The organism is Sulfitobacter sp., assembly GCF_036960155.1.
Taxonomy (GTDB): Bacteria; Pseudomonadota; Alphaproteobacteria; order Rhodobacterales; family Rhodobacteraceae; genus Sulfitobacter.
Genome location: NZ_JBALWB010000022.1, coordinates 1 through 55,426 on the forward strand (window position 1 = coordinate 1; position 55,426 = coordinate 55,426).

47 protein-coding genes, 2 rRNA genes and 1 pseudogene are annotated in these 55,426 nt (G+C 51.4%); 30 read left to right on the forward strand and 20 right to left on the reverse strand.

Annotated features, from left to right (window positions below):
- Window positions 1-647: 647 nt before the first annotated feature.
- The 17 genes from V7775_RS23400 (at window position 648) to V7775_RS23480 (ending at window position 18,600) form a co-directional block, all read left to right on the forward strand.
- A complete protein-coding gene (locus V7775_RS23400) occupies window positions 648-1,085 on the forward strand; it encodes an RbsD/FucU family protein (RefSeq protein ID WP_335754357.1) in 438 nt (145 codons plus the stop codon).
- 551 nt (window positions 1,086-1,636) lie between these two features.
- Entirely contained in the window at window positions 1,637-2,809 is a 1,173-nt protein-coding gene (locus V7775_RS23405; RefSeq protein ID WP_335754358.1) for an MFS transporter, read from the forward strand.
- Window positions 2,806-3,972, forward strand: a complete 1,167-nt coding sequence (locus V7775_RS23410) for a thiolase family protein (protein ID WP_335754359.1) — start codon at window positions 2,806-2,808, stop codon at window positions 3,970-3,972. The genes V7775_RS23405 and V7775_RS23410 overlap by 4 nt, the downstream gene beginning before the upstream one ends.
- Window positions 3,969-4,355 (forward strand): Zn-ribbon domain-containing OB-fold protein, encoded by a 387-nt coding sequence (locus tag V7775_RS23415; protein WP_335754360.1) that lies wholly within the window; start codon window positions 3,969-3,971, stop codon window positions 4,353-4,355. The genes V7775_RS23410 and V7775_RS23415 overlap by 4 nt, the downstream gene beginning before the upstream one ends.
- Window positions 4,352-6,010: an AMP-binding protein gene (locus V7775_RS23420; protein ID WP_335754361.1), complete on the forward strand. Its 1,659-nt coding sequence runs from the start codon at window positions 4,352-4,354 to the stop codon at window positions 6,008-6,010. The genes V7775_RS23415 and V7775_RS23420 overlap by 4 nt, the downstream gene beginning before the upstream one ends.
- A 71-nt stretch (window positions 6,011-6,081) precedes the next feature.
- The gene (locus tag V7775_RS23425) at window positions 6,082-6,927 is read left to right on the forward strand and encodes a sugar phosphate isomerase/epimerase family protein (RefSeq protein ID WP_335754362.1); all 846 of its coding nucleotides are present in this window, start codon (window positions 6,082-6,084) and stop codon (window positions 6,925-6,927) included.
- Window positions 6,917-7,462, forward strand: coding sequence for a DAK2 domain-containing protein (locus V7775_RS23430; protein WP_335754363.1), 546 nt, complete (start codon window positions 6,917-6,919; stop codon window positions 7,460-7,462). Before V7775_RS23425 ends, V7775_RS23430 begins: the two co-directional genes overlap by 11 nt.
- Window positions 7,459-8,490 carry a dihydroxyacetone kinase subunit DhaK gene (locus V7775_RS23435; RefSeq protein ID WP_335754364.1) on the forward strand — a complete coding sequence of 344 codons (1,032 nt, stop codon included), beginning with the start codon at window positions 7,459-7,461 and terminating at the stop codon, window positions 8,488-8,490. Before V7775_RS23430 ends, V7775_RS23435 begins: the two co-directional genes overlap by 4 nt.
- Window positions 8,487-9,407 carry a tagatose 1,6-diphosphate aldolase gene (locus V7775_RS23440; RefSeq protein ID WP_335754365.1) on the forward strand — a complete coding sequence of 307 codons (921 nt, stop codon included), beginning with the start codon at window positions 8,487-8,489 and terminating at the stop codon, window positions 9,405-9,407. The genes V7775_RS23435 and V7775_RS23440 overlap by 4 nt, the downstream gene beginning before the upstream one ends.
- Window positions 9,404-10,873 (forward strand): aldehyde dehydrogenase family protein, encoded by a 1,470-nt coding sequence (locus V7775_RS23445; RefSeq protein WP_335754366.1) that lies wholly within the window; start codon window positions 9,404-9,406, stop codon window positions 10,871-10,873. Before V7775_RS23440 ends, V7775_RS23445 begins: the two co-directional genes overlap by 4 nt.
- Before the next feature lie 50 nt (window positions 10,874-10,923).
- Window positions 10,924-11,661 (forward strand): GntR family transcriptional regulator, encoded by a 738-nt coding sequence (locus V7775_RS23450; protein ID WP_335754367.1) that lies wholly within the window; start codon window positions 10,924-10,926, stop codon window positions 11,659-11,661.
- A 17-nt stretch (window positions 11,662-11,678) separates the two neighbouring features.
- Entirely contained in the window at window positions 11,679-13,091 is a 1,413-nt protein-coding gene (locus V7775_RS23455) for an L-fucose/L-arabinose isomerase family protein (RefSeq protein ID WP_335754368.1), read from the forward strand.
- Between the two features lie 99 nt (window positions 13,092-13,190).
- Complete coding sequence (locus V7775_RS23460) at window positions 13,191-14,243, forward strand: ABC transporter ATP-binding protein (RefSeq protein WP_335754369.1); 1,053 nt, start codon at window positions 13,191-13,193, stop codon at window positions 14,241-14,243.
- A gap of 32 nt (window positions 14,244-14,275) precedes the next feature.
- The gene (locus tag V7775_RS23465) at window positions 14,276-15,625 is read left to right on the forward strand and encodes an ABC transporter substrate-binding protein (protein ID WP_335754370.1); all 1,350 of its coding nucleotides are present in this window, start codon (window positions 14,276-14,278) and stop codon (window positions 15,623-15,625) included.
- 79 nt (window positions 15,626-15,704) lie between these two features.
- Window positions 15,705-16,613, forward strand: coding sequence for an ABC transporter permease (locus V7775_RS23470; RefSeq protein ID WP_335754371.1), 909 nt, complete (start codon window positions 15,705-15,707; stop codon window positions 16,611-16,613).
- A gap of 1 nt (window position 16,614) precedes the next feature.
- A complete protein-coding gene (locus tag V7775_RS23475; RefSeq protein WP_335754372.1) occupies window positions 16,615-17,478 on the forward strand; it encodes an ABC transporter permease in 864 nt (287 codons plus the stop codon).
- A 9-nt stretch (window positions 17,479-17,487) separates the two neighbouring features.
- Window positions 17,488-18,600: a nucleoside hydrolase gene (locus V7775_RS23480; RefSeq protein WP_335754373.1), complete on the forward strand. Its 1,113-nt coding sequence runs from the start codon at window positions 17,488-17,490 to the stop codon at window positions 18,598-18,600.
- 66 nt (window positions 18,601-18,666) lie between these two features.
- Here the strand turns inward: V7775_RS23480 and V7775_RS24910 are convergent.
- From V7775_RS24910 to V7775_RS23555, 14 genes and pseudogenes are all read right to left on the reverse strand, one after another.
- A pseudogene (locus V7775_RS24910) lies at window positions 18,667-19,662 on the reverse strand (IS30 family transposase).
- A 260-nt stretch (window positions 19,663-19,922) separates the two neighbouring features.
- On the reverse strand, window positions 19,923-21,449 hold the full coding sequence (locus V7775_RS23495; RefSeq protein ID WP_335754375.1) for a mechanosensitive ion channel family protein: 1,527 nt from the start codon (window positions 21,447-21,449) through the stop codon (window positions 19,923-19,925).
- Between the two features lie 408 nt (window positions 21,450-21,857).
- Window positions 21,858-23,483, reverse strand: a complete 1,626-nt coding sequence (locus V7775_RS23500; protein ID WP_335754376.1) for an FG-GAP repeat domain-containing protein — start codon at window positions 23,481-23,483, stop codon at window positions 21,858-21,860.
- A gap of 3 nt (window positions 23,484-23,486) precedes the next feature.
- Window positions 23,487-24,131: a DUF6796 family protein gene (locus V7775_RS23505; RefSeq protein ID WP_335754377.1), complete on the reverse strand. Its 645-nt coding sequence runs from the start codon at window positions 24,129-24,131 to the stop codon at window positions 23,487-23,489.
- A gap of 46 nt (window positions 24,132-24,177) precedes the next feature.
- Window positions 24,178-25,431 carry an alpha/beta hydrolase gene (locus tag V7775_RS23510; protein ID WP_335754378.1) on the reverse strand — a complete coding sequence of 418 codons (1,254 nt, stop codon included), beginning with the start codon at window positions 25,429-25,431 and terminating at the stop codon, window positions 24,178-24,180.
- Complete coding sequence (locus tag V7775_RS23515; RefSeq protein WP_335754379.1) at window positions 25,428-26,087, reverse strand: hypothetical protein; 660 nt, start codon at window positions 26,085-26,087, stop codon at window positions 25,428-25,430. Before V7775_RS23515 ends, V7775_RS23510 begins: the two co-directional genes overlap by 4 nt.
- A gap of 21 nt (window positions 26,088-26,108) precedes the next feature.
- Window positions 26,109-28,088 carry a thiamine pyrophosphate-dependent enzyme gene (locus V7775_RS23520; protein WP_335754380.1) on the reverse strand — a complete coding sequence of 660 codons (1,980 nt, stop codon included), beginning with the start codon at window positions 28,086-28,088 and terminating at the stop codon, window positions 26,109-26,111.
- Window positions 28,081-28,362, reverse strand: coding sequence for a hypothetical protein (locus V7775_RS23525; RefSeq protein WP_335754381.1), 282 nt, complete (start codon window positions 28,360-28,362; stop codon window positions 28,081-28,083). The genes V7775_RS23520 and V7775_RS23525 overlap by 8 nt, the downstream gene beginning before the upstream one ends.
- The gene (locus V7775_RS23530) at window positions 28,362-29,123 is read right to left on the reverse strand and encodes a hypothetical protein (RefSeq protein ID WP_335754382.1); all 762 of its coding nucleotides are present in this window, start codon (window positions 29,121-29,123) and stop codon (window positions 28,362-28,364) included. Before V7775_RS23530 ends, V7775_RS23525 begins: the two co-directional genes overlap by 1 nt.
- A complete protein-coding gene (locus V7775_RS23535; RefSeq protein WP_335754383.1) occupies window positions 29,120-30,190 on the reverse strand; it encodes a Rieske 2Fe-2S domain-containing protein in 1,071 nt (356 codons plus the stop codon). Before V7775_RS23535 ends, V7775_RS23530 begins: the two co-directional genes overlap by 4 nt.
- Window positions 30,187-30,564 (reverse strand): hypothetical protein, encoded by a 378-nt coding sequence (locus tag V7775_RS23540; protein ID WP_335754384.1) that lies wholly within the window; start codon window positions 30,562-30,564, stop codon window positions 30,187-30,189. Before V7775_RS23540 ends, V7775_RS23535 begins: the two co-directional genes overlap by 4 nt.
- Window positions 30,561-32,171, reverse strand: coding sequence for a glutamate synthase-related protein (locus tag V7775_RS23545; protein ID WP_335754385.1), 1,611 nt, complete (start codon window positions 32,169-32,171; stop codon window positions 30,561-30,563). Before V7775_RS23545 ends, V7775_RS23540 begins: the two co-directional genes overlap by 4 nt.
- A gap of 29 nt (window positions 32,172-32,200) precedes the next feature.
- Window positions 32,201-33,451, reverse strand: a complete 1,251-nt coding sequence (locus tag V7775_RS23550; protein WP_335754386.1) for a cation:proton antiporter domain-containing protein — start codon at window positions 33,449-33,451, stop codon at window positions 32,201-32,203.
- Window positions 33,452-33,661: 210 nt separating this feature from the next.
- Window positions 33,662-34,087: a hypothetical protein gene (locus tag V7775_RS23555; protein WP_335754387.1), complete on the reverse strand. Its 426-nt coding sequence runs from the start codon at window positions 34,085-34,087 to the stop codon at window positions 33,662-33,664.
- A 279-nt stretch (window positions 34,088-34,366) separates the two neighbouring features.
- Here V7775_RS23555 and V7775_RS23560 point away from each other — a divergent pair, with 279 nt between their 5' ends.
- The 8 genes from V7775_RS23560 (at window position 34,367) to V7775_RS23595 (ending at window position 40,809) form a co-directional block, all read left to right on the forward strand.
- Window positions 34,367-34,810 carry a DUF6789 family protein gene (locus tag V7775_RS23560; RefSeq protein WP_335754388.1) on the forward strand — a complete coding sequence of 148 codons (444 nt, stop codon included), beginning with the start codon at window positions 34,367-34,369 and terminating at the stop codon, window positions 34,808-34,810.
- A 200-nt stretch (window positions 34,811-35,010) separates the two neighbouring features.
- Window positions 35,011-35,613: an RNA polymerase sigma factor gene (locus tag V7775_RS23565; protein WP_335754389.1), complete on the forward strand. Its 603-nt coding sequence runs from the start codon at window positions 35,011-35,013 to the stop codon at window positions 35,611-35,613.
- On the forward strand, window positions 35,610-35,918 hold the full coding sequence (locus V7775_RS23570; protein ID WP_335754390.1) for an anti-sigma factor family protein: 309 nt from the start codon (window positions 35,610-35,612) through the stop codon (window positions 35,916-35,918). The genes V7775_RS23565 and V7775_RS23570 overlap by 4 nt, the downstream gene beginning before the upstream one ends.
- Window positions 35,919-36,023: 105 nt before the next feature.
- On the forward strand, window positions 36,024-37,169 hold the full coding sequence (locus V7775_RS23575; protein WP_335754391.1) for an MFS transporter: 1,146 nt from the start codon (window positions 36,024-36,026) through the stop codon (window positions 37,167-37,169).
- 76 nt (window positions 37,170-37,245) lie between these two features.
- Complete coding sequence (locus tag V7775_RS23580; protein ID WP_335754392.1) at window positions 37,246-38,028, forward strand: 3-hydroxybutyrate dehydrogenase; 783 nt, start codon at window positions 37,246-37,248, stop codon at window positions 38,026-38,028.
- A 31-nt stretch (window positions 38,029-38,059) separates the two neighbouring features.
- Window positions 38,060-38,938 (forward strand): hypothetical protein, encoded by an 879-nt coding sequence (locus V7775_RS23585; protein ID WP_335754393.1) that lies wholly within the window; start codon window positions 38,060-38,062, stop codon window positions 38,936-38,938.
- A gap of 64 nt (window positions 38,939-39,002) precedes the next feature.
- Entirely contained in the window at window positions 39,003-40,043 is a 1,041-nt protein-coding gene (locus tag V7775_RS23590; RefSeq protein WP_335754394.1) for a patatin-like phospholipase family protein, read from the forward strand.
- A gap of 4 nt (window positions 40,044-40,047) precedes the next feature.
- A complete protein-coding gene (locus tag V7775_RS23595; protein ID WP_335754395.1) occupies window positions 40,048-40,809 on the forward strand; it encodes an NAD(P)H-hydrate epimerase in 762 nt (253 codons plus the stop codon).
- A 164-nt stretch (window positions 40,810-40,973) separates the two neighbouring features.
- On the opposite strand, the gene V7775_RS23600 is transcribed toward V7775_RS23595, so the two are convergent.
- The 4 genes from V7775_RS23600 to V7775_RS23615 all read right to left on the reverse strand — a co-directional run bounded on the left by V7775_RS23600 (window position 40,974) and on the right by V7775_RS23615 (window position 45,564).
- Complete coding sequence (locus tag V7775_RS23600) at window positions 40,974-42,071, reverse strand: helix-turn-helix domain-containing protein (protein ID WP_335754396.1); 1,098 nt, start codon at window positions 42,069-42,071, stop codon at window positions 40,974-40,976.
- 170 nt (window positions 42,072-42,241) lie between these two features.
- Window positions 42,242-43,213, reverse strand: a complete 972-nt coding sequence (gene repB, locus V7775_RS23605; protein ID WP_335754397.1) for a plasmid partitioning protein RepB — start codon at window positions 43,211-43,213, stop codon at window positions 42,242-42,244.
- Window positions 43,213-44,397, reverse strand: a complete 1,185-nt coding sequence (gene repA, locus V7775_RS23610) for a plasmid partitioning protein RepA (RefSeq protein WP_335754398.1) — start codon at window positions 44,395-44,397, stop codon at window positions 43,213-43,215. Before repA ends, repB begins: the two co-directional genes overlap by 1 nt.
- Window positions 44,398-44,949: 552 nt before the next feature.
- Window positions 44,950-45,564 (reverse strand): phenylacetaldoxime dehydratase family protein, encoded by a 615-nt coding sequence (locus V7775_RS23615; protein WP_335754399.1) that lies wholly within the window; start codon window positions 45,562-45,564, stop codon window positions 44,950-44,952.
- Window positions 45,565-46,208: 644 nt separating this feature from the next.
- Here V7775_RS23615 and V7775_RS23620 point away from each other — a divergent pair.
- The 5 genes from V7775_RS23620 to V7775_RS23640 all read left to right on the forward strand — a co-directional run bounded on the left by V7775_RS23620 (window position 46,209) and on the right by V7775_RS23640 (window position 53,969).
- A complete protein-coding gene (locus V7775_RS23620) occupies window positions 46,209-46,883 on the forward strand; it encodes a hypothetical protein (protein WP_335754400.1) in 675 nt (224 codons plus the stop codon).
- A 183-nt stretch (window positions 46,884-47,066) separates the two neighbouring features.
- Window positions 47,067-48,623 carry a phosphate ABC transporter substrate-binding/OmpA family protein gene (locus tag V7775_RS23625; RefSeq protein ID WP_335754401.1) on the forward strand — a complete coding sequence of 519 codons (1,557 nt, stop codon included), beginning with the start codon at window positions 47,067-47,069 and terminating at the stop codon, window positions 48,621-48,623.
- Between the two features lie 88 nt (window positions 48,624-48,711).
- Window positions 48,712-49,743, forward strand: coding sequence for a hypothetical protein (locus V7775_RS23630; protein ID WP_335754402.1), 1,032 nt, complete (start codon window positions 48,712-48,714; stop codon window positions 49,741-49,743).
- An 8-nt stretch (window positions 49,744-49,751) separates the two neighbouring features.
- A complete protein-coding gene (locus V7775_RS23635; protein WP_335754403.1) occupies window positions 49,752-50,894 on the forward strand; it encodes a TRAP transporter substrate-binding protein in 1,143 nt (380 codons plus the stop codon).
- A gap of 282 nt (window positions 50,895-51,176) precedes the next feature.
- The gene (locus V7775_RS23640; protein ID WP_335754404.1) at window positions 51,177-53,969 is read left to right on the forward strand and encodes a bifunctional aconitate hydratase 2/2-methylisocitrate dehydratase; all 2,793 of its coding nucleotides are present in this window, start codon (window positions 51,177-51,179) and stop codon (window positions 53,967-53,969) included.
- Window positions 53,970-54,704: 735 nt separating this feature from the next.
- On the opposite strand, the gene rrf is transcribed toward V7775_RS23640, so the two are convergent.
- Both rrf and V7775_RS23650 read right to left on the reverse strand, forming a co-directional pair.
- Window positions 54,705-54,819, reverse strand: a 5S ribosomal RNA gene (gene rrf / locus V7775_RS23645).
- Between the two features lie 128 nt (window positions 54,820-54,947).
- Window positions 54,948-55,426 (reverse strand): 23S ribosomal RNA (locus V7775_RS23650); the annotation flags it as partial.

The following is a 55,426-nucleotide window of genomic DNA, read 5'->3' on the forward strand; positions in this document are numbered from 1 at the left end:
GGGTTTACACAACAAACCCGCAAGCCCTTTCTACACTGAAATCAATCTTTTTGCACTATCGTTTAATATCAAGACGTTAAGCCAACGCCATCACCTATATCATTACACGAAATCAAACACATTCGAGCCGGATCACAACATCTTGGGGTATCGCCAGTGCTTTCCACTAGAGTCGCATATTGTAGGGTATGGATTCGTCGAATGAATCGCTCAGCCCTTTGCGATTTATGTACGTTCCTTCGGTATGTTCCTTGCCCTCAGGGACTGCAGCTCTTTGCTTTGACAAACTTCACACGCTGGCCAAGACCGATCAATGGCGATGAACCATGCCATTTTTCGACCGATGCTGATCCACGGCTTACGGACAACAACTTGCTGCTGCATTTGTCGCAAACCCTGAATGCCCCTGAAGCAGCTGAAAGGCGTCCTGCCGTCTAACCATCGCTTCGAATGCGGTAGGCCCAATCTACTGCGGTAGAATAGGATTCATATGTCCCCTCCAACGCGAAGCTTGCATCATGGACACCGCACCGCATAATCAAACAACGTAATCCAACGCTGGCTGTGACTAGGCTGCCTTTGGCCTCAACAATCCTAACGAAGAACACTGGCGTTGATATTTCGCCAAACCCAAAAGGAATCCGATCATGCTCATAGGTATTCATCCAGCACTTTCCCCTGATGTACTTCATACTATAGCGGCCATGGGTCATGGTGACTGTATTGTAGTTGTTGATGCGAATTTCCCGGCCTCATCGGTTGCCGCTGAAACAATCATTGGCAAACCACTTTATATGACCTTGGACGCAGTTGCGGCATTGGGTGCAATTTTGACCCACCTTCCAATCGACACGTTCACACCAGAGATTTCACCGGTTCAGGGCATGCAAATCGTCGGGGCGCCCAATGGTATTCCTGAGGTTGTCGCAAATGCGGCCCCACTATTTGCCGCACACGATCAAACCGTCACTCTCGTAGAACGCATGGCCTTTTACGAGAGCGCCAAAAAGGCCTTCGCGGTTATCCACACAACTGAGACACTACCTTATGGTAATTTTCTAATCCGAAAGGGTGTCGTATTGTGATGCCAATCGGTTTCCATTGCCATTTGTAGCGATACGGCCAATCCTGGCTTACCCAAGCCAGCTCGTTTCTCTTCCTACTACTTATTATAGACCGCCAACACTTGCTTCATCCGACCTGAGCCTGAAAAGCTTGATCCTAATTGGCAGATAGTCAGCTTTCGATCGGAGTAAAGGTATCTCAACAGCAGACCTTGGCGTCTCATGCGAACAATATCAGATCCTTCAAATCTTACACCCGAACGAAACCCTGCAAGGTGCTCGCGATAAGATCCCATTGCTGTTCACATCGATCCCCCCTCAATCTACAAAATCTTGGCCTCGACTGTCGCCGCCTCACCCGACTATCCGACACTACCATCAATGCAGCAACACGCTGTGATGGAGCCAGCAACGTATCTGATCAGGCTTTAACACCGCAATTGAACCACTCGGATCGCCGTTAATATGTCAGCGGTGCGTCCCAAAGCTCAAATGTTGTTTTGACAACGACCTCACTTGTACATATTGTTTATAACAAATTCATTATGATGTATTTTGGAGGATACTCGTCAATGGACCACACTCAAAACCGCAATGCTATAAGCCGCTATGTTGGCGCCCATGGTGTTGCACAGTTGTTGTTTTGGAGTTCGTTTTACTATGTCTTGCCAGCGCTTACGGCTCAGATCGTTTCCGAAACCAACTGGCCAGTGCTCCATATTTCGACAACATACGCCTTAGCCTTCATTCTTTGGGCGGTTTGCGCCCCATTGATAGGATTTTGGATTGACGCCGGACATGGGACCTTGGTCATGCGCATCGGGGCAAGTGCTGGGATTGTTCTGTTGATTACTTTGTCCCAGACTACTGACAGGACGATGTTCACTATAGTGGTCATATTATTGGGGCCGTGCATGGCAGCTACACTGTACGACCCCTGTTTTGCAGTGATCTTGCAGCGGTTAAAGGACACTGCTGCGAATGCTGTTGCGACGGTAACCCTGATCGCCGGGTTTGCAACGCTGCTCATCTTTCCACTGATCTCGGTCTTGTCATCAATGTTGACGTGGCAAAACATTGTGCTGTCCTTTGCTGGGCTGGCTTCCATCGGCGTATTCCTACTTCCCGCCGAAGCCGACACCAAACCCCGCGCGCGGCAGCACCTTACAAAGATGCGGCTGGACAAAGGCCCGATGTTAATCGCGCTGTCCTTTGGCCTTGTTATGATGGGTCACGCTATCTTGCTATTTCTCCTGCCCGTTGCATTGGCGCACACAGACAGTGACACAAATATCGGATTGCTAGCGTTGGCGATATTGGGACCTGCCCAGGTAGGGGGGCGGATCGCTTGGAAGTATTTTGGAACGGGGTTCAAACCGCAAGATTGCGCAATTGTGATGTTCGCCTGCTTGTGTCTACCAGCAACGCTCTTATTGGTATTTGGGACTACACTTTTAGCCGTATGTGCAGCGCTTGCTCTTCAAGGGGCATGTTACGGGGTCCATACAATACTGCGGCCATCCTTGGCGCAACACCACCTTCAACCCTCACAATTGGGTCGCGGTTTAGGGATGATTGCTATGGTAGGATTATTGTTAATGGCCATCGGTCCTGTAGTGGGCGGCATGATCTGGACGATCACAGGGCTAACAGGCCTTATGGTGGCTCTTTTGGCCATAAATCTGACGGCGCTTGGCCTCGGGGTAGTTTTATGCCGAGCTGTTCTAAAGGAGGCAATGGTATGATTTCAGACGTGGTGTTTGCAGGCGGGGCAATGACCCCCTTTAACCGACGCAAAGATGGCAGCTCATTTCGCGATTGGGCGCGCACAGCGGTTCAAGGTGCGCTCAATGATGCCGATCTGGATGTTACTGACATTGACGCATTGGTTGTGGCCTCGGAAAGCGATTTTTTCACCATGCAACTGAATCCAGCCGCCTTGCTGGCGGATCACTGTGGGTTAACTGGCGTTGCCGCAAAGCGTGTGGAGGGCGGCGGCGCATCAGGACATCTGGCCGTACATGCCGGAATTGCCGAAGTCGCCAGCGGTATGGCGCGACGTGTGTTGGTTCTCGGCGTTGAACCATCAGCATCCCACCTCAAAGGCGCAGATGTTGGCGCTCTTTACGGCCTGTCTTTTGATGGTTGGACCGATGGCATGACTGGGATCGATTCAACGTCACTTTATGCACTGTCGATACAAGCCTTTATGGCACGAACAGGCGCGCGCGTTGACGACTTTGCCGCCATTGCTGTGCGCAACCGGGCAAACGCCCAAGTGAATCTAAATGCCCATCTGCCTTTGGATATTTCACTTGATGATGTTGCTACATCGCCAGTGGTTGCGTCACCATATCGGCGGCTTGATTGTTCCCCATTAAGCGATGGTGCAGCAGCGATTATCCTGTCCCGCGCCGAAGACCTCCCCACACGCCCCGAAGGCAGCGCACGGTTTCGCGCTGCCGCCAGTACCGTAGATACCGTGCGCTTGGGCGAGCGGCCTGATCCGGGGTTCTTTGGTGGTAAACAGCGCGCCGCCCAACGGGCCTATTCATATGCTGGGATTTCGCCTGATGATATCGGCTTGGCCGAAGTTTACGACAGCTATTCCGGCGCACAGCTTCAGGCATTGGAGGCTTTGGGTTTCGCCCAGGGTCAATCCCTGAATGCTGAACGAGAGGGCGCGTTTGCCGTAAACGGATCATTACCAATCAATCTGTCGGGCGGATTACTGGGGCAGGGTGCACCTGTCGGGGCGACCGGCGTCGCACAGGTTTTGGCCGCCGCACTACAGTTGGAAGGCAGGTATTTTGGGATGCAGGCGCAACATGCGCCCAAATTTGCACTTGTCGATACCCACGGCGGAATCGCAACCCTGAACGCAATTAGCATTCTGGAGGCCCCATGAAATATCAGATGACTCTGGACTACACGATCCCTTTTGGCGATCTGGCACCCTATTTTGAGGCGCTGCAAGAAGGCAAAGCCTTGGCAAGCGAATGCATTAAGTGCGGCTATGTGGCGTTTCCTGCCCGCACCAATTGCGGTGCATGTGGGGGCAACGATATTAAATGGAAAACCCTGACGGGAACTGCCCAAATCCAATTTCGAACAGATGGGGGCAACGACAGCTTTGCCCTTGTGAAATTTGATGGAGCGGACACGTCCAGCACGGTCGGGCTCCTAAATCCAAACCAAAAAACAACCATTGGCACCCTAGTGGCACCCTGTGGGGATGCGCCCGGACTTTGGCTTGAACTGGCCAATGAACATGAAAAGGAAAGACGATGAACGCGGATATTTTTGAATCCTGGACGACTGATGATCTGGCTGGCATCGGTTTGGTGCGGCATGAGGGTGCGATTGCAATCGACATTCCGCAGGAAGCCAACATCTATCACATGACAGTCGGGGCCCAGATCAGGGCAGGGCGACAAGACGCCCCTGCAATTGCCTTTGAAACCGCGGATGGGTCTGTTGAACGCTGGACATTTGGCGACGTAGAAATGCAAGCGACAGCGCTGGCGGCGGATCTGCGCAATCGCGGTTATGGCCGCGGCGATCTGATTGGGCTGCATACGGGGATGCGCCCGGAAACCGCAATTGCGCATATGGCCGTGTGTAAGATTGGTGCAACAGCCGTTACACTCTCTCAGTTGTATGGCCCCGATGCATTGGCTCATGCGATGAACCACTGTCAGGTCCGATGCTTGCTTAGCACCGAAGCAGCTTGGGCACCGTTACGCAAAGAGAAGGATCAGTTTCCACATCTAAAAGACGTGCTGGTGTCCGACACATCGAGGTCAGAGCCGGATTTGACGGACATTTTGCGCGCACCCCTGCTTGCCTATTTTGAGCCCGAATATACTGGCGCAGAAGACGCGGCATTACTGATGTATACCTCTGGCTCTACAGGAATGCCAAAAGGCATTCTGCACGGGCACCGCGTTCTGGCGTCTTACCGTCCTTCGATCAGCCTGTTTTTCAACCTATCCATGCATGACGCAGACGCCGTATTTTGGTCTCCGTCCGATTGGGCTTGGGTTGGGGGGCTTTTGGACATGCTGTTTCCTGCGTGGATGGCCGGACGCCCAATTGTAACCTCCGAAGCACGATTTAAGGCAGCTTGGGCCTATGATTTCATGGCTCGACATAAGGTGACGCATACATTTCTGGCACCCACCGCGATCAAGCGGCTGGCCGAAACAGCTGAGCCGCGCGCAAAATTTGATTTGTCCTTGTCTGTCATCTGTACAGGTGGCGAGGCACTGGCCGCAGAAACGCTGGCTTGGGCTGAGAACAAACTTGGTGTGGTCTGCAACGAGTTTTACGGCATGACAGAAGTAAATCACCTGATTGGCAATTGCGCTGCCTTGTATCCCCGCAGACCGGGGTCAATGGGGGTTGCCTATCCGGGCCATACCGTGCGGCTGGTGGACGACGAAGGAAATGATGTTGCAGATGGCGAACAGGGTGAGATTGTTACACTAGACACCTCACCCACAAAATATTTGGGATATCTGAACAATGCCGAAAAAGAGGCCGAATTAAAGCTGGGCAATATGATGCGCACACATGATCTGGCGGTCCGCGATGCTGACGGATATTTCTGGTATAAGGGTCGGTCAGACGATTTGATTAAATCCTCAGGATTTCGCATTGGCCCCGCCGAGATCGAAGAGTGTCTCCTTGCGCATCCAGCCGTCGCCGAAGTTGGCGTCATTGGCAAGCCAGACCGTGATCGTGGCAGTATCGTCAAAGCCTTTATCCGGCTTTCAGTTGGTGTACAGGGTGACGATGTCCTGTCTGCCGAACTAAAGGAACATGTCCGCAACCGGTTGGCACCTTACAAGGCTCCGCGTGAAATCGCTTTTGTAGCGGATTTTGAAATGACTTCGTCAGGGAAAATCAACCGACGGGCGCTTCGAGCTGGTGAAATACAGTAAGAAGGCGGTTGACCTGAAAGATTTGTTAATACTAATATATCCTAACAATTTTGAGAAGACGGGATGGAACGATGAAGTTTGGAATCCATGCAGGGCTTTGGATGAAGACATGGGCCGACGACCCGGTGCCCATCTTCAAAACCGCGTCGGATATAGGATTTGACGGTGTTGAATTGTCACTGCTGGGCATCGGCGCGGACCGCGCGGAACTGATTGGCAAACAAGCCGCTGAATACGGGCTGGAACTAACCTGTTCTACTGGCCTTGGTCCTGATGCGGACCCTACGTCACCAGATCCTGATATTCGTGCCAATGCCATCCGTGTTCTGAGCGAAGCTGTCACCATCACTAATATGATGGGCGGGCGTGGTTTGGCTGGTGTTATCGCCGCACCATGGGGCGTTTTTGATCCCTTAAACAAGGTCGCGCGGGCAGAGCGTTCTGCCCAAACTTTGGGACAGCTAGACAGTGTTCTCATCGATACTGGCGTGACGCTTGGTATCGAGGCGCTGAACAGGTTTGAAAGTGATCTGACCTCTACAGCGGCTGAAGCCTGTGCCATTGCGCGGGCGTCCGGCTCAAAACATGTTGGTGTCCTTCTTGATAGTTTTCACATGAACATCGAGGAAAAAGACCCTCCTGCTGCGTTGCGTGCAGCAGGCGACACGTTGGTGCATTACCATATCTCAGACAATGATCGCGGAGTGCCGGGCAGTGGCCGCTATGACTTCCGCGCTGATGCCGCAGCCTTGCGAGACATTGGGTATGATAGCTGGGTTGTGGCCGAAATGTTTGTGATGGCTGGCAATCCCGCTAGTCGAGATTTGAACATCTGGCGAGATATTGAACCAGACCCCACCGAGGCTGCGGTTCAAACATTAAAGTACATGAGAGAAGTTTTTAGTCATGACAGTTGAGAGCTTCTTTGTTCGCCTGCACGAAACGTTCACGCGTGAAATGGCACATCTGAATACACTGGATGCCGCTATCGGAGATGGCGACCACGGCTCAACCATGCTGCGCGGTCTGACCAAAGCCGCCGCCGCCGAGGATGGTAGCCGCGCCAAAGCCTTTATGCGCGCATCAGGCGGGGCATCGGGTACTTTGTTCGGGCTGATCTTGATCGCAATTGAGGCGCATCTGGATAATGGCGCTGATCTGACGGACGGGCTGCAAACCGCATGCGACAGAATATGTGATCTGGGTGAGGTTAAGGTTGGTGACAAAAGCATGGTAGATGCGCTTGCTCCCGCTGTGGCCGCACTTCAGGGCGGGGATTTGGCGGCTGCCATCACTGCCGCGGCAGCAGGTCGTGACAGCACCAAACCGCTGGTCGCGCGCCGAGGCAGGTCGCAATACGTCGAAAACGGTGGCAAAGGCCATATCGACCCCGGTGCGGTATCCGTTGTGATCTTTCTGGAAACGCTTGCTCAAGTGAAGGATGCCGCATGAAAAAGCTGTTTAACAGTTCCGAGACGATGGTTGACGATATGCTGGACGGGTTCGTCAGTGCATTTCCGCAGGTCAAACGCGGGCAAAGCGATCCTCGGGTAATTGTACGCGATGCCAATGCCAAGAATGCAGATGAAAAGGTCACGCTCCTGATCGGCAATGGCTCTGGCCATGAACCGATTGCCATGGGATTTGTCGGGCAAGGCCTGCTGGACGCCAATGTCGTCGGTGATGTTTTCGCCGCCCCGTCAGCCGATCTAATTCTTGATGGCATTGCTGAGGTTTCTGGCACGGCGGGCACGATCCTGCTCATTTCTCAGCATTCCGGAGACATGATCAACGGGCGTGCCGCCACGATGATGGCACAGGATGAGGGCATAAATGTCCTGCACCTGCCAATGTATGACGACATTTCCGCAGCACCGCCGGATCGAAAAAAGGACCGCCGTGGAGCGCCCGGAACAATGTTCATCTATAAAATCTTAGGTGCCGCTGCCGAACAAGGTATGGCGCTACAGGACTTATTTGAGTTGGGCGAGGGCGTGCGTGACCGCATTGTGACGCTGGCCGCTGCCGTGTCACCGGGCATTTCCCCTCTCACTGGACAACCGATGTTCACCTTGCCCGAGGACGAAATCTTCCTCGGCATGGGGGTACATGGTGAGCCGGGCGTTGGCCGCGTCAAAGTTGGACCCGTCGCGGAACTGGTGGACCTGATGGTCGATAAATTGCTAGCAGATCGCCCAATCGCCAAGGGTGGTCAGGCCTGTGTGATCATTAACGGCATGGGTGGCACAACGATGATGGAACAGTTGACCATCTGGAACGAAACCCAATCCAAACTTGCCCGTCATGGCATCACCGCCATTGCGCCGATGATCGGCAGCTATGTCACCACACAGGAAATGGGCGGTTTTTCAATCTCATTGCTAGAACCCACCGACGAGATGCTGCGCTATTGGTGCGCCGCGTCTGACACACCTTCTTTCCCCACCATTGCGCACCGCCAAAAGGAAATGACCTCATGAGCAAAAGTAATTTGAAACTTGATGGGCCAGTCTTTGGCGTGGCCGTGGATCAGGGCAGTGGGCTGGAAGCTGCGATCAAAGAAGGGCGTGGTGCGTCTGCTCAGGAAGATGACCTGCTGCGATTCAAACGCATCGTCGTTGAGACCCTCAGCCCCGATGCTACAACGTTATTGGTTGATGCCACTTATGGTCGCGAATTGTTACCCCGCTACGATGCAAACTGCACAAAAATGCTGGCCTTTGAGGCAGATGTTTACCGGATATCTGACGAAGACCGCATTACAAAGTTGCCCTCATATCTTGAAGTCTCCGATTTTCCGGATCTGGATGCCGAAATCCTAAAGTTCTTTCTCTATTACGGGCCCAACGACCCCACGGAACTGAACCAACGCAAATTCGATCTGGTGCAAGATATCGGTGAGCGGTGTCATCAGATTGGTGTAACTTTCCTGTTTGAACCTATCGTTTATGACCGTAGCGTTCCGGACGGCACATCAGCCGAATTTGCCAAAATAAAACCAGCTTTAGTGACCGCCGCGACTCGCGATTTTGCCAACCCAAAATTTGGCGTGGATATTTTAAAAGTCGAAATGCCGGTCAACTTTAACTTTGTCGAAGGGACGGGGACACCGCAAATGTCCCGCGTCGACGCTCAGCGCGCATTCGTTGATGCCGCTACAGCTGCCGGAGACATTCCGCTCCTGTATCTGAGCGCGGGGGTCACTTTTGAGGAATTCCAAGCTGCTCTAGCGTTTTCACGCAGTGCAGGGGTCAATCCGCTTGGCTTTATGTGTGGCCGTGCGATCTGGAGCGATGCCATCGGAATTTTTGGTGCGGAGGGCCCCGCCGCAATGGAGCGCTGGATGCAGACAACTGGGCGCGACAGGTTAGCAAAGCTGAAAGAGGCAATTGCATGACATTGCTAACGCCACATAAGGACGTTTCTGCGTTCCTTGCGTCTCCTCAAGGGCTACGTATCGGAGATGCACGCATAGAAACGAGCGCACTGTTGGATGTTATTGATCCTTCATTTGACACACTGGCAACGCAGGTTGCGCTCGGGGGTGCAGATGACATCGATCATGCGGTTGCAGCGGCCCGCGCCGCCCTAGAAGGTCCTTGGGGCAGCATAACAACCCATGATCGCGGTCAACTTTTGTGGCGTCTGGCGGATGCAATTGAAGAGAACAAACAAATATTTGGCGAGTTGGACGCGATTGACAACGGCAAGCCCATGCATGTCGCTCGCGATGTCGATGCGGTGTATTCTGCGCGGCACTTCCGATATTTCGCGGGGTGGCCCAGCAAAATAGAAGGCCGGACCATCCCAGTGTCATCGCCCGGCAAAATGAATTTTACCAAAGTCGAACCAGTTGGGGTTTGCGGGCTCATTACACCGTGGAATTATCCAACCCTTATGATGGCGTGGAAACTTGCCCCTGCCTTGGCAGCAGGCAATACAATTGTCCTGAAACCTGCAGAGCAAACGCCCTTGTCCGCTCTGTATTTAGCAGATTTAGCTTTGAAAGTAGGCTTCCCTCCAGGCGTGATTAACGTTGTGCCAGGGTTTGGGCGGGACGCTGGTGCAGCACTTGCTGCGCATCCGGGTGTTGATAAGGTCGGCTTTACCGGTTCAACCGAAACTGGCAGACGGATCATTGAAGGGTCTGTCGGAAACCTCAAAAAAATCTCGCTAGAACTTGGTGGTAAGGCCGCAAACATCCTGTTTGACGATGCCGATCTGGATAAGGCTATCGAGGGATCCTTTTGGGCGTTGTTTGGCAATAACGGTCAGTCCTGCACCGCAGGGGCCCGCCTGTTTGTGCATCGCTCGATCAAGGAACAAGTTGCTGACCGGTTGGCAGAAATGGCCAAGGCCCTGTCCGTTGGCCCCGGCATGGATACAACAGCGCATGATCTGGGGCCCGTCATTTCGCGGCCTCAAATGGAGAAAGTGTTGAATTATATCCAAGCAGGTCGCGCACGGGGTGCCGAGGTCATCGCCGGGGGCGCTCAACAGGGCGATAGTGGCTATTTCGTAGCACCCACAGTGATACAATCTGTAACCGATGACATGACGATCGCGCGTGAAGAAATATTTGGTCCAGTCTTATGTCTGCTCGACTTTGAAGACGAAGACGAGGTTATCGCCCGTGCCAACGACACCGATTTCGGGCTGGCGGCTGGCGGTTGGACCCGTGATGTCTCGCGTGTAATGCGCCTGTCAGATCAACTTAAGGCGGGTACTTTGTGGATCAACACGTGGGGGGATACCGACGCGGCCTCCCCCTTTGGTGGCATGAAACAAAGCGGTTACGGACGAGAGATGGGCGAAGAAGCAATAGCACTCTATTCGCAGACCAAAAGTGTCTGGCTTGGATAGGGGATTTCTGATTTGATGTGATCAATTGAAGTTATCCATGAAATGAGCGCATGAGAGATTCTAGCATACCAAAATATCAAGCAGTACACGACGAAATCCTGACCCGCCTACTGGCGGGGCACTACTCCATTGGAACAAGGCTGCCCACCGAGGAGCTCTTGTCCAAGACATTTGACGTGAGCAGGGTCACCATTCGCAAGGCACTGGAGCTGTTGGTGCGGGCGGGTTATCTGACTGCCAAGCAGGGCAGTGGTTATATTGTTGCAACATTATCACCGCCTTCCTCGACCTGCATGTCGTCCTTCACCGATCAGGTGCTGAATGAAGGGCACGTCCCAGGCGCCAAGCTGTTGGGAGTCGAAAATCCGACAAAAACCCTGCCGGCTCCGGTAAAGCAGCTGTTCGATGAACCTCTGGCACTGGTCGAGCGATTGCGCACTGTTGATGGTCTACCACGCATGTTCACGCAGACATGGATACCGGTTCGTCTGGTTCCCAATTTGTCCGCTTCGGATTTCCCGGAAACGGGGCAAGGGCAATCGATCCTGCGGATATTTCGACAGCGTTTTGAAGTTGAATGGACCACCGCATGTGAAACGCTGGACTCGGTTCTGGCCGATCCGGCAATTGCAGGTCAACTGGATGTCCCGGCCAATACGCCCATTCTCTCACAGGCCTGCACCGCCTTCGACCCTAAAGAAAAACCTGTGTTTTTCGATCAAGTCTATCGTCAGGGACCGATCAATTTTGATCTGTCCGGCGGTAAAACCCAACAGACCAGCGCCTAATAACCGGAGCACTATCCATGCCTTTGACGATCGGCCTCATCAACGCCTCTTTGCCCAGCTATTTCCCGCAACGTCATGGCGTATTTGAAGCAGCACGCGCGTCGCTGGACGAGATAGCCCAAAAGGGTGGATACGAAATTGCACAGGCTTCCAGCATTCCGATGGATGCCACTGAGGCGCGTGCGGCGATCACCGAGCTCAAAGCAGCGGGTGCCGACTTTATTTTGTTACTTCATGGCGGGTTTAGCATGGGGGACGTCGTCCGCGAGATTGCTCTAGCAGAATTGCCGCTAGGTGTTTGGGCCACGCCGGAACCTGTATTAACGGGCGATGTGCAGCTCAATAATTTTGTATCGCTAAACATGTCCATGTCAATCGCACGCGGTGTCCGCGATATGGCGCGCAATCCGGTGCAGTGGTATCTGGGCACATCAGATGACGCCAATCTGGTTGCACGTCTGGAGCAAACCTTGCGGGCATTATCGGCCCGCAAAGCACTGAATGGCGCACGTATCGGAGTAGTGGGTGGGCTGGCCCCGACTTTTTACAATATGGAAGTCTCCTCAGACACATTGCTCAAGGCATTGGGGGTATGGGTCGAACATATCGACATGCACAAAATGACCGACCTCATGGCGGCCCAAAACGAGGTTGATGTCGCGGATGAGCTGGCGCAGATGGCAGCCGCCGCTGAAGTAAAGGGCGTTTCAGATGCGCAAATGGCCCTTACGGCGCGAGCAGCGTTAGCACTTCGGAGCATTGCGGCTGAGGGCGGATATGATGCGCTCGCCGTATCCGACTGGCCCGCTCTACAAGAAAACCCCGGCATGCACCCCGGCGCAGCCTTCAGCTGGCTGGAGGAAAAAGATCAACTGCCTGTGGCCTCGGAAGGGGATGTTTTAGGTGCAGTGACACAACTGGCCGTCAAGTCGCTGACGGGTCAATTGGGCTGTCTGCTTGATATGACTTCCCCTGACCTAGCCCGTGATCAGATATTGATGTGGCACGGTGGTGGCGGGCCGCTTCATATGGCCAAAGACGATGTTGCATGGATCAACCATCCAATGATCGGGCGCGGCACAGAAGAGGGACCCGTTTTCGGAGCGATTGCTGATTACGAATTTGCCCATGGTCCGGTGACCGTTGTGCGCGTCGCGCGCCACGGGACTGCTCAATTTGTGGTGCAAGGTGAAATTAGCGAAGGCCCCGCTGCTGGTTTTACCGGCTGTCGCGGATGGGTTGGGGGTTTTTCTAGCAACGCGGGATCATGCACGGCGGCAGACATTGTGACAACTGTTATGGAGCAGGGGCTAGAGCATCATTTCGTTTTGGTTCCCGGTCACGAGGCGGATGTCTTTGCCGAATTTGCAAGCTGGTGCGGGATGCACCCACTAGACGTGATCAAAGCCCATTCCGGGCTTCCAACGTAGGTCCAAAGTGAATCTTAACTATTGACAGGGTGACATATCTGTTCATATTTGTATTAACAAATTGAATATGATCATTTGACGCAACCGAGGGAAGCCTACGTGACAAAAGTTCAGCTCAAGGGCGTACGCAAAGATTTTGGGGGATTCACGGCGATCTCTCAAATCGATCTAGATATCGAATCCGGAGAATTGGTCGCGCTACTGGGCCCATCGGGCTGTGGCAAGACAACAACCCTGCGGATGATCGCGGGCTTGGAAGTACCGACATTCGGACAAATCCTTTTTGACGACGACGATGTATCCGAAGTTCCGGTACAGGACCGTAACGTGGGAATGGTGTTTCAGCGGTATGCGTTGTTTCCACATATGACAGTCGAAAAAAACGTGATGTTCGGTCTCAAAGTACGCGGTACACCTGCTGACGAGGTTAAACGACGGCTCGAAGAGATTTTGGACGTTGTCCAACTGGTGCAGTTTCGCCACCGTTTCCCCGCGCAGCTGTCAGGTGGGCAAATGCAACGCGTCGCGATTGCGCGCACTTTGATCACCAACCCCTCTGTTTTGATGATGGACGAACCACTTGCCAACCTCGATACAAAATTGCGTGGTGAGATGCGGCGCTTTATCCGAGAGTTACAGCAACGGCTGGGGATCACGACGATCTTTGTAACCCATGACCAAGTCGAAGCAATGGAGTTAGCGGATAGGGTTGCCGTCATTTTTGACGGAAAACTGGCACAGTATGACACGCCTGATGTTCTGTATCAGCGCCCTAACAGCGTTGAAATTGCCGACTTTATGGGTGCCAATAACATCTTTGAAGCGCAAATTAAGAATGGCGTTGCAAACACCGGATTTGGGGATTTTGAGCTTGATGCAGACGTGATCCCCGTCCGCGACGGGGCTGGGCGCATTCTGCTACGCGGAGAAGCGATTGATTTGCTGCTTGAGCGAGGTGACACGTCACAAAACGTCGTCGCAGGAAAGGTCACAGCGCGCGAATTTTTCGGTGCGACCGTAAATTACACTGTCGATTGTAACGGGGAGAAAATTATTGTGAATGAACAATCCCGTCGCATGGTCGACGTTGGGCAGGATGTTTGGTTGACCATTCAGCCAGACCGCATTTGGTTAATACAGGACGCCGCTTAAGACATAGATTTAATTTTCTGGGAGGAGGATACATGAAGAGATTTTTAACAGGCCTAACGGTCACAGCAAGCTTGATGTGCAATACGGCATTGGCTGAGGATGCGGATGCTGTTGCGTTCCGCGATGCCTTTTTGGCGGGCACCGCCACATGGGAAGACGTAGAGGCCCGCGCCAAAGAAGAAGGCACGGTTAACCTTTACTATTGGGGCGGAAGCGACCCGATCAACATTTGGATTGATCAAATTGCGACAGCAGGTCTGGCCGAGTCGGGCGTTAAACTGAACCCTGTGCGTATTACTGGCACCAAGGACGCGATCGATCTGGTGTTGGCTGAAATGAACTCTGGCAAAGGTCTGGGTGAAGGCAGTGTTGACGCAATTTGGGTCAACGGCGAAAACTTTGCCACCCTGAAGCGGCAGAATGCTTTGTTCGGCTCGTTTGCAGACAAAACGCCAAACAGTGCAAACATTGAATGGAACGTCGAAGACCCACGCGCGTTATTGAACCTGCGTGATTTCGGCGTGGAAACCAACAATGCTGAGATGCCGTGGTCAGGTGAGCAATACGTTTGCGCCACCAACACAAAACGGGTTGATCGCGCAGATCTTCCAAGCACTTTTGCAGGGCTCAGAACCTATCTTGAAGCAAATCCAGGCAAGTTCACCTATGTGAAACCACCGCATTACGTTGGTAACACTTTCGTTCAGTCGGCCATCTATGCACATAACCCTGACGGCACGGGTGCCGCTCCGTTCCAAGCCTCGATTGATAAAATGGGCGCCGAAGAACTGGCACGTTTGATCACCCCGGGTTTAGAATACCTCAAGAACCTTGAACCACTGCTTTTGGGTGCAGGAAGCGGCAATGCCCGCTATCCCGAAGACAATGGGGCGCTTGACGGTCTGTTCCTAAACGGCGAAGTCGATATCGCCTGCAAATTTGGTCTGTACGCAGTTGCTACAGGTTTGAATAACGGAACGTATCCCGAAGGGGCAGAGGCCTTTGTTTTCCCCGAAGGCAACATGATCAAGAACAAGAACTATCTTGCCATTCCTGCCAACGCACCAAACCCAGCGGCGACATTGGTTTTAACCAACTACATGTCTTCTGTTGAAGCACAGGCGAGTAAGCTCAAATACACGGGCATGCCTCCCGGTATTGATCCTTGGAAACTCACCGAGGAAGAAGTTCAAGCGTTGACCGATGCATCCCCCGGTTTGATTGGGGTAACTCAAGCGGATCTGGACGCGAACACCGCACCTGACACCAACGCAACATTGGTTGATGTGATCGAAGCAGCTTGGCTTGAGTACATCGAGCGTGACAGCACAGATAGTCTTGAAATGATCGTCGCTAACGCTGTTAAGAATCTGGGAAAATAGCCTCCCGATTGTTAACAAATATACCCGGCACCCAAAGCAATTTGGGTGCCGGGTGGTTTCCCGCTCAAAAGGACACGATATGCCCTCCCCGAAAACAACTGAATTAGCGCGCCACCGGAAAGAACGGATCTGGATGTGGGTCCAGTTGATGCCTGTGCTCTCGGTTCTGAGCGTGTTGTTTGGCGGTGCTCTGGTTCTTGCGGTGATGCAATCGCTGGGGTTTGCGCCTTGGTTCGGTGTAAATACCTTTCCTGATCTCAGCTATTTTGGTGCTTTGTGGGGCGATGTTTCTTTCTGGAAATCACTGGGGCTAACGCTGTATTACGCAATTGTATCCACTGGAATTGCCCTGGTGATGGGTATCCTTCTTGCGCTGGCGATGGTCCGCCTTTTTCCGGGAAAATCCCTTTATAAATACCTCTATAAGCTGCCGCTGATGATCCCATATACGGTTGGCATCGCGCTGGCCGTGATCATGCTCGGTAACGGCGGTATGATCTCAAGGATTTTTGCCTTTGTCGGATTGATAGGCGATCCATCTGAATTTCCTCAAATACTGAAAACCCACTATGGCTGGGGCATCATTGCTGTATACGTATGGAAACAAACACCTTTTGTGACCCTGACCCTCTATGCAGTTCTGCTTGGCGTGGGTCGAGAAACTGAAGAGGCCGCTGCAATATTGGGGGCAAACAAACGGCAGATATTCTTTCAGGTTACCCTGCCACAGATCCTACCTGGTATTGTGTCATCCACCCTCATCATCTTTGCCTTTAACATCGGTGCGTTTGAGGCGCCCTTCATTCTGGGTGGAGGATATCCTGATACCCTGCCTGTGGTCGCATGGCGCTATTTCAACGATGCGGATTACACGCTGCAGCTGCAAGGCATGGCAACTGTCGTATCCATCGCCATAATCGCAAGTACAATCCTATACAGTTATCTGGCTTTCTACCGCCGTTACGAACGCCGGATCGGGAGACTTTAATATGGCTCGTCGTCAAATCAAAACCGCGTTGAATACACGACTTTCGGCGTTCCAGAAAATCTACCTTCTGTTGATCGCCGGATTTATCCTAGGTCCCTTTATTCCGCTGCTTATCCAAAGCTTTGCCTTCCGTTGGGCATGGCCTGATATGTTGCCGAGCACGTGGTGGCTGGAACAACGCGAGAATTCCTTGTTGCCGCTGGCGTGGGACTATGTGCTTTCACCCTATAGCCGAGTGTGGGAAGCCACCCTCAATACCGTCTTCATCGGGACAGTTGTCACGGTAATCTGCCTCGCCATCTGCTTGCCTGCAGCCCGCGTGCTGGCGCGTGAAAAATTTCGTGGCAAAGCAGCGTTTGAGTTCTTCCTGTCGATGCCCCTGATCGTACCCGAGGCCGCCATCGGCATCGCACTTTTGATGATCTTCATCAGGCTTGGACTAGCGGGTAGCTACCTTGGCATTATTATTGTGCATCTGATCCCAACAATCCCTTACATGATCCGCATGTTGACGGCTGTGTATCAAGGGCTTGGTCGTGACTTTGAAGAACAGGCCATGATCCTTGGCGCGTCCCGCTGGCAGGTGATGCGTCTGGTGACACTTCCTATGTTGCTTCCCGGTGTTGTGGCCGGCGCGCTGTTTACGTTTCTTGTCTCCACCAACATCTTTTTGCTGACGTTCTTTATGGGACAGGGCAAAATCATCACTTTACCAACATTGCTGTTCTCGAAAATTGCTGGCGGAACTTTGGATGCGTCTGCCGCAGGGATCACTCTTGTTGTCACCATACCGGGTATCATTTTACTGCTGATCACCGAACGGTTCATAAAAGAAGAGGCCTTTGGAAAAGGCTTCGGAAATTGAGGAATTACCATGACTTCACTCTCTGAAACTGTTGCTCGTTTTCCGAAACTCGATGCCGCGCTAATGGAAAGCCGTCTGACTCGGCCGGGTACAGGCGCGCGCGTGATTATCGATACGGACACTGCAAATGAAATTGATGATCAATACGCGTTGGCTTGGTCATTGCTGTCACCGGAACGGATGAATTTGGAAGGTGTAACTGCGGTTCCCTTCTCATTTCAACACCATCAGGAAGGGCTGATCAAATCCGTCCATATCCTCGAAAATGGTGGCCCACAAAACGAGGTAGAAGAGAAATTCATGGGTGGCCTTGGTGGCTGGCCGCGGCGAATTTTTGATGCAGGACTCCGCGCCGAAGATGTAAAGTTCGTGACCCCAGAGGAGGGAGTGGAGCTTTCCTATCAGGAAATTCTCACTATTTTTAATAAATGTGGGGTCTCCGCTGACGGCAAGGTGTTCCGCGGCGCGCCCGATTATTTAACGGATTTTGACACACCTATTGAATCCGATTCCACGCGATTTATCATTGAACAGGCCCGCAAACGTGACGACGGCCCCGTCTATGTTCTAGCGATGGGCGCGTTGACCAATATTGCCTCTGCGTTATTGGTCGCCCCTGATATCATCGACAATATCGTGGTGGTCTGGACCGCGTCTTTCCCAAGTTATGCCCCGTTCTGCAACGCACCTTCACTGAACCTTGTGCAGGATCGTCTCGCATCACAGCTGCTGTTTGAATGTGGTGTCCCACATGTGTATCTGCCGGGTTATCACGTTGGGGCTCAGCTCAAGATTTCCTACCCAGAAATGGACCAATTCGTTAAACCCAAGGGCGCGATTGGCGGCTATCTGTGGCACCTCTATACCAACAACCCTCTACACGAGATGTTCGCCATCACGGGGCAGGAAACAAAATCCTGGGTAATCTGGGACATAATCAATGTGGCTTGGCTTTTTGAAGAAGACTACGTCTCAACACACATGACGACTTCACCCGCCCTGAACGATGAGTTGTATTGGGAGACGGATCCAAACAGGCACCTGATGCTCGAAGCTTATGACCTGAACCGGGACGCGATATTCGAAGACCTTTACAGGACGCTAGACCGCGCACCAGTTTGAACCTGTGAGTGTAAGCTGTGAGTGATACCAGAACTGCGACTTTTGAACTGGGTTGAGTTTGGGGTTTCATGCGGTTTGATCCAAGACATTTTCTTTGAAGGCCTCAGCAGGCGTTTTCCAACCTAAACATTTGCGAGGCGTAGCGTTCAGGAGAGCACAGATTACTTCCAAATGGTCGGGTGTGATTTTGGAGGCATCAAGATCGCGCGGGAGCCAACGCCGGGCCTGTCGGTTGGTGTTTTCTTGGGTCCCTTTTTGCCACGGAGCGGAAGGATCACAAAACCACGTTTGCGTACCAACTTCGGCTTGCAGATGTGGCCAATCCATAAACTCGCAACCGCGATCAAAGGTGACAGACTTGCGTGCTGTGATTGGCAAGGTACGCATGACGTTCGCAAGCTTTCCCATGACACGCGCGATTGTTTTGTTTGCGTTCACCAGCAAGACTGTAAAGCGGCTGACCCGTTCAACCAAGGATGTCACGTTTGCTTTGCCAAGCTTCTGTCGAAACAGCATTAAATCTGGCTCCCAATGACCAAACTGGACCCGATCCCCTATGTTTTCGGGGCGGTTTGAGATGCGTAGGTCGGAATGGATTTTGGGGTTCTTTGGTGCTCGCCCTTTGCGCGGGCGACGCTTGCGACGATGCTCTGGCAGGTACCGCCAGAGGTCTTCCTTCATGCCCTCGGGCGAATAAACGAACCGATAAATCGCCTCTTAGCATACCCGAACCGGTGCCTTTTCATAGATCAAGCGGCCTGCTATTTGTTCTGGTGTCCAGCCGTCTTGAAGCCGATCAATCACAGCCTCGCGGAGTTCCGGAATGCGCACTAATTTGCGGCGCCGTGCGCGACGTTCGGCTGTAGATTTCTGCGCCGTCATTCCATAGTAGCCATCCAACTGTGGTAGCTCTTGATCTGTGAAGTAATTGCGTTTGATATCGCGATAGACAGTCGCACAATGACGATTGATCTGACGCGCAATCTCAGACACTTTGACCTTTCGATGCAAAAGATCTTCAATGGTACGTCGTCCCGCTAGATTTAACTCGGTGCGGTTCATAAACTGTTCACTAGACTTTCCAGTAGGATAGAGGAAAAGTCGCGTCCCAGTTTAGAATGTACCCCAGCTACAAATTTTTGTACGCATAAGGTTAGTTATGTTTATTTTATTCTCTTCAATAATCATACAACATGGATCATTTTTTGGCCGTCAGACGTTCTAGCCAAACTGCAATCTCGTTAATATTATCGATCTGAACCGCGCGGCTAACTGGCGCGCCGCTCACGCTTCGTGTGTTACGCCACAACTGGAATTTTCTTCTAACGGGTCCATTGGTCCATACGGCGCAGAAAATCTTTAATAGTGAAGCGCTTGTCAGTTTGCACACTTGCCAATCGCGCATCTTGGGCATTGTCCATTCGTTGCTTCATAATAATTGCAAAATCGTCATGCAGATCAGTTCGGTCAATTAGAACCTGCCGCAGACACTCAATATCAATACGAATGAGCGTTACATTTGTGGATGCCTTAAATTGTAAAAACGAAGAGGTATCCATCAGCATCGAAGTTAGCCCGAAATATTGACCTGAACTCAGCTGATCAACAACTTTTGCTGTTCCTGCTTTCGTCATCACGCTGGTTTCAACAACACCGTGAATTATTACGTCGATTGATTTGGCAACCTCCCCCTCAGAAGTCAGGATTGTGCCTGCTTCGAAAGTCTTGCGACTGCTCATCTCTGCCATTTTTTCCAGTTCATCATCCGAAAGCGACTTGGCTATATCGAGCATCTTCAGAGCCAACAAAGTCGTTGGTGGTTCGACCACCATGGTTTCGGCTCGTCGAGTGTGTAACTCATTTATACTCGGAGAAACTTGAGCGCCAACATCCTTTAATACATAGTGAATTTCTTGGAAAAGTTGTTCACGTCCAGCAAACATCGAAACATAATTAGGGAAGTGAACCCAGATCATATACGTATAAGGAACCGTAGTAGCATCGATGAGCCGCACAAGCGGAAGTGGGTGCTTAAGGATTTTATTACACCTGAGAGCAGCCTCTAACAACAAGGCTTGCGCAAGGCGCGGATCAACTTCAGCCTGTATTTTCACTTCGTACCAAGGGGAATATACATGATCAAAACCGTGGAGATTTTTGAACCCTTGTTTGGCCAAATCGCTATTGGGAATCACTAAGGTCGAATTATCCCATGCGAGCAGGCGTGTAGCACGCCAGTTTATATCGATTACCTTACCTTCTGAGCCGTCCGCTAATCGAATTCTCTCACCCAGTTTAAACGGGTGTTCGATGCTCAACGCGATACCGGAAAACAAATCACCCAAGGTTTGCTGCATCGCGAAGGCCACCAATGCGGCAACTGCACCCGTTGAAATGTATAGGCCAGTGATTGAATAGCCCTGAATATAAACGAATGAACCAAACCCAACAAACAGAAACCCTCCGATCAGCAAATTACGTTGCAAACCAGGCAGATAGGACAAATCATCGTCTCTATGGTTAGACAAGAAAAACAGCTCGGCAAAACGCGCAAAACATCGTGCGGTGGCAAGTAGCAAGCTTAGCAAGATGAGGTCGAGGATCTGATCGCTGACATCAACCGCACCGTATTGTGCTAGGGCGTTTCGAATAAAGCTGCCTAAAAGCAAAATCATAAGCAGGACAGCAATCAAATCAATGACCGCTGTGAACATAGGATAATTCCTGACAACACCTTTTAACACCGTAATCCGTTTGCGAAAAAGCCAGATACCCAAAACCATAATTATTATCATGGGTGGCCATAGGTAGCTTTCGATGAAGGGATCAAAGAGATTTAAAAGGTGCATTTCAGGCCGCCTCAGCTCTTCCAAAATTTCGCTCGAGTAAGACAGCGCCTAAGAAGGCCGTTAACAACCCAAGACCAATAATCAAGGAAGTGTAACAGAGCGGCCATCCGCTCTCAGAACGGGGACAGGTAGGACGACCCAAAAGTTCAAGGCTTGTCCCTGCGACCGCCAACAGGATGACGGGCGTTGCACCCAAAAAGAACAGCCACTTGAAGTTTCGAAAACCAAACGAAGCCGCAATAGCCATTGCCAAATACGCAAGCGACACCACATAGCACGCAGGTATTGGTCCGATCCTCGGACAAGCATCACCCGTTTGGAAATGTGCGAGCGAGATAGGGACTATCCCGCTCAGAACCGCCAGACACGCCAGCAGGACACTGGCGCGTAACAGGCGGCTGATCCAGATCACTGAACGGCGCCAATAAAGCTCACGGTTTCATCCCGAAAGCTTCCTTCTTGGAGTGCCACTGTACCGTCAATGAAACGAACTTTGACAACCATCGCTTTTTGCGTTCCCAACCCTGCAATGATCATACGACTGCTATCAGAGGCTAGACCTTCGCCAGAAACATATGGCTTGTGAAGTGTCGCCCCGTCTTCGAGTGTCACTTCAACCATTGCGCCGATGCTGTCTAATGTTTCAGGCAGCTTGATTTTCAGGTAGCCGTTCGGCGTTTCACCAGTGCTTAGGAATGCTTGCGACTTTCCTGCAATGTTGATGTGAACGACATCTGGGCGACCGTCACCGTTAAAATCAGCCGTAAGTGGCGCGATGGAATATTGACGGTTCACAACGCCGTTAAGTGACCCTACTTCGGCCATTTCACCTGACGCCGTTTGCACAAACATCCGTCCAGGCAAACGCAGCATACCGATTTTGTGGAACGGGGCCGTGACGAAGTTCTGCGATGCAATAAGGTCTTCACGGCCATCAAGATTAAGGTCTTCGTGGCTCATGCCCCAGCCAAATTCGTAATCCGCGATTCTCAATGCTTCGGCTTCGTCAGTGAACCCACCTTTACCGTCAGCAATGAACGCGATCCACTTGCGGTGAAGTGGTTCGTCATCCGCCAAGTCGCCACGCACCATGAAAGTAGGTGGAGTCGAACCGATATTAGAAAACGTATAATCAGTAAGACCGTCATTATTCACGTCAGCTATGCCAATCCCCATAGGGTAGGATGGCAATGCGGAATTAGGGTTTACCGTGTTGGTAAAGTTGCCTGTGCCGTCGTTAATGTAAGTGCGCACTTTGCCAGTATCATGGACCTCGATCAGGTCCAGATCACCATCGCCTTCAAAATCACCGAAAGCGGCTTGAAAGGTGTTGTGCAAAAAACTGACGCCGCGGGCCTCTGTCTCATTGGTGAAAGTGTTGTCACCAGCATTGATGAACAATTCGGAGGTGCCGCCATAACCCTCTTTGTTAAAGATGTTCAGGCCTTCGATTTTCTCATTCTTGATGTATCCGGATACATACATGTCGAAATGACCGTCGTTATTCACGTCAGCAACTGCGATCGACATGCCCGTTGTGTTATCATTCATCTGCGCGTTCAGCTTTTCGGCTGTAAAGCTCCCACCGTTGTTGGTGTAAAGCCAGATGCCCTCAGGATGGGTCACCAACATGTCCGGCTGTCCATCTTTGTTGTGATCAAGAACGAGCGGACCGAACGCAGTGCCCTCGCCTTGTTTGGTCAGGCCAGCTTGACCTTCAATTGCAATAAATTCACCATTTTCAAATTTGAACAGCCCATTTTCCTGCTGGAAGCCACCACCGATAAACAGCTCTTCGGTGCCGTCTCCATCAATATCAATCGCAGCACTGCCCGTAATCGGCAAAGAGGTTTCATCAGAATGCTGTTGATCAAAGGGCACCTCAACGTGAGTAAACTGGGGTACGACTGTGTCGCCTAGATCAATATCATAATCAACGCGACGGTCGTTCATCGTGTAAGCGGCCATTACAACAACCATCATGCCAACCAGTGCCGCCATAACAATAGGAATGAACTTTAGTTTCTTAAGCATATTTCAGCCCTCATTATTAAGATTAGATGCAACAAAAAGCGACACTGAGAACATGACGAAATAGGCCACATTCAAAGCAATAGGCATCATAAATTTACCTATCGACGGGACAGTGAAAAAGATGATGAAAGAGACGATGATCAAAAAGATCGGGTTTAGCACTGCCATCATGCGCGGGTAGTGCGACCGGCCAGTGACACAAAGCCAGATAAAGATGACTGACAATACCAGCACCGCAGCGCGTACAACCTGCAACAGGCTCTCATAACGCAATTCATAAAGCGCCAGCTGTTCTTCGATGCCGCCTGCTGCGACCAGTTCAACAGCCGTTGCACGTGATCCGATCCAGACAGCACCGACGATACATCCATACGCCATCACAAACCCGGCAATACGTGCCGCCGTTTCGTTTGCGGGCCGCAACATCAGGTAGATATGATAAGCACCCACGACATAAAGCGGCGCGCCAAGAACGCCAAAGAAATGCCCGATCGTCGCACGTTCGCGGGTCACGCCATTGAAAAACGCAAAGGTATCAGTGTACCGCGCCAAGCTGTCATAGTGCAGCAGGAATTCACCGATTCCGACCAGTATTGCCGCCAAAAGCCCGATTTGGCCTGTTATCATTATAAGCCGCTTGTCAGTCATTTTAGTCCCGTCTGTTTATGAGTGCAGTATTGTCCAAGATTTTCCATCAAAAGGGGTACTCTTTGGACATGTTCCAAAAATTCCCCTGAAGACGGGTCAGCGGGCGCAATTTTGAACCAGGTCGCGGGCTTTCCCGGATAATCCTAGCAATATCAGACAATACATTTCGATTGGTTCGATAATAGGCGTGCCCAGTCAGGCCCTTTACGCCCTCTACGTTTACAAAACTCACCGTTTTGACTTCTGAGAATATCTCTTTGTCAGCTTCTTTTAGTCGGCCTTGCGTCAATGTCCCAAACCGTTGCCCGGCCATCAGGCGTTGCGATATCCCAAGGGCGCTGTCGCCTCTGTTCATATAGACTGTGGTTTGGCCCATTGCGGCGCCGAAGCCCTCTGCAATCAACCGTTGGCGTACAACAGCAAAATCCAGATCGGGTGCTGCCATGATCAGATTTGAGATTTTGAGAACTTTTTTGGGATTTTTGCCTTGGTTGCGCACAGCGATGATCAGTTCACGCAATGCCGTGGTGGTCACATCAGTTCCCCTGCTGTGAGCCACGATATGGATCTTGCGCAGTTCCGGGATCTGGGACAGCTGCAACAGAAACTCTTTAAAATGAAAGACCGTAAATTCGCCAGATTCCCGGTCCTTGAAATAGCCAAATACCCCCCCTGCCCCGGACGGCCAAGAATAGAGGATCGGCACAGCACGCCGGCCACTGAAATGCCAAATATCAGCGAGGGAGAAGAGCCCATCCTCAAAGGAATTGTTAAATCCTGGCACAAAAATGACAACTTCGTTTTTGCCAGCCAGCCGCATTTGCTCACGTATCTGAGCTTGAAACTCATCGCGCTTACGGTTGTAGGACGCTATGGCCTTAGGCCTACGGACAGGCGTGCCATTCACGATATCAAACGGCGTTGGGGTTTTATCAAATCGTAAAATCTCTCGATTTTGGATGATGCTGAGCTTTATTTCCTCATCCCGTTTAACCAGACCACTGGCAGTGCTCAAAGATTGCCAATCCTGATTTTCTCCAAAGGCAACGGTAGATGCACCAAAAGCCATGGAACTTGAACGCTCGTGCCCATAGGACAGCAAACCATCGTGTCGTGTCGCGTTGCGGTCAGTGATAAAAAAAATCTCAGACTGAGCAGTTTGATAAGCAGGTGAAATTTCGCTTTGGGGGTATGCACCATCAGCAAATATATTTGGCGTCGGAGCCAGAACACGTGCCGAACTACATGCGGCGAGCGCTGTCAAAATTGTAAGGAGGAGAAGGCGTTTCAAATGGATCATACTGAAACATCCTCAGCATCAAACGAGCCCATCTTTGCCCAAACAAGGTGGTCCGATTGCTTGGCATACAGCACAATCCGATCCCCAATAGACAACATCGTAGGCATCTTGGATTTCAAAATTGATCCGTTGTAGGAGACAAATTGCACATCATCCCCTAGTTCAACCTGCGATTTAATGATGTGCTCCCCAAGTTGGTACCCATCCGTGTTTTCATACAAAATCTCATACGGAAGTGAGGTGATCCACCCCAACTGAGTCAGCAAACGACCGATCCAATCGCACATGATTTTGTCCAACGTTTTACTTGTAGCCAACGCGCAGATCACACCAACCGCTGCTAACATAGCAACAATTTGACCAAACGCGCCGTAGCTGCTTTGTGTCGACGTCATGGTCAAGATCACCGTAGAGGTCAGTGAAACAAGCCCCAAGTGCCCCGCAAACATGAGCAATGTTAGGATACGCCTGCGCACCGGATGATGCATTGTTCCTTCGGCTTCAGAGGTGGTGAACCCAGTTCCAGTCAAAGCCGACGTTGCCTGGAATCGCGCAACAGGCTGCGGCAAACCAGTCAGCCGCAAAGCCACGCCAGCCACCCGCACAATCGCAAGTGTCACCGTCAACAAAAACAAAAGCGCGAGCGCACCAGTCATGCACCAGCTCCGCAGCTGCTGTTACACCAAATCAGCATCGGTCATAACCTCCACAAGCGCCGGACCTTTGTAATCCAACGCCTCCTTGATAGCTGCTTCAATTGCGGATGGATCCGTTACCTTGATACCGTGCCCCCCACACAAACGAGCGAAGGCTGCAAAACCGGGGTTCTGTAAGTTGGTCTCCCACACAGGCCATTCGCCTGACTTCTGCTCTTTGGATATCTTGCCAAGTTCGCCGTTATGTAAGAGGATATGAGTGATATCCATGCCATATTTAACGACGGTCGTGAACTCCATCGGGTATTGGCCAAAGCCCCCATCGCCAGAAATTGAAACAACCTTGCAGCCCTTGAGATCAGCCTTATCTTGTGTTGCTGCCCAAGCACCCATCGCAGCTGGTAGGCCAAAACCAATGGAACCAAGATAGCCCGACATCAGCACCCGCTGGCTGCCCTTCGTCTCCAAATAGCGACCAAAGGAATAGGTGTTGTTGCCGACGTCGACAGCAAAGATCGTGTTGTCAGGTACCAGACGACCAAGCGCCTCAAATATCGCAAAAGAGTGGATGCCTTTACCCAAATTTTCCTGAAGGCGCGTCTGCTTTTCGCGCCGCCAAATGTCCCAACGACCGGCCAATTCAGAAACTTGGTTTTCAGCGACAGGGTTTATACAATCCGCGTCGCGCAATGCATCACAGAATGCACCAACATCACCCCATATGGGCAGTGCCACAGGATGGAATTTACCAAGTTGCATACGTTCATGATCAACTTGGATAATTGGTTTGCTCGCCTCAATACCTGTGTGATTGGAAAAGCTGGTCCCGAGCGCAATTATTAGATCAGCCTCGTTCATAAACCAGCTTGCGATGGGCGTGCCTGAGCGGCCCAGCACCCCAGCTGCGTTTGGATGGCTGTCAGGGACAAGCCCTTTTGCTTTGAACGTTGTGACAACAGGCGTACCAAGCGCTTCGGCCAAGGCAATGACGTCGTCGCGGTGTGCATAAGCGCCATGCCCTACAACGACCATCGGACGCTTTGCGCCTTTGATCATCTCAACTGCTTTTGCGATCTCACTAGGTGCTGGCAGAACCGGTGCTTGCGTCATGCGGCCTTCAGGCGCGCCCGGTGTTTGATCAGACAAGTTGGTCTGAACATCATCAGGGAAAATCAGATGCGCAACGTTCTGTTCCACTATGGCTGTCTTGCACGCTAGTGACGCAAGCTCAGCGTGGTTTGAACTACCCAAAACAGGCTGGGAAAATGCCGTCACAGCAGCAAACGCTGACAGCAAGTCGATGTCCTGAAATGCCCCCGGTCCCATAACTTGGGTTTGGACCTGACCCGTCAGCGCCAATACTGGCGCGCGGTCAACTTTGGCGTCCCACAGACCCGTGAGCAGATTGGTTGCACCCGGTCCTGCGATGGTTAGACACGCCGCCGGCATGCCTGTCAGCTTACCATAAGCAGAGGCCGCAAACGCTGCTGCACCCTCATGGCGGATGCCGTAGTAAGACATTTTCCCGTCAGCTACAGAAAGGCGGATCGCATCTGATAAGCCAAGGTTGGAATGGCCAACCATACCAAACACAGATTGCACACCCCAGTTCGCAAGTGTGTCGACCATGACGTCCGTCACCGTCCGCTCATGGGGAGGCTCGGCCTCAATGCCCACAAAAATCTCACCATCGCGGATGTCGACGGGATAGGTATCTTGCCCGCTATCTTCGTGTCCACCGGGTGGTTTGCCCGTCAGCGGATCAAAGTCCCAACCATGCCAAGGACAGCGGATCCAGCATTTGTCATCAATACCTTTTTCGATCGACCCTTCGCCCAATGGCCCGCGTTGGTGCGGACAGTGGTTGTTCATTGCAGCCCACTGCCCATCAAAGTGCACAAGACAGATTGAAGTTGTCCGCGCGGTCACCGTTTTCACACGGCCTTCGGGCAAATCGTCGATATGTCCAACGCTGATCCAGTCAAGGTTTTCTTCAGTCATGGTCTTCTCCTGTATCAGATACTGCCGTCAGGCGGTCGTAGAGTTTTTGGGTAAAGGTCAGCACAATGAAACAGCCCGTGGCCCAAATAATCAGCTCAAATGGAGCCGCATCAGTGCCGCGCAGCCATCGCGCCAACAGTCCTCCTTGGGGCCGCAATTGTTCAACACCAAAAAGGCCGGATCGTGGCCAGAGTGAAAGGAACCAAAAGCGCGAGATGTAGAACATAATCGTTGCTATAAATGCTACGATTGCCATGGTGATAATACGGCGCATTATTCCAGTACCTCCAATGTTTCGGGGTCCATTCTAAACACCAATAAATCGCCGCGCCGTTCAACTTCGCCATCAACGGAGATGAACTGGCCAACATTGTCATACGCCGATTTCGGCAGTGCCTCTCCATCAGGTCCGGTGATCAGCAAGAACTCCGACCCGTCAACAGCTTGAGTTGAGACAAAGACTGGTGGCACCCCACCAAGCAGGCAAAGGTTTGCACAAGCCTTATGGGCCAAACCACGCCCCGGGCGCATGGCACCCGCTAGGCATTTTCCATCACAAATCTCACCCGCGAGCTTCCAGCGGCCCAGTGGTTCGGTCTGTTGCGGCGGTGATGCCCCTTCAACTTCCGAAATACCACGCGCGCCTCCACGAAGCTGCAACATGTTCAAATCGCCGCGCTGTAAAATTACACCGGATACTTTGGCTAACTTTCCATCAAGCGGGATCGCACGTTTGTCGACGCTGCTTTTGCCCTGCCCTGAAAGCATCAATGTTGTCCCGGGTTTGATCCGGTCATTCCCCTTGGTCACACGCACCAAGGGATATGGCGTCAGTTCAATCACTCCTGTGACGGTCTGGCGTCCGTAATCAAACCGAAACGCTCCCGGGCCGGGATCGTCTTGCGCGACACCCAGTGTAAGGCCAAGAGCCGAGAAGCCCGCGATAAACACGACGCAAATCGCAATCAAAAAGCGGCGCAATGCCCCCGGAGCAGCAAGATAACCTACAAAGAAAGGTGTATTTTTATCGCTCATGCCGTGCCCTCCACTTGCGAGTGAATAGGTGACGGGACAGGATCAACTGGAGTTCCCGGAGGATTGGCGTTTGGATCCACCTGAACGGATGTGCCCTGCAGACGCAAATTATAGGTTGGAACTTTTTCTGTGAACGGAGCGGGCGATTGCCCATTGCGCACATTATATTGAAAACCGTGCCACGGGCAGGTCACTAGACAATCGATAATTCGACCTTCACCCAAGGGACCGTTCTGGTGCGCACAAGCATTTGAAATGGCACTTAACTGCCCTTCCATCAGAAACACTGCGACGCGTTTCCCGTCAGGCAGCAGTTTGATTTTGGCAAACCCATCGGTCATTTCACTGACATCACAGACATCAATCCATGTCCCTGCCTGTGCGGTGATCGATTTGTCCTGACGCCGTTCATGCAAGGCCGCCAACAGGTGCAACACACCAACAACAGCTGCACCACCAATAAAGATTGCGGTGAAAGCGTGCTTTTGCTGATCTTGCAGGATGCCTAAACTGACATGTGCAACCACCGACAAGTACGCTGGATAAATCAGATAGTGGATACGTTTCCACACTGGCGCTGTCAGGAACTTCATCCAGAAATCGTGACTCGTCGCGGCCAAAATGATCAAAACACCAAGAGTGAAAATGCCGAAGATTTCAAAAGGAAAACCAGAGAGCTGCCCATAGCTTGTGTTGGCAAATAGCAAAGCTTCGTATTTGTTCGATGATGAGAAGGCAAAATACCAACCGACAATATATGAGGCATGGGTGATCGCGACAAAGGTCGTCATCACACCAAAATGGCGCCTATTGTAAAGCAACGGTAAAAATCGCTTATCCAGCCTAGCCAAGGGCCCGATACACAAGATCACCGTCAACATCACAAACGCACAGGCGCCAAAGGCCCTCGCGTTGTGTACTTGTGCGTTGATTGGTCGCTCATGACTGAGAATATCAGGAGATGCATAGAGGAAAATGTACAGAAAGATAGCGACGCCCAGCAGCATCACGCCATCATAGAACCACTTGTTGTTGTTCCATTGAACGGGAATGTATTTAACGCTCATTGGGTCACCTCTGCTGGTGCTGAAAGGCGGACCGGTTCAATATCGGCAGGCCATGTCTGACGGATATTCAGACCTGCGAAAATAATCACTGCAATGCCTAACGGCATTATCATCCCAATCGCAAAATGCGCCTTGCGAGGCGGGGCATATCGGCGATCAAGCACTTCGGTCTGCGTCTCATAGACGTACCAGCGCCATAAGACCAAAGGCCAAATCACCAGCACGCCGGGAATGATCAAGGGACGAAAAACATACGAGCCTTGGGCATCTTCATCTATTCTATCCATGCCGATGGTCAGGAACACAGCAGCGACTAGAGCGCCGATGCTGCCCCAGATGCGTAGCGCCATCAAAATAGCTTCAGCTTGGGTCATGCGATGCCGCCAAATGCAACGCCAGACAAATCTGCCATGTCCCGTTTCCAAGTGGTCAGGTCATCCCGGTTGAACTTTGACACATGATCATGGCCGCAGGCCCGTGCCATAACTTGCATAAGTTCGGTAGAGGCACCAAAGAAATTAGCAAGTTGCTGTGCTGATCGATCTACCAGCAAACGGCTGACCAAATGCGGCTTTTGTGTTGCGATGCCGACGGGGCAGTTGTTGGTATCACAAGCGCGCATCGCCAAGCAACCTATCGCCTGCATGGCTGAATTAGACACTGCAATTGCGTCTGCCCCCAACGCCATGGCTTTGATGAAATCGGCAGGTGTTCGCAACCCCCCCGTGATGACCAAAGAAATATCGCCACGGCCCAGTTTATCCAGATGCGCCCGGGCACGGGCGAGGGCCGGAATGGTTGGAACAGAGATGTTGTCGCGGAAGATAATGGGTGCGGCACCTGTGCCGCCCCCGCGCCCATCCAAGATGATGTAATCCACACCGACCTCTAACGCGGCATCGATGTCTTTTTCGATGTGCTGCGCACTCAGCTTATAGCCGATCGGAATGCCGCCTGTGCGCTCGCGCACCTCGTCGGCAAATTCTTTGATCTGGCTGGTTTCAGTCCATTCTGGGAAACGAGGTGGCGACACCGCAGCGGTACCTGCCTCAAGCCCGCGGACTTCTGCAATTTTACCCTGCACTTTAGCACCAGGAAGGTGACCCCCTGTGCCTGTCTTGGCCCCCTGCCCGCCTTTGAAATGAAAGGCCTGTACGTGGTCCAGCTTGTCCCAGCTAAATCCAAAACGCGCCGAGGCCAGTTCATAGAAATAGCGGCTGTTGGCGGCCTGTTCTTCGGGCAGCATACCGCCTTCGCCAGAACAAATGCCTGTACCTGCCATTTCGGCCCCTGTCGCCAATGCCACCTTGGCCGTTTCAGACAAGGCACCAAACGACATGTCAGAGACAAACAAAGGGATTTCGAGACGTAGCGGTTTTTTCGCATTTGGTCCGATTATCACTTCGGTTCCGACAGTATCGGTATCCAACAAAGGGGGCTTGGCCAATTGAGCAGTTACAATCTGAATATCATCCCAATTAGGTAATTCAGTGCGCGGCACACCCATCGAAGTCATCGCACCGTGATGTCCTGTCTTGGTCAGGCCGCTGCGTGCATATTGCTGGATCAACCCCGTATAGGGTTCTTCCTCTGTGCCGTGGCTGCTATTGGCATAAAGCCCCAAATAGGCATCCCTGTTGTAGGGCTGCGGGTTTTTCTGACCCCATGCGTTGATCTCATCCGCATCAACGCAAATGTCATCCCCATCAACCCATGACTTAAACTTGGGCAACTTTTCTTCGTTGGCATACGCCGACACACCAGTGTCCAATCGATAATCCCAATTGTGAACTCCACAAATAAGATCGTTTCCGCGGACATGCCCATCCGACATCAGCGCTCCGCGGTGCAAGCAACGCCCGTAAAACACTGAAATCTCATCATCGAAACGAACCACTACCAGATCCACCTCGCCAACAAGCGCGTATTCGGGTTTTCTGTCTGCAAGTGCACTTAATTTGTAGATGGCTGTTTTAGTCATAGCTGTCCCTGTCATGTCTTTGTTATCTGTCATTTATTTTTAGTAATGATTGGCTTTGCAGTTGCCTCAACTGTTTGTGTCTCAGCCACATCACCCATGTCCGCAGTTTTTGCACCGTACCATTTGGCAGCAGGAGCGGCACTAAATCCATGCAACAAAGCACTTATCCACACCGCGTTCACGGCAATGTGTAAAATCTGCTCGCCAAATTCATGGGATATTTGATCAACAACCAACAATGCGAAAAGCGCGGTCGCCAATCCTCGTGGTCCAAACCAGCCAAAGAATAGTCTTGTTATGGGCGCGGCATCTGTCCCAATGAGGGAGAGCCAAATAGCAACGGGGCGTACCACAAATAGGCTCAGCAAGATCAGCGTGAGCATTTGCCAAGTGAGATGCGCTACCGCGTCAGGCACCAGTGCAGCACCTAGTAACAAGAATGCCGCCCAAGCCAGCAGCTGGCCTTCACTTTCAGTGAACTCAAAGATGAACTTACACGCACCCTTGACGATACCACCAAATGCCAAGCCCGCAACAAAGGCTGAGATAAATCCGTTGCCACCGACTTGAACCGCGGCAAGATAGGCCGCACCCGCCAACGCCAGCGCGCCAACGCCTTCGTAAATCTCGGAGGTTGTACCATGCGCCTTTGCACGCAGCAGAACCCATCCGCCAAATGCTCCAAACAAGCCGCCAACCAAAGGCCCGAGCAAAATTTGTTTAGCACCAAAGATCAACCACTCGCTGCCGTTTGCAGCACTTTCTGCTTCCGTCAGACTGGCGAAAAACAGGACAACTGGCAGTGCCAATCCATCGTTCAACCCACTCTCAACCGTTAGTGCACGACGTGGGCGCAAAGGAACATTGGGATTGGTCACAACAGCCTGACCAAGTGCTGCATCCGTAGGTGCCAAGATCGCCGCAGCCAAAGCAACAGCGGCAAAAGGCCATGCCGGAAAAAGGAAAAAGCCAACCATAGAACCAATAGCGATCGATGTGGGCAGGCCAATCAACAACATCCGTGTTGGCCAGACATGCTTTTTCCTGAGCGCGACCAAGTCGATTTGGGCGGCGTCCAAAAACAAAAGTATAACAAGAGCGACCTCTGCCACGGGGTGCAGCAGCACTTCCATATCATGCTCAGACAGGAGGCCTGTCAGGGACAAAGCAACACCAACAGAGATAAAGACCATCGGCGCAGTCAGCACAGAAGACGAAAGGCGCTGCGCGATCATTGAGTACCCAACGGTAACCACGCAGACAATTAAAAATCCTGTCACTGTTCTAGGTTCCTTTGGGTTGCACAAAAGTTGCCAGCAGAAGATATGATCAAGTTCCGTCGCGTAATATAAAACAATAGCATCTTATCGGCCGATTCTAGTTAAAAAAGGGGAATGACTTCTTCGTCGGATGCATACCGCTCAGCGCCCGCAGCTCTCAGATACGGGCACGTCAGCCAGCTTACCAGTTGGGCATCCTCACTTCTTGGATTATTCAGTTCGCGAACCAAGGAAAGTTTGAAGGTGTCTCTCCATCAGATCAAGATAGGTTTTATGCATCTCTTGTGTTGCCACGAACGTGGTTAAAACATGCTCCGTCGATCTGTCAACAATCAGCCGAAATGCTTCTTTTGCCACTTCTGGGGTCGGGCTGCTCTTCTTTTCAACCAAACCTTGTATGTCGTTAAAAGATCGGCTCACGGCGTCAGATTGAAGGTTGATCAGCTTTTCAACTGAGTACATCGCGACCTGGCTCGACTGCATAAGGAACGGGCCACTCAACGAAGTGTAGGTCGCAAATTCAGAAAAACCCTTTGAAGCGGCAGACATCGCGGTTTCAGATTCTTCTTTCGAAGTCATGGCAAAACCTGATTTGGCTTTCTTCGGCGCACTGCTCTTATTAATAGCTTTTGACATGGTTGACCTCACAAATGCTTTTGGGCGTTTAATTGTTAGATGCTGCAACTCTCCAAACGTTACGCATGATTCAACATCAGGAATGATCTAGCGAAGTACGACAAGGCATGAGGTCTTGGGATAAGGCCCAGATCGGCCACTGCAGCGTCTTCTCATCGCCTTTTCTAATTCCCGCCTGTAACCTTTGACCGCCTCCGTACATCTAAGTATAGTAGGTTCTTCGAAAGCGTTGGAAACCTGACAGAACCCTAAAAATTGATAACACGAAGGAAAAAGAGCATGTCTCAACTCATTAAGACTATCTGGCAGGAACGCAGTAATTGGCTCATAGCGGGCATTGGCGCGACCATTGTCCTAACAATCTTTATGGAAGGTGTCGCTCGGTTGGTTCTTGGGGGACCGATGAAGCCTGCCGCCATGATTTGTGCGATACTTGGCCTAGACAGTTCCTATCTGTGGCTTGGAGAAATCCTCCACTACGCAACTGGACTGATCGCCTTTCCTATCGGATTCATCTTGATCTGCACCATTCTTAAACTACGCCCAGCAACCGGCACTGGTGTGTTATGGGGAGTTGCCTTATGGGCCATCGCCGGGATCGTTTTGGTGCCGTTATCTGGCGGGGCCTTTTTCTTTGGGTTTGGTAAAACGATGATAGCGTCTTTAGTCGCACATCTGGCCTATGGCGCAACTTTGGGATTCTTGTATCAACGCCGCAGCTGAACACGGCACCAAAAAAACGTCGTGACCTCACACTTCGCCAGCACGGCTTTTCAACTCATGGCTGAATTTGACCAGCCATGAGATCTCTTTTTGCATCACATTAAGTTGAACAGAGTTTACAATTCGAGAGCAACAAGCTTCTTTAACGGTGCCTCAATTAGCGTAAGGGGGGTAGGAACAAACGCCGGAAGAAGGTCTCTTTGACAGAACAACCAGACACCCACGGTCTAAGCTCTAGCAGTTCTCAAGACGATGAGGCCTCCGTGGCGTTCGAAAAGCTGGTTCGAGAGAATATCAGTTGGATGCTGGCGCTTGCCAACAGAATGCTGAGCGATAAGGCGAAGGCCGAGGATGCTGTTCAGTGTGCGTTCGCAAACATCCACAAGGGTCTTAAAGGGTTTGAGAAACGAGCTTCTCTAAGAACCTGGATGCACCGGATTGTCGTCAACGAAGCCTTGATGGTTCTGCGGAAATTTAGACGTTTGAATGAACAGTCTCTTGATGGGTTATCGCCAAAGTTCGATACAAATGGATGCCGCATTGTCACCGAAGCTGTTACTTGGGACACTCCTGAGACAAAGCTGACGTCTCAACAAACATTTACCATCGTCCGAAGCGAAATTAATTCACTGCCTGAGACCTACCGACTTGTTTTGGTCCTCCGGGACATCGAAGGAATATCAACTGTAGAAGTGGCTAAAATATTGGGTGTGACCGAAGCCAATGTCCGCGTAAGGCTCCACCGTGCACGGGCTGCCTTAAAAAAGCAACTTGAACCGTTGATTTCAAGGGGTGCATTATGAACGCGCTGATAGAACGTGGCAGGCGGCGTATTCAAGGAGTGTTATTCAGACTTCCTGGCATGATTACCTGCGAAGTATTCGAAGACTTCATTCTCGCCTATCTTGAAGACGAGCTACCTGCCTCCAAACGGCGACTTTTTGAGACGCATCTGAAAGTGTGCAAATCGTGCCGGAGATATTTAGCCGACTACCGTAAAGCATTGGCAGCGACAGCGGCCCTTTTAGAAGAAGAAAAGGCCACCCTTGAAAGGGTTCCTGAGGATCTAGTTGCCGCGATTCTAGCTTCGCGTACTCCCGAAGACTGAATAAATCGTTCTCAAAACGATTTTCTGTAACGTTTATGATCAACCAAGCATCGAAGTAAGCGTAAGCAGCGCCGATGCGCTGTCCTTTTTTGGGATTGGCGCGCGATGTTTTCGAGAACTATAACAATTGGCCTACTCAGTTTTCTGACCTTGATTGACCTCTTCGGCTCTCAAGCAATTCTCCCACAACTGACCACCTACTTTGGCACCGATCCTGCATCCATGGGTCTAGCCGTGAATGCATCTACGTTTGGAATGGCTGCAGCTGGTCTGATCGTGGCGCTGTTGAGCCGGCGCATCGACCGCGTCAAGGGCATCTGGCTAAGCCTTGCTTTGCTGTCCATCCCGACATCCCTGCTTGGTTTTGTAGACGACTTGACCCTCTTCACATGGTTGCGCATTGCCCAAGGAGCCCTCATGGCCACGGCCTTCACCCTCACCATGAGCTATCTGGCAGAAGAATGCAGTGCAGCTGAGGCCGCCGGTGCTATGGCCGCATATATCACTGGTAATGTTCTCTCGAACCTCATCGGTCGATTAATGGCGGCAAATTTTGCTGATTGGTTTGGTCTTTCAATCAGCTTTTGGCTTTTTGCTCTACTCAATCTCGCTGGCGCCCTGCTCGCCTATTTGTGCCTTGCCAAGACAGCCCCGCGAACGTCCAATTCGGATGGTCCATCGGTCATGCAAGTTTGGAAAATCCATCTAACCAATCCCCGCCTACAGGCCAGTTTCGTGCTAGGCTTCTTGATCCTGTTCATTTTCTTGTCCGTATTCACATATGTTAATTTTGTCCTGTCGGCGGCGCCATTCTCTCTCAGTGGAAACCAGCTTGGTCTGGTCTATTTGGTCTTCCTTCCCGCGGTTTTTACAACGCCTTTAGCGGGTAAGATGGTTTCAAGTCGTGGCACCTACATCGCTTTCGTGATGTCGATGACAATGGCATTCTTCGGTCTCCTCGCCCTCCTCACCAGTTCCCTCACCCTGTTGATACTGGGGCTCGCCGCAATTGGTGTTGGTACGTTTTGTGCCCAAGCGGTTGTATCGGGTCAGATCGGCACCGTTGCGACGGCAGACAGGGCAACAGCGAGTGGGCTGTATCTGACCAGCTACTACTTTGGCGGTCTAGTGGGCGCCGCCGTGATCGGACGCGTATTCACGGCAAGCGGATGGAACAGCGCTGTATACCTTCTCCTTGCAGTCACAGCCGCATCGTTGATCGCCGCCCGCCCCCTCAACCGCCCGGTATAAATCGCAACCAATAAATCATTGGCGTTGCCCAGTATTGGGCCTCGTCTCAGTCATCATCTACATACGGAGTACCAAAATGAACGAAACAAAAACTGCAGTCGTCACAGGATCCTCCAGCGGCATTGGCCTAGGCATCGCCAATGGTCTCGCCGCTTCGGGGATGAATATCGTGATGAACGGTATCGAAGCGCCCGAAGAGGTTGAACAGGCACGTAAAAGCCTCGAAACCGATCATGGTATAAAGGCGATCTATTCACACGCCAATATGATGACACCAGAAGGTGCCGCAGAGCTGATTGCGTTAGCCGAGGAAACCTTTGGCAAGATCGATGTGTTGGTCAACAATGCAGGCATTCAGTTTGTCTCCCCAGTTGAGGATTTTCCTGACGATAAATGGCAAGCGATCATCAACCTGAACCTCTCTGCTGCTTTCTACACTACCAAAGCCGTTGTTGGCGGCATGAAGGAACGTGGTTGGGGCCGCATCATTAACATTGCGTCCGCGCACGGGTTGGTCGCGTCTCCCTTCAAATCAGCCTACGTCGCAGCAAAACACGGTATCATTGGCTTAACAAAGACTGTCGCATTAGAGGCTGCTGAACATGGCGTGACAGTCAATGCGATCTGTCCTGGCTATGTCTGGACGCCTCTTGTGGAAAAACAAATACCAGACACGGCAAAAGCACGCGGCATGACCGAAGAACAGGTCAAGCGCGATGTCCTGTTGGCCGCACAACCAACCAAGCAATTTGCAACAGTAGAAGAAATGGCCGCCGTTGCCGTTTTCCTATGCTCAGACGGCGCAAAATCTATCACCGGTTCAGCCCTGCCAGTTGATGGCGGCTGGACAGCCCATTGAATAGCTAAAGCACGTAAAAAAGGACCATCACATGAAACCGTTCTACATGATTACCGCTCTTGCAATCGGCGTGGCTGGTGCAGCTGTTGCCTACGACCTGTCAGACGTCAAAACCAAAGACATTCTTGGCCTAACCGGACCCACAAAAGGGGAAAAACTTAAGCCAGTAGTGATTGCGACCCAGCCGCTTGGGGCTGAGGGCATTCCTGAACTGGCCGGACGCAATCTGCGCACGCGTTTCTGGGCCATCGGTGGACCTGACGGAGTTGTTCCGATCCACGAGCATTCGAACCGTCCGGCAATGTTTACGGTCGCATCCGGCGAAATCTACGAATACTCCAGCCTCGAAAACAAACCGATCCTTCATAAGACTGGCGGATTGGCCAAAGAGACCGGTGAACTGGCCCATTGGTGGCACAATGCAGGCACCGAAACAGTGCATCTAATAGCTTTCGACGTACAACCCGTTGCCAAAGATTTTGCAGCTGTCGTTGTCGATCCGATGCCAGCCCACGTCAAATTTGATCTTCCCGTTGCTATCGGTGCTCAGCACGACCTTTTGGGCGTTGTCGACCTTGGTGCCCATTTTGCTGGTGCCTACGGTGCAGGCTGGGCGCTGACGACTTACCGCACAACGATTGCTCCTGGCGGAATATTCCCCGATTTTACAGGACCGGGCGAACCATTGCAGGCATTTGTATGGTCAGGCGAAGTGCAAGAGCATCGCTCAGATATCGCAACGCCAATCACTCTGACAGAACATAACGGCAGCAACCTAGCCAACGGTGCTACTGGCTATTGGGAAAACACTGGTAACGTCGATGCAGAGCTTTATTTTGGGGTAGTCGAACCCTTGAGCGAAGTTGCAGGCATCAAACCAGTTGGAGTTCTGGCGCATGGCGAACACTAAACCTGCAAACGGCTCACAACCGCCAAATAGACACACGACAAACCCTTCAAAAAGGACATCACAGATGGCCAAGACCAAAAAGATCAATCTCGCGCTTCAGGGCGGGGGATCACACGGTGCTTTCACTTGGGGTGTCCTTGATCAAATGTTGGAAGACGGACGTTTGGAATTCGAGGCAATTTCTGGCACCTCCGCCGGGGCCATGAACGCTGTCGTGTGTGCCGATGGAATGGTGCGGGGTGGCAATGAGGGTGCCCGTGAAGCGCTAGAGCATTTTTGGTCGGAAATGAGCAAATCCGCCGAGAATAGCCCGATCAAACGCGCCCCGTTTGACATGTTCATGGGAAACTGGACCCTTGAAAACTCGCCCGGGTATCATTTCTTTGACGCGCTTTCGCGGATTGTTTCCCCTTACCAAACGAACCCGTTTAATATGAACCCTCTGCAAAAACTGCTCGAGGAAGTTGTAGATTTTGAAAGGGTGCGCGCCTGTGACCGGACCAAGCTCTTTATCTCTGCAACCAATGTTGAAACAGGGCGTGTAAAGGTCTTTGACCCCCATACACTAACCGCCGATATGGTTATGGCGTCGGCTTGTCTACCAATGGTCTTTCAAGCAGTGGAAATTGACGGCGTGCCGTATTGGGATGGCGGTTACATGGGTAATCCGGCGTTGTTTCCGTTCCACACCCAGACAGAATGCTCTGACATCGTCGTCATTCAAATCAATCCGGTTGAGCGATCAGGTGCGCCAAAGACTGCCCAAGACATCATGAACCGTGTTAACGAAATCAGCTTTAATTCCAGCTTGTTAAAAGAACTGCGTTCTATCGATTTCGTGTCGCGGCTCATTCGGGAAGGGAAGCTTTCGGATGACGAATACAGAGACACGCGCATTCATATCATCGAAAATCAAGATGTACTGCTCCCACTCGGGGCATCCTCGAAAATGAACGCTGAATGGGCGTTTCTAACGCACCTGCGGGACCTTGGCCGCGAAACAGCCAAAGTATGGCTCGACGAGAACTTTGATCATATTGGCAATAAGCCAACAGTAGATATTTCCAAACTGTTTCAAGGCATCGGCCCCCAACATCAAGGCTAATAATATGGTTCCGCATTTTTCAAATGTAGGCCCCCTACCCGAGGTCGACACTCAAACAATGATCGAAGTCGACAGACTGATGATGGAAGAATTTCAGATCAGCCTGTTTCAAATGATGGAGAATGCGGGACGATGTCTTGCCGTTCTGGCGCGCGAAATTGCCTTGGATGGCGCGCCAGAAGATAAACGTGTTGTCGTCCTCGCAGGAGGTGGTGGCAATGGTGGCGGTGCTTTAACCGCAGCACGGCGCTTGGCCACGTGGGGCGCAAAGGTCTGTGTTGTAACTGCACAGGGCCGTGACCGGATGGGCGACGTGCCAAAGGCCCAACTGGATACTCTTTTAGGACTCGAGAACGTTGTTGAAATGTCCGTTGAAGACATCGGAGTACCTGTAGATGTCATTCTTGATGGGCTTATTGGTTACAGCCTGAAGGGCTCTCCCAGAGGGCCTGCCGCAAGGTTGATTGAATGGGCCAACAACCACCGGGCACCTACGTTAGCGCTGGATGTACCATCGGGATACGATGCCAGTAACGGAACCATAAATGAACCTGCAATTCAGGCCGCTGCAACGCTAACAATTGCGCTGCCAAAACTGGGGATGCAAACCAGAGGCGCAACTAGCCACATAGGGACACTGTATTGTGCTGATATAAGCGTCCCGCCTCAGCTGTATCAATGCCTAACACCAAGGCTAGACCTTGCCCCTATTTTCCAGAGAAGTGACATCTTATGTGTCCGCTCTGCTTTTCATCAAGAGCTCTAGCTGTTTCTATGGAAATAAGACCACTTTCCTTATGGGTTGTCAGGTATGGCGCCATTACCAGTGCTTTTAGCACGCTAGTATCAGCGTTGCCCGACACTGACTATCGTTGATAACGCGGTGAGGATAACCTCCCTTAGTATAGATCTGTCCAATGGATAAGTTGTTTAAAAACTGGAGGCTGCTTTGAAAGAGGTATAGTGATCTGTACCCTTGTTTGATTTTGGCTTCTTTAAGAGTGTGCGCCACTCTAGGTTGTTATTGGAAAGGTCTTGCACCAGTTTGAAAGCGTACCCACGGTGGTTCTGGATCGTATGCAAGCGCTCCATCAGGTAGCCTAGGATCATAAAGCTTATGGTTGGACCAAAGTCTTTTATCGCAAACCAAGTGTTCCCCAAATTGAGCTGGCCTGCAATTTGATCCATTATATGGCGACATTCATTTGGGTTCGTTGCAAACCTAAGTTCGGCACAAAGGGCTGGATAGGAACGCTCGATCTCTTCTTGATCAATCTCTATCTCAGCAGACTTGCTTTCTACTACAAACTGAATCTTATTAGTCTCTTTGTGCCCCTCAACCTTATGGGCAGTGGCCCGCAATTTGTTGGTTTCTCTATGGCCGATCTTTGAGATTTCCACAGTGATTTCTGCCAGCAAATTGTCCAGCGCAGCCCTGTTTGGCTGCCGTCTTAACAGATTACGGGCTTTCGAGAGTAACGTTTCGTTCCAGTCTTTTGGTAAAAGTAGTTCTTTGAGGTTCGTTAGGGCAAGCGAACACTTATCTTTTAGGCGGGCAAGTTCGTTTTTCTGATCTTGGAATGTTTCGGCCATGTCCATAAATTCAGGGTGACGCTCTGTTAGGGGCAGGAGTGATAGGCCTGTTGCAAGGACGATGTTGCCTTGACGATCCCGACGCGCCCAACGCTTTCCATTACCGCTCGATCTCCGCATCAGGAGGCCTAATGACACTAACTTTGTGATGTGGCGTTCAACGGTCTGGATGCTGACGTGGGCACGTTTTGCTAGGGATGCATTTGATGCAAAACAAATATGGGCATCATCGCGTTCGGCATTGATATTATCAACACGCAAAAATGAGATCATCGCCCTGAGAAGAGCGATGGATGTACCTTTTAATCCGAGAGGTTCACGGATGTCTTCGATTGTTTTGAGGAGATGCCATTTGCTTTGGACAATACCTCCCTGCCCCATCGCAAACTGTGATGAGCGTGCTCCAGCAGGAGCTATACCTTGAATTGGTTTCATATTTTGCCTGCAGGCAAAGATTTCCCGTTCGCCCAAGAGCGTTTTTTATTGCGTCGCGAATCGGTGGCTGCTACGATCTAGGTGTCTAATCTAAGAAGCGCATTTTGCGTTACAGCCCTCGAAGCTTCGGTTTCGGGGGTTTCTCTTTGCTTACGTTCTCCTTTGTTGTTCTATCTTTTGGTGTCATCCGCAGGATTTACAGCTGTAAACTCCTGATAGGATTTCTTGATGATGTCCTCGAGTTCACGGTCCAACCACTCAGCAAATGCTGCGTTTTCCCCTGCCCTTTTGATGGACATCGCGATTGTGGCGCGTCCTGACTTGATCGTAATGCCGGGTACTGGTGTTATTTCCCTGGCCTCATTTGGGCGTGCTCCTCGGCGAGCGATCTCTCTGAGGAGCTGCTCAAGACGGTCATCTGAGGTGAGACCGTCGTTCATCTTTGACAAGATCGATAAGGATGAGGTGGCGTTGACCTTATCGTTTATGAAGGCTTCTGCCAATGCGGTCCACTTTGGTCGACCCGATTTTGGAGCTGCCCCAATTTGATCTCCTAGGTTGTCAGGAACGTTGTCCGTTACCTTCGTAAGATGCGAGAGCCCCGACGCCGAGAGGCTTAGAACTTGACGGACAGTTTTAGTATTGTGGCCTGCAGTCTGAATAACAGCGGCAAATCGGGCCTTTTCATAAAACGACAAATTGCGCCGTGCCGCATTTTCCAAACCCTTGGCAAGCAGTGCAGATGCGTCATCAAGATCTTGAACGTTTGCACGGACTTTCAAACCCAACTCGCGGCACGCGCGCAACCTGCGGCGGCCATAGATGATTTCAAAGCGGCCTTCAGCCCCTGCCCTGCGGACTAAGATAGGAACTTGTTGACCGCCTTCCTTGATGCTGGACTTCAAGTTTTCAAAGCTGTCACCGTCATCCTCAGAGTTTACAGCTGTAAACCCGTCTAGCCGGTCTTTTGGGCCCCAGTCGTCAATTAAAGTTGGATCCAATTCGCGAATGGCTAATAATGAACCCTGCAAAGCACCCAAAGCTGGTGCTGTGGCTTTTGTTGCTGGGTCTCTTGGCTGGGGGCTTGAATCTGCAATGGTTTTGGCAATGCCTGATAGGTCCCGTAGTGATTTGCGTGCCATTAGGTGCGTCCCCATGCTTGGTGAATCATTGCTTCAACTTCGCTTCCAACTGCGTCCATGGATTGTTTGGCGCGGTCGTATGTTGCTCGTGTCATCTCTGATCGGATAACTTCGTAGATTGATTGTTTGAGCATCGTAGCATCACTAATAGCGGTACTTTTGAGGGCGGTTGCAGCCATGACGCGGTCCATGAAGAGCGCGCGCATAAAAGAGGTAAGCTGCTGTGATGGTACGTCTGTGGGTTCATCACGTGTGATCAGGAACTTGAAATGATCATACTGGAGCTCTGCTCCAGCGTCCTCGATAACACCCATGTAAGCGCCTGCGAGTTCCAAGAATTGGGCAGTGGAAGACACATCCAACATCGATGGCGTGAGGGGCACGATTAGAGACGTTGCTGCCGCCATTCCAGAGATCGTTAGGAAGCCAAGTTGTGGTGGGCTGTCCATTAAGACGATGTCGTATTGATCTTCAACCTGTGCCAACGCATTGCGGATGCGCAGGAAGAATGGCTGGTCGGGATTTGAATTTATTGCTGATTCAGTCTCGAACTCAGATAACAACAGACGAGAAGGTGCCAGTGACAATCCTGGAAAATACGTGGGCATAATGACGTCAGATAGCGGGACCGGATCATCGTATCGGATAGCGTCATATATTGTGAGGCCATCAAACTCGATTTCTGGATTTATGCCGCACATTGAGGTCAACGATCCTTGCGGATCTAGATCGACCACAAGCACCCTGTAACCATGGAGGGCCAGGTAATGCGCAAGGTGAATGGTTGATGTGCTTTTACTGCTGCCGCCTTTGAAGTTCATCAGCTGCCAAACCTGTAACCGCTCACCGTCCTTGCGACCGGGTAGATATCGACCTTTTGTGCGGGAGGTCTGCTCAAGGATTTGCCGCGCTTCCCATAGTTCCTGTGCGCTGTAGTGCCGACGGCCGGCGCGGATGTCTTTCGGTTCTGGAATGGTGCCCTCGCCATGGACTTTGCGCATGAACTGTCCGGATACACCAAGTAACTCAGCGGCCTCTGGCGCAGAGAAGACGCGCAAGGACTTGGTGTTGTCAGGAGCGAATGCGGAGAGTAGATGCTCTCTGATAGCGCGGTTCAACCGCTCGGAAATATCTGTCGCCAGTTCCGAAGGTCTGTCTGTTATTGTCGGTGTCGTGGGAATCATCTGGTTGCCCCAATTTGCTCAATGCGGCATTTTCTGCGCCACTTAACGGTAAAAGCGGCGATTCACTACTTAAAGTCAAGATTTTTCTTACATTTAGTGTCTAACGTTTGGGGTTCCGCAAGATAAGACACTAGCAACTACCGATCAACATGCCGGAAGTTTACAGCTGTAAACACCCAGGGCGGCAATTTGAATATGTGGTGAGCATAGCTTCTGGTGCTGGTCATCTGTTTAAAAGGCCCCGATAATCAGAAATATCAAGTTGGCTAAGCCACGGCAGTGAGTTGGTGATCACGGGATGAATGGCCTGCGTTTACATGAGATGTTGCGGTGTTTCTATAATGCCCGCAGCGTCAGGTTAGGCTTATCGGGTGACTGGTTGGTTTAACCGGATCGGCATGTTGTATTGTTTCCGATCGGGCAGGGGGCTAACATTTATCGAGACTGACAGGAATATATCTGTGCTGGATGCCTTCCTTTTAATTGCTTGGTTGAGCAGAAGTTTGAAGCCGACTAGGCCTTGGTCCGCAAGGTGGTTATGCGGATGCCATATCAGGCCAACACTTCGCCTGTGTTTTCTTCGAACATGGTTGCAGGCCCGTAATCGGGTGCAACTTTTCCACGACAATACCGTTTGCTTGCACATGAGGGTACGGTCACGCGCAGCCCCCAGTATCCGCTTTCGTCCATCGGATAAATACTGTGCATCGGGCATGTGGATAGGCTGCGAATGTACTTCTTAAAACTAATGGTTTCGCCGTGATCTTTTGTGAACCGAAAAGCCTCCCAAAAATATCCGGTATCTGCTTGCAGCTTGGCGGGATCTGCCCACCACGCAGCGACAAGGTCGGAGCATGCCCATGCCTCATATTTTTCGGGTGCCATCCAATAGGCTACTGCAAATAGGGTTGGTACACCTTCCGAGTCTAAATACTTAGCATAGTCGTAATGAACTGAACCGTTAGCGTCGGCAAAAAGGGCGCGGCTTGTGTCAAGGAACGTATTGAAGTTCCCTAGGGTTCCATCGTGATTTTGAACGCCGAGGTACAGCACTTGAACTTGTTTGGTATTGTTAGCCAGCTGTGCTGAATACCGTTGTGTCCCCGCGACATGCCCATCCGGCTTTTTCATAGGAAAAATGCGGTTTCGCGGAATTGTTTCTGACACGATAGGTTCCCTTGACGTTACTGATCTCAGCATCGCCAGTTGTTGTTTCATGGAATATCTTTCTGCAATGTGGGAAAACTTGTTCGCAGGCTGCGCGCTCTGAATGTGTAAAGAATGAACACAATCCCCTCATTCACATTGCCATCCGACTGCTGGACATTCCTTTTGCTTAGCTCTGTTTGCAAGTTATGTATCAAGCTGGGAGTAACCGCTTGCCAGTGTGTCAGTTTGATTTTGCCCAGGTTTTGTATTGACTGACAAAAGCAAATGTTGCTTGCAGAAAAAGCAGTCTAAAACGGGAGTATCCTACGCCAGACGTTGTGAAATTACCTATGCATCCCTTTGGCGCAGTTTTTTGCTTTGACCGCGTATGTCCAGCCATCTATAGGTGGTTTATGATACCATTTGTGGCGAAGCCACATATTGCTGCCGCAAAATATGGTACCATTGTTGGGGGGATGCCGTGAAGTTACCGACCGTGTGTGTCGTATTGTGTTGCGCCGTTAATTCGAGCGCGGACACCTTTTTTGTGCAATTTTGCACAGATAGCCACACCGTCGAGTAGTCATATTTCCCGAAATTTTTTAACGCCAGCTACCAACCTGATTTGCACCAGGTATGATAGAAGTAAGGACACAAAGACGATGAAACCCTCCTATATGGACGAAACACCACCTTCACGATTTGGGGGCCTAGGGGCAATGGTTGTCGCGGGATGTGTTGCCTTCATCTTGGGTATTGGTCTGAGCTTTGGCTACATTCAGTGGCAAGCCCAGCAGGCACAAATCCAGGAGCTTTCGCGAGCTTTGGAAAATATACAGCTGGCGACAAAAGAAGAAGAAGTTACCCGGGCCGAAAATGTAGATTTGCTTGATGCTATGCCAAAGGCTCTAGAGGAACCTGTAGTTGTTGCCGTGGTCATGCCAGAGCCTGTCATCAACGAAGTCGAAACAAGTGCTGAAATTTTCCGCGCATTGGTTGAAAAGGCATCTGCGCAAGACGTGACTGTGCCCGAAACGATCGCTGACGCAGAAGGTCTGCAAGTGATTGCGTTTGCCATTCAGGGCATGAACGAGCTGATCGATGCGGCAAATGCCGGTAATTTTACGGTGCGCAGAGAGCCAAATGGCGTTGATGGAGATGCTGGTCAGACACGCCTTCAATTTCCAGACCACGCTATAAGCCAAAGCCAGGTTGAACAACTGTTGGCGGTGGCTGCTGCCAAAGGAATGATTCCATACAATCAGGCTCAGAAAGAGAGCGATGGGTCATTTAATGGCCATGCTATCCTTCTCGATCTGGTGGCAAAGGCGTTATGAAGCCAGTGTAAAGCGGCTGAACCAGTTCCTCACTCGCGAGGAATGTTTAGTGTCGTTAGTTCTCAGGCCAGACTGTGGTTTGTTGAGGCGAGTGTGAAGTACCAAAAGTCGCCAAGTGCGACACCCAATATGAACAAATGCTGCGGTTCAAATATCGCTTGAAGTAGAAACGGATTAGTTCAAATGAACCAACTTAAACAAAAGCTTGCCGTGGCATCATGTCTGATTGCTGTACCTTTCGCGCTTTTTGCGGACGAAGTGACATTATCTAGCCCGGATGGCAAAACATCGATCACAGGCGAGCTGCTGTCCTTTGACGACACGACATACGTACTGGACACAAGCATTGGCGAATTGCGCCTGTCGCGGGTCTGGACCATTTGTGAAGGCGAAGCATGCCCTGAACCCATAGCGGAGCTTGAGTTGGCGATTTTGGCCAATGGGCCTGAGACCAACAGCTTGCTGCAAGACTTGATCAATGGATTTGCATCAACGCAAGATTTGATTGGCTCACCTGTTGTCGACGCAACTGGGGCCGCATCAAGTATCGAGTTGCTGGACAGCGCTGGGACTGAGATTGAAGGAAACGTGGACATTACGGTGCAAGCAATCGGCACAGGTTTCGAAGAGCTGCGCAATGGCGCGGCTGACCTGTATCTGTCTACGACAGCTGTACCCGCCGAAATTGCGGATCAGGCCGTTTTGGCCGGTCAACCTGACCCACGCGGTCAAGGCCGTGAACGTGTAATCGCGCTGGACGCATTGGTGCCTATCGTGCACCCATCCAATCCCGTCAGGGCCGTGTCATTGGACGAGTTATCCCAGATTGCTGCGGGCCGTATCAAAAATTGGTCCGAAGTAGGGGGGAATGACGCTCCTATCCGTATGTTGTTGCCAGCAGAAGGGTCCACTTTGGCGGCAACCTTTGGTGAATTGGTGCTTGAACCGAACCGGGTGCGCCTGCGCCGTACCAGTGAGCGCGCTGAGAACGAAATTCAGGCCGTGGCAGCGGTTGTCGCGGATGTGAACGCGATAACGATCACCAGCAGATCAGGGAGCGGGGCGGCAGAAGTCTTGCCCATCCGTCAGTCCTGTGGACCGCTAGCTTACGCCAGTGATTTCGCTATTAAGGCGGAAGAATACCCTCTGAGCCAACGGGTCTACACCTACACAAGCGGTGCCGCGCAAACCTCGTTCAAGACAGATTTCCTTGAATATATGTCTTCAGAAGGCGCACAGACACTGATTGAAGGGGCAGGGTATGTTGACCAGACAATCGAACTGCAGCCCATTAGTGTGCAAGGGACACGTCTGACATCCGCAATCTTGTCGGCGGGGTCGGGTGTGGCATTAGAATTGGTGCAGAAGTTCGCACAAGATTTGACCTCTGCAGATCGCCTCTCCACAACGTTCCGTTTCACGTCAGCCTCCTCGGAGCTGGATTCAAAATCGCAGTCAGATGTTGAACGGATGGTTGCATACCTCAACACCGAAGAGGCGCGTAACCGTGAAATTTTGGTTATCGGATTTTCCGATAACGTTGGGCGATTTGATTTGAATGAACGTCTAGCTCTGTTGCGTGCAACAAGTGTGCGTGATGCTTTGGTTGCAGCCTCTGGGGGTGACGGTTTGACGGCACGTATTGCGATTTCGGCCTACGGCCCGCTCGCACCGGTTGGCTGTAACGACAGTGCAAACGGACGCGAAAGCAACCGTCGTGTTGAAATTTGGATGCGATAAACGCGCAGTTTATCATACGACAGCCTGATCTTACGAACACCCAAAGGCATTCTATCAGCCGCGCGCCCATAGTAAGGAATGATTTGATATGAAACGCAGAACACTTTTGGGCGCAGGTCTGGGCGTTGCGGCAGTTGCCGCCGCACCTGTTGCCGCTCAGGATCAGCTGTCACTGTCATTGGTTACAGATCGGATTGCTGCTGCCTCTGACCTGAGCGCGCGGATTTCGGCGATGTCTGGTGGGCGGATCACGGTTGAGGTTCGCGAGGCAGATTCGGATGCCGCCCCTGGCTTCCTGGATGATGTTTCAGGCGGTGCGGCTGATATGTATCTAACCTCCCAAGACGCATTTGTATCGCGCAACCCCGCATTTGGCCTATTTGCTGCGATGCCCGGCGGGATGAGCGCAAGTGAGCTGGAAAGTTGGATACTGGTCGGAGACGGGCAGCTTGTCTGGGATGCACTAGGTGAAGAATTTGGGATCAAATGCTTCATGGCCGGCGATGATGGGGCGATGCCTGTGTGGTCACGCGAACCGATTAACGGGTTGGCAGGCCTACAATCAGGTCCCGTTGGGTCGACGGGTCTGGGACTGCAACTACTTACTGAAATGGGTGTAGGAACCGTTGTGGACGTCATGTCAGGGGCTGACTACGGGCCACTGCTGGCCCTCGAGGGATTCAGTGCTGCGCAAATGGCGGCGTCCGGGCTATTGTCCAGCTTTCCGCACATGACAACACCAAATGCAGGTCGCCCTTCTGCAACACTTAGCGTGGGGGTGAACCTGTCGCGGTGGTCTTCACTTTCTGAAACGGACCGGTTCTTAATCGAACGGGGTATTATAGCCGAACACGGCACGCAACGCGCATTAGCGATGCACAACAACGTTGTGACGCTCGGCGAAGTTGGCCCTGCCGTAACGGCACATGAGATGCCACAGGACATTTGGGATGCGCAGATTGCTGCTGCCAATACTGTTCTGGCCAACATGTTTGATGCCGGCGATTTCGCAGCGGATGCCGCAGATGCGTATCTTTACTACATCGGTGATGTGGCCGGTTGGAGCGAGATTGGTGAAACCGCCTACTTTCTAGGCCGCAAAGAGGCGCTGTCCCAATGACCCACAAAATGACTTCAACTACGAGCCCCAACAGCTCAATCAAGTCTCAAAACCTATCGCGGCGCAAGGCGCTCATTGGTCTTGGTACGGCATTAACGGGTGCTGCGGCAATCGCGACACCAGCCATTTCTCAAGGCATCCCGCAGACGATCCGTATGGCCACATCATGGCCTCCAAACCTTGGCGGTCTGGCCGATAGTGCAGCACGGGTTGCCAAAGGGATTTCGCAGGGCAGTGATGGCCGTTTGAATGTAGAAATCCATACAGCGGGCAAGCTTGTGCCACCGTTGGGTGTACACGATGCCGCCGGCTCTGGCGAAATTGAAATGTATCATTCCGCGGAGTACTACTTTCAAGGCAAACACCGCGGGCTCAATTTTTTCTCTACTGTGCCTCTCGGCTTGACCTCTGTCGAGCAGATCGCTTGGTTGAGGTATGGTGGCGGACAAGAACTGTGGGATGAATTGAACGCAGGCTTTGGCGTAAAAGCCATGGCCACAGGTGGAACAGGCGTTCAGATGGGCGGCTGGTTCAATAAAGAAATCACTAGCATTGATGATTTCAAAGGCCTGACCATGCGGATGCCCGGCCTTGGTGCGCAGGTGATTGAACGCTTAGGTGCCAATGCTGTCTCGCTGCCTGGTGGCGGTATCGTGGATGCTTTATTTGACGGATCGATTGACGCTACTGAGTGGGTAGGGCCCTACAACGATTTGCAATTCGGTTTCCAAAAGCTGCTGAAGACCTATATTTACCCTGGGTTCCATGAGCCTGCTACAACTGCTTCAGTTGGTTTCAACCTCGACTTTTGGAATAGTCTTACTGAAAGTGACCAGCTTTTGATTTCCGGCGTGGTCGATGCAGAACTGACGTACCATACTGCTGACTATTACGGGAATAACGGCCTTGCATTGGTGCAATTGCTTGCAGAATCTGGGACTAAGCCCACCAAGCTTCCTGATGAAGTCTGGAATGAATTAGCACGGGTGTCATTTGAAGTAACAGCAAGCGTTGCAGAGGACGACGATATGGGGCGCCGAATTGTAGAAAGTTACGATGCGTATCGCGCTTTGGTCGGAAATGCAGGCCCAATGAGCCAAGCTGAATATCTGGCAAAACGCGGCGCCAAGGACTTATTTTCCGAGGTGTGATACTGATCTGAATCTCTGCCTTATGGTTCAAGGTTGTGTCACGAGAATCGTAGAGGAGTGCGCCACAGGTGCTTCAGCGTAATAACGCCATTAGAAAAGATGGATACATTTCGCGTCGGAAAATGATAGTTTGTCAAGAATGCGAGATGTCTTGTTACAACTCCTCATCTTGCAAGATTTAAGTCTTTAGTATACCATTGTATGCAATCGGAATGTATACCAAATGCCGTGTCGACCAGCGGGCGGTTAACACCTTAGAAACACTTAATAGTTGAGACAGCCATGAGCCTATATGCATCATACCTCGAAGAGATCGCAACACGCAAAAAACAGGGCCTAAATCCCAAGCCAATCGATGATGCGGCGCTGACAGATGAAATCGTCGCGCAAATCAAGGATGTTGAGCACGAACATCGGGCGGCGTCGCTGCAATTTCTGATTTATAACACCCTACCTGGTACAACCAGTGCTGCTGGCGCAAAGGCACAATTCCTCAAAGAAATCATTCTCAGCGAAACCGTCGTTGAAGAGATATCCGCAACCTTTGCCTTCGAGTTATTGTCACACATGAAAGGCGGACCATCTGTTGAGGTTCTGCTTGATCTGGCATTGGGGGATGATGCGTCGATCGCGGCGCAAGCGGGCGAAGTGCTCAAGACGCAATTCTTCCTGTACGAGGCTGACACTGATCGCCTCAAAGAAGCCCTTGCTGGCGGAAACACCGTCGCGCTGGACATTGTGCAGAGCTACGCAAAGGCCGAATTCTTCACCAAGCTTCCTGACATCGACGAAGAGGTCAAAGTCGTAACCTACATAGCGGGGGAGGGCGACATCTCGACTGATCTGCTATCCCCTGGCAACCAAGCGCACTCGCGCTCGGACCGGGAGTTGCATGGCAAATGTATGATCACCCCCGAAGCTCAGGTTGAGATCCAAGACCTGCAAAAGCAACACCCCGATAAACGGGTTATGCTGATTGCGGAAAAAGGGACCATGGGTGTGGGCTCCTCACGGATGTCTGGCGTCAACAACGTCGCCTTATGGACAGGTAAACAAGCCAGCCCCTATGTTCCTTTTGTGAATTTCGCGCCAGTCGTCGCAGGAACAAACGGCATCTCGCCCATCTTTCTGACGACTGTTGGTGTGACGGGTGGCATTGGTGTCGATTTGAAAAACTGGGTCAAGAAAGTGGACGCCGACGGCAACCCGATCATGAACAATGACGGCAATCCAATCCTTGAGCAAAAGTACTCCGTTGAAACAGGCACTGTTTTGACCATCAATACCAAAGAGAAAAAGCTGTTTGATGAAGCGGGTGCCCAAGAACTTGTGGACATGTCATCCTCCTTCACTCCGCAAAAAATTGAGTTCATGAAGGCCGGTGGGTCCTATGCGATTGTGTTCGGCAAAAAGCTGCAGACTGTTGCCTGTGAAATGCTGGGAATTGAACTTCAGTCCGCATTCGCGCCATCAAAGGAAATCACCCATCCGGGCCAAGGCCTGACAGCGGTTGAGAAAATCTTTAACGTAAATGCACTGGGGGTCACACCCGGTACTGTTTTGCTCGCTGGATCGGACGCGCGGGTCAGCGTGAACATCGTGGGTTCCCAGGACACTACGGGGCTGATGACGTCACAGGAACTGGAAGGCATGGCCGCCACGATCTTGTCGCCAACTGTGGACGGGGCCTATCAGTCTGGTTGCCACACGGCGTCAGTCTGGGATTTCAAAGCGCAGGAAAACACGCCGAAATTGATGGCCTTTATGCACAAATTCGGTCTGATCACCGCGCGCGATCCTAAAGGAGTATATCACTCCATGACGGATGTGATCCACAAGGTCCTAAACGATATCACGGTTGATGATTGGGCCATCATTATTGGTGGCGATAGCCATACACGCATGTCTAAAGGTGTTGCGTTTGGTGCTGATTCAGGCACCGTTGCCTTGGCTCTTGCGACGGGCGAGGCGACAATGCCAATCCCGGAATCTGTGAAAGTAACGTTTAAAGGCCGCATGGCTGACCACATGGATTTCCGCGATGTGGTGCATGCCACGCAGTCACAGATGCTCCAACAGTTCGGTGATAACGTGTTTCAGGGTCGGGTCATTGAGGTCCATATTGGCACTTTACTTGCAGATCAGGCCTTCACATTCACGGACTGGTCCGCTGAAATGAAGGCGAAAGCATCTATTTGCATTTCCGAAGATGCTACCTTGATTGCGTCACTCGAGATTGCGAAATCCCGCATTCAAATCATGATCGATAAAGGCATGGATAACGATGTTGAGATGCTTAAAGGATTGATTGCAATCGCCGACAAGCGCATCGCCGAGATCACGTCAGGTGAGAAGCCAGCGCTTACAGCGGACGACAACGCCAAGTATTTCGCTGAAGTTGTTGTTGATCTGGATGCCATTGTTGAACCGATGATTGCGGACCCCGACGTCAACAATGCCGACGTTTCCAAGCGGTACACACACGATACAATACGTCCCATTTCCTACTACGGTGCGAAAAAGAAAGTCGACTTGGGTTTTGTTGGTTCCTGTATGGTGCACAAGGGTGATGTGAAAATCGTAGCCCAGATGTTGCGTAACCTCGAAGAGGAATATGGCAAGGTCGAGTTCAAGGCTCCTCTGGTTGTTGCAGCACCGACCTACAACATCATCGACGAGTTGAAGGAAGAGGGAGACTGGGCGGTCTTGCAAAAGTACTCTGGGTTTGAGTTCGATGACGCGGCTCCAAAAGGCGATGCACGTACAGAATATGAAAACATCCTGTATCTTGAACGGCCGGGTTGTAACCTTTGTATGGGCAACCAAGAAAAAGCTGCAAAGGGTGACACTGTTTTGGCAACATCAACACGGCTCTTTAAGGGCAGGGTTGTGGAAGACGCTGATGGAAAGACAGGAGAGTCACTCCTTGCGTCAACGCCTGTAGTTGTCTTGGCCACAATTCTTGGACGCACGCCAACCTTGGAGGAATATAAGTTGGCTGTTAAAGGGATCGACCTGACCAAGTTCGCCCCACCACTTCAGAAACCAGTAGGCACGCAGTCTGCTCACTTCTAAAGCTGACATCCTTTAGATGAGAATCTAACTTGACCTTCTCGGTCATCCTTATGGCAATGGAATATTTGCCATAAGGGATTTGCGAGCGAAATCCATTAACAGCCCGTCTGTTAGTAGGTTTACAAACGACCTACGAACTCAAATGTTTGACAGATATCTTCAGCAGATGGAATATCGTGACGAAGGAACGATTGCAGAGACCGTCCTCGACGATCACAGCAGTGGAAGTTTGGGCTACCATCGAGGTTTCAACGATCTCCCAGCGATACTCCGGTCAAATCTTTTTCTAGCCTATCGCCTCGAAGAAGGGCTCAGGTCCTGCCATTAGCGGTTAGGGCCCGAGATGTCCCGACATTACCGCGGTGTCTTGGAACACAGCGTCTAGAAGGTCTGGATCGGTGTTTCGGTTACTGGCCGGAAACCTGCTTAGGAATGCATTCCGAGCTTGGAGTTCAGGTCTGCGGAACTGGGAGTTGGTTTTATCGAATGCGTGTTTGTACTCGAATTCAGTATTGATCTATTTATGGTCTGTATCAAGAGATGTGCATTACGAATACATAGACGATTCTGGTGTTCTTTCGGGGCACCGCTTACGATTTAGGTGGTATGCATATTTGATATTGTGATGATTTGTTTTGCTGATTACGAGACGTAGAAAAGCCGCTGAGTTTATCACTCAGCGGCTTTTTCTTATCTTTCATCGAAGAGAGATACGATAGTTATTGGACTTATTAGGTTTGGCGATGACCTACTCTCCCACGCCTTAAGACGCAGTACCATTGGCGCGGCGGCACTTAACTGCCGGGTTCGGGATGGGACCGGGTGTTTTGCTCGCGCTATGATCACCAAACCAAATAAATCCAATAACTATGTCCAAGTCAGTACAACTGATGTGTGTGTATGCTTTTGATAACGAGCCTCCAAAGGAGGTCACGCTGATCAGGAACAGTGAGGTGTTAAATCTCTCTGTTACTGGATCAAATCAAGCCTATCGAGCCATTAGTACCAGTCAACTGAACGTATTGCTACGCTTACATCTCTGGCCTATCGACGAGGTAGTCTACCTCGGCTCTCAGGGATACCTTGTTTTGAGGGGGGCTTCCCGCTTAGATGCCTTCAGCGGTTATCCTGTCCGATCATAGCTACTCTGCACTGCGGCTGGCGCCACAACAGATCCACCAGTGGATCGTTCACCCCGGTCCTCTCGTACTAGGGGCAACTCCTCTCAAGTATCCTACACCCACGGAAGATAGGGACCGAACTGTCTCACGACGTTCTAAACCCAGCTCACGTACCTCTTTAAACGGCGAACAGCCGTACCCTTGGGACCTGCTCCAGCCCCAGGATGAGATGAGCCGACATCGAGGTGCCAAACACTGCCGTCGATATGGACTCTTGGGCAGTATCAGCCTGTTATCCCCGGCGTACCTTTTATCCGTTGAGCGATGGCCCTTCCA

Coding starts and splice junctions, on each gene's coding strand:
- V7775_RS23400 (WP_335754357.1), top strand. CDS start 648: ATGCTCATAGGTATTCATCCAGCACTTTCCCCTGATGTACTTCATACT.
- V7775_RS23620 (WP_335754400.1), top strand. CDS start 46,209: ATGAAACCCTCCTATATGGACGAAACACCACCTTCACGATTTGGGGGC.
- V7775_RS23545 (WP_335754385.1), bottom strand. CDS start 32,171: ATGACTAAAACAGCCATCTACAAATTAAGTGCACTTGCAGACAGAAAA.
- V7775_RS23525 (WP_335754381.1), bottom strand. CDS start 28,362: ATGCGCCGTATTATCACCATGGCAATCGTAGCATTTATAGCAACGATT.
- V7775_RS23520 (WP_335754380.1), bottom strand. CDS start 28,088: ATGACTGAAGAAAACCTTGACTGGATCAGCGTTGGACATATCGACGAT.
- V7775_RS23480 (WP_335754373.1), top strand. CDS start 17,488: ATGACTTCACTCTCTGAAACTGTTGCTCGTTTTCCGAAACTCGATGCC.
- V7775_RS23440 (WP_335754365.1), top strand. CDS start 8,487: ATGAGCAAAAGTAATTTGAAACTTGATGGGCCAGTCTTTGGCGTGGCC.
- V7775_RS23630 (WP_335754402.1), top strand. CDS start 48,712: ATGAAACGCAGAACACTTTTGGGCGCAGGTCTGGGCGTTGCGGCAGTT.
- V7775_RS23595 (WP_335754395.1), top strand. CDS start 40,048: ATGGTTCCGCATTTTTCAAATGTAGGCCCCCTACCCGAGGTCGACACT.
- repB (WP_335754397.1), bottom strand. CDS start 43,213: ATGGCACGCAAATCACTACGGGACCTATCAGGCATTGCCAAAACCATT.
- V7775_RS23560 (WP_335754388.1), top strand. CDS start 34,367: ATGTCTCAACTCATTAAGACTATCTGGCAGGAACGCAGTAATTGGCTC.
- V7775_RS23495 (WP_335754375.1), bottom strand. CDS start 21,449: ATGCACCTTTTAAATCTCTTTGATCCCTTCATCGAAAGCTACCTATGG.
- V7775_RS23475 (WP_335754372.1), top strand. CDS start 16,615: ATGGCTCGTCGTCAAATCAAAACCGCGTTGAATACACGACTTTCGGCG.
- V7775_RS23555 (WP_335754387.1), bottom strand. CDS start 34,087: ATGTCAAAAGCTATTAATAAGAGCAGTGCGCCGAAGAAAGCCAAATCA.
- V7775_RS23465 (WP_335754370.1), top strand. CDS start 14,276: ATGAAGAGATTTTTAACAGGCCTAACGGTCACAGCAAGCTTGATGTGC.
- V7775_RS23530 (WP_335754382.1), bottom strand. CDS start 29,123: ATGAGCGATAAAAATACACCTTTCTTTGTAGGTTATCTTGCTGCTCCG.
- V7775_RS23590 (WP_335754394.1), top strand. CDS start 39,003: ATGGCCAAGACCAAAAAGATCAATCTCGCGCTTCAGGGCGGGGGATCA.
- V7775_RS23515 (WP_335754379.1), bottom strand. CDS start 26,087: ATGACTGGTGCGCTCGCGCTTTTGTTTTTGTTGACGGTGACACTTGCG.
- V7775_RS23570 (WP_335754390.1), top strand. CDS start 35,610: ATGAACGCGCTGATAGAACGTGGCAGGCGGCGTATTCAAGGAGTGTTA.
- V7775_RS23635 (WP_335754403.1), top strand. CDS start 49,752: ATGACTTCAACTACGAGCCCCAACAGCTCAATCAAGTCTCAAAACCTA.
- V7775_RS23500 (WP_335754376.1), bottom strand. CDS start 23,483: ATGCTTAAGAAACTAAAGTTCATTCCTATTGTTATGGCGGCACTGGTT.
- V7775_RS23430 (WP_335754363.1), top strand. CDS start 6,917: ATGACAGTTGAGAGCTTCTTTGTTCGCCTGCACGAAACGTTCACGCGT.
- V7775_RS23455 (WP_335754368.1), top strand. CDS start 11,679: ATGCCTTTGACGATCGGCCTCATCAACGCCTCTTTGCCCAGCTATTTC.
- V7775_RS23535 (WP_335754383.1), bottom strand. CDS start 30,190: ATGAGCGTTAAATACATTCCCGTTCAATGGAACAACAACAAGTGGTTC.
- V7775_RS23445 (WP_335754366.1), top strand. CDS start 9,404: ATGACATTGCTAACGCCACATAAGGACGTTTCTGCGTTCCTTGCGTCT.
- V7775_RS23420 (WP_335754361.1), top strand. CDS start 4,352: ATGAACGCGGATATTTTTGAATCCTGGACGACTGATGATCTGGCTGGC.
- V7775_RS23640 (WP_335754404.1), top strand. CDS start 51,177: ATGAGCCTATATGCATCATACCTCGAAGAGATCGCAACACGCAAAAAA.
- V7775_RS23435 (WP_335754364.1), top strand. CDS start 7,459: ATGAAAAAGCTGTTTAACAGTTCCGAGACGATGGTTGACGATATGCTG.
- V7775_RS23415 (WP_335754360.1), top strand. CDS start 3,969: ATGAAATATCAGATGACTCTGGACTACACGATCCCTTTTGGCGATCTG.
- V7775_RS23505 (WP_335754377.1), bottom strand. CDS start 24,131: ATGACTGACAAGCGGCTTATAATGATAACAGGCCAAATCGGGCTTTTG.
- V7775_RS23575 (WP_335754391.1), top strand. CDS start 36,024: ATGTTTTCGAGAACTATAACAATTGGCCTACTCAGTTTTCTGACCTTG.
- V7775_RS23625 (WP_335754401.1), top strand. CDS start 47,067: ATGAACCAACTTAAACAAAAGCTTGCCGTGGCATCATGTCTGATTGCT.
- V7775_RS23580 (WP_335754392.1), top strand. CDS start 37,246: ATGAACGAAACAAAAACTGCAGTCGTCACAGGATCCTCCAGCGGCATT.
- V7775_RS23410 (WP_335754359.1), top strand. CDS start 2,806: ATGATTTCAGACGTGGTGTTTGCAGGCGGGGCAATGACCCCCTTTAAC.
- V7775_RS23425 (WP_335754362.1), top strand. CDS start 6,082: ATGAAGTTTGGAATCCATGCAGGGCTTTGGATGAAGACATGGGCCGAC.
- V7775_RS23470 (WP_335754371.1), top strand. CDS start 15,705: ATGCCCTCCCCGAAAACAACTGAATTAGCGCGCCACCGGAAAGAACGG.
- V7775_RS23585 (WP_335754393.1), top strand. CDS start 38,060: ATGAAACCGTTCTACATGATTACCGCTCTTGCAATCGGCGTGGCTGGT.
- V7775_RS23405 (WP_335754358.1), top strand. CDS start 1,637: ATGGACCACACTCAAAACCGCAATGCTATAAGCCGCTATGTTGGCGCC.
- V7775_RS23510 (WP_335754378.1), bottom strand. CDS start 25,431: ATGATCCATTTGAAACGCCTTCTCCTCCTTACAATTTTGACAGCGCTC.
- repA (WP_335754398.1), bottom strand. CDS start 44,397: ATGATTCCCACGACACCGACAATAACAGACAGACCTTCGGAACTGGCG.
- V7775_RS23540 (WP_335754384.1), bottom strand. CDS start 30,564: ATGACCCAAGCTGAAGCTATTTTGATGGCGCTACGCATCTGGGGCAGC.
- V7775_RS23450 (WP_335754367.1), top strand. CDS start 10,924: ATGAGAGATTCTAGCATACCAAAATATCAAGCAGTACACGACGAAATC.
- V7775_RS23600 (WP_335754396.1), bottom strand. CDS start 42,071: ATGAAACCAATTCAAGGTATAGCTCCTGCTGGAGCACGCTCATCACAG.